This is a genomic window from Nitrospira sp. (genome assembly GCA_029194665.1).
In the GTDB taxonomy this organism is placed as follows: domain Bacteria; phylum Nitrospirota; class Nitrospiria; order Nitrospirales; family Nitrospiraceae; genus Nitrospira_D.
The window spans coordinates 1-57671 of the sequence record JARFXO010000010.1 but is presented as its reverse complement, the minus strand read 5'-3'; the positions used below and the strand labels follow the sequence as shown (position 1 = coordinate 57671).

General features: G+C 55.0%; 55 protein-coding genes (1 of these 55 running past the window's edge). 13 read left to right on the top strand and 42 right to left on the bottom strand.

Annotated elements, in window-relative coordinates:
* From P0119_22660 to P0119_22585, 16 genes are all read right to left on the bottom strand, one after another.
* Window positions 1-806: the 5' portion of an ABC transporter permease gene (locus P0119_22660; protein MDF0668863.1), read on the bottom strand. Its footprint begins 430 nt before the window's first position; only the first 806 of its 1236 coding nucleotides appear in the window; its start codon is at window positions 804-806; its stop codon lies off the left edge, out of view.
* A complete protein-coding gene (locus P0119_22655) occupies window positions 807-1517 on the bottom strand; it encodes an ABC transporter ATP-binding protein (GenBank protein ID MDF0668862.1) in 711 nt (236 codons plus the stop codon).
* A gap of 121 nt (window positions 1518-1638) precedes the next feature.
* A complete protein-coding gene (locus tag P0119_22650; GenBank protein MDF0668861.1) occupies window positions 1639-2892 on the bottom strand; it encodes an efflux RND transporter periplasmic adaptor subunit in 1254 nt (417 codons plus the stop codon).
* 189 nt (window positions 2893-3081) lie between these two features.
* Window positions 3082-4422 (bottom strand): acetyl-CoA carboxylase biotin carboxylase subunit, encoded by a 1341-nt coding sequence (gene accC / locus P0119_22645; GenBank protein MDF0668860.1) that lies wholly within the window; start codon window positions 4420-4422, stop codon window positions 3082-3084.
* A gap of 43 nt (window positions 4423-4465) precedes the next feature.
* The gene (accB, locus tag P0119_22640) at window positions 4466-5029 is read right to left on the bottom strand and encodes an acetyl-CoA carboxylase biotin carboxyl carrier protein (protein ID MDF0668859.1); all 564 of its coding nucleotides are present in this window, start codon (window positions 5027-5029) and stop codon (window positions 4466-4468) included.
* Complete coding sequence (efp, locus tag P0119_22635; protein ID MDF0668858.1) at window positions 5026-5586, bottom strand: elongation factor P; 561 nt, start codon at window positions 5584-5586, stop codon at window positions 5026-5028. The genes accB and efp overlap by 4 nt, the downstream gene beginning before the upstream one ends.
* Before the next feature lie 51 nt (window positions 5587-5637).
* Window positions 5638-6135 (bottom strand): type II 3-dehydroquinate dehydratase, encoded by a 498-nt coding sequence (aroQ, locus tag P0119_22630; protein MDF0668857.1) that lies wholly within the window; start codon window positions 6133-6135, stop codon window positions 5638-5640.
* Window positions 6136-6243: 108 nt separating this feature from the next.
* A complete protein-coding gene (locus P0119_22625; GenBank protein ID MDF0668856.1) occupies window positions 6244-6984 on the bottom strand; it encodes a tetratricopeptide repeat protein in 741 nt (246 codons plus the stop codon).
* Window positions 6981-8237 (bottom strand): bifunctional phosphopantothenoylcysteine decarboxylase/phosphopantothenate--cysteine ligase CoaBC, encoded by a 1257-nt coding sequence (coaBC, locus tag P0119_22620; GenBank protein ID MDF0668855.1) that lies wholly within the window; start codon window positions 8235-8237, stop codon window positions 6981-6983. The genes P0119_22625 and coaBC overlap by 4 nt, the downstream gene beginning before the upstream one ends.
* A 3-nt stretch (window positions 8238-8240) precedes the next feature.
* Window positions 8241-8600, bottom strand: a complete 360-nt coding sequence (locus P0119_22615) for a DNA-directed RNA polymerase subunit omega (protein ID MDF0668854.1) — start codon at window positions 8598-8600, stop codon at window positions 8241-8243.
* A gap of 19 nt (window positions 8601-8619) precedes the next feature.
* Entirely contained in the window at window positions 8620-9336 is a 717-nt protein-coding gene (gene gmk, locus P0119_22610) for a guanylate kinase (GenBank protein MDF0668853.1), read from the bottom strand.
* The gene (locus P0119_22605) at window positions 9333-10211 is read right to left on the bottom strand and encodes a YicC family protein (GenBank protein ID MDF0668852.1); all 879 of its coding nucleotides are present in this window, start codon (window positions 10209-10211) and stop codon (window positions 9333-9335) included. The genes gmk and P0119_22605 overlap by 4 nt, the downstream gene beginning before the upstream one ends.
* Window positions 10208-10855, bottom strand: a complete 648-nt coding sequence (gene nth / locus P0119_22600; protein MDF0668851.1) for an endonuclease III — start codon at window positions 10853-10855, stop codon at window positions 10208-10210. The genes P0119_22605 and nth overlap by 4 nt, the downstream gene beginning before the upstream one ends.
* A 39-nt stretch (window positions 10856-10894) precedes the next feature.
* Window positions 10895-12469, bottom strand: a complete 1575-nt coding sequence (gene hflX, locus P0119_22595) for a GTPase HflX (GenBank protein ID MDF0668850.1) — start codon at window positions 12467-12469, stop codon at window positions 10895-10897.
* Between the two features lie 131 nt (window positions 12470-12600).
* Window positions 12601-13704 (bottom strand): tRNA (adenosine(37)-N6)-threonylcarbamoyltransferase complex transferase subunit TsaD, encoded by a 1104-nt coding sequence (gene tsaD / locus P0119_22590; GenBank protein ID MDF0668849.1) that lies wholly within the window; start codon window positions 13702-13704, stop codon window positions 12601-12603.
* Between the two features lie 108 nt (window positions 13705-13812).
* On the bottom strand, window positions 13813-16239 hold the full coding sequence (locus P0119_22585; protein MDF0668848.1) for an ATP-dependent Clp protease ATP-binding subunit: 2427 nt from the start codon (window positions 16237-16239) through the stop codon (window positions 13813-13815).
* Between the two features lie 261 nt (window positions 16240-16500).
* On the opposite strand from P0119_22585, the gene P0119_22580 reads away from it, so the two are divergent.
* Window positions 16501-17361, top strand: a complete 861-nt coding sequence (locus P0119_22580) for an NAD(+)/NADH kinase (GenBank protein MDF0668847.1) — start codon at window positions 16501-16503, stop codon at window positions 17359-17361.
* A gap of 12 nt (window positions 17362-17373) precedes the next feature.
* Here the strand turns inward: P0119_22580 and P0119_22575 are convergent, their stop codons facing one another.
* Window positions 17374-18732 carry an FAD-dependent oxidoreductase gene (locus P0119_22575; protein MDF0668846.1) on the bottom strand — a complete coding sequence of 453 codons (1359 nt, stop codon included), beginning with the start codon at window positions 18730-18732 and terminating at the stop codon, window positions 17374-17376.
* Between the two features lie 194 nt (window positions 18733-18926).
* Between P0119_22575 and P0119_22570 the strand changes: the two genes are divergently transcribed.
* Complete coding sequence (locus tag P0119_22570; GenBank protein ID MDF0668845.1) at window positions 18927-19925, top strand: polyprenol monophosphomannose synthase; 999 nt, start codon at window positions 18927-18929, stop codon at window positions 19923-19925.
* An 86-nt stretch (window positions 19926-20011) separates the two neighbouring features.
* Here P0119_22570 and P0119_22565 read toward each other — a convergent pair whose 3' ends face one another.
* Genes P0119_22565 through radA form a run of 9 tightly spaced genes read right to left on the bottom strand, consistent with a single transcriptional unit; the run spans window position 20012 to window position 27021 of the window.
* Window positions 20012-20722: a hypothetical protein gene (locus P0119_22565; protein ID MDF0668844.1), complete on the bottom strand. Its 711-nt coding sequence runs from the start codon at window positions 20720-20722 to the stop codon at window positions 20012-20014.
* 15 nt (window positions 20723-20737) lie between these two features.
* Window positions 20738-21256: a peptidylprolyl isomerase gene (locus P0119_22560; protein MDF0668843.1), complete on the bottom strand. Its 519-nt coding sequence runs from the start codon at window positions 21254-21256 to the stop codon at window positions 20738-20740.
* Window positions 21257-21276: 20 nt separating this feature from the next.
* On the bottom strand, window positions 21277-22356 hold the full coding sequence (locus tag P0119_22555; protein MDF0668842.1) for a hypothetical protein: 1080 nt from the start codon (window positions 22354-22356) through the stop codon (window positions 21277-21279).
* A complete protein-coding gene (gene tatC / locus P0119_22550; GenBank protein ID MDF0668841.1) occupies window positions 22353-23129 on the bottom strand; it encodes a twin-arginine translocase subunit TatC in 777 nt (258 codons plus the stop codon). The genes P0119_22555 and tatC overlap by 4 nt, the downstream gene beginning before the upstream one ends.
* Before the next feature lie 45 nt (window positions 23130-23174).
* Window positions 23175-23414, bottom strand: a complete 240-nt coding sequence (locus P0119_22545) for a DUF465 domain-containing protein (protein ID MDF0668840.1) — start codon at window positions 23412-23414, stop codon at window positions 23175-23177.
* A gap of 15 nt (window positions 23415-23429) precedes the next feature.
* On the bottom strand, window positions 23430-23990 hold the full coding sequence (rimI, locus tag P0119_22540; protein ID MDF0668839.1) for a ribosomal protein S18-alanine N-acetyltransferase: 561 nt from the start codon (window positions 23988-23990) through the stop codon (window positions 23430-23432).
* A gap of 14 nt (window positions 23991-24004) precedes the next feature.
* Complete coding sequence (gene tsaB, locus P0119_22535) at window positions 24005-24778, bottom strand: tRNA (adenosine(37)-N6)-threonylcarbamoyltransferase complex dimerization subunit type 1 TsaB (protein MDF0668838.1); 774 nt, start codon at window positions 24776-24778, stop codon at window positions 24005-24007.
* A gap of 6 nt (window positions 24779-24784) precedes the next feature.
* The gene (locus P0119_22530) at window positions 24785-25621 is read right to left on the bottom strand and encodes a hypothetical protein (GenBank protein ID MDF0668837.1); all 837 of its coding nucleotides are present in this window, start codon (window positions 25619-25621) and stop codon (window positions 24785-24787) included.
* A gap of 38 nt (window positions 25622-25659) precedes the next feature.
* Window positions 25660-27021 (bottom strand): DNA repair protein RadA, encoded by a 1362-nt coding sequence (gene radA / locus P0119_22525; GenBank protein ID MDF0668836.1) that lies wholly within the window; start codon window positions 27019-27021, stop codon window positions 25660-25662.
* Window positions 27022-27236: 215 nt separating this feature from the next.
* Between radA and P0119_22520 the strand changes: the two genes are divergently transcribed.
* From P0119_22520 to P0119_22500, 5 genes are all read left to right on the top strand, one after another.
* The gene (locus P0119_22520; protein ID MDF0668835.1) at window positions 27237-27671 is read left to right on the top strand and encodes an Rrf2 family transcriptional regulator; all 435 of its coding nucleotides are present in this window, start codon (window positions 27237-27239) and stop codon (window positions 27669-27671) included.
* Window positions 27672-27677: 6 nt separating this feature from the next.
* Window positions 27678-28526: a sulfite exporter TauE/SafE family protein gene (locus P0119_22515; protein ID MDF0668834.1), complete on the top strand. Its 849-nt coding sequence runs from the start codon at window positions 27678-27680 to the stop codon at window positions 28524-28526.
* A gap of 257 nt (window positions 28527-28783) precedes the next feature.
* Window positions 28784-29485 (top strand): fibronectin type III domain-containing protein, encoded by a 702-nt coding sequence (locus tag P0119_22510; protein ID MDF0668833.1) that lies wholly within the window; start codon window positions 28784-28786, stop codon window positions 29483-29485.
* Between the two features lie 180 nt (window positions 29486-29665).
* Complete coding sequence (locus P0119_22505) at window positions 29666-31537, top strand: transketolase (protein ID MDF0668832.1); 1872 nt, start codon at window positions 29666-29668, stop codon at window positions 31535-31537.
* Window positions 31538-31811: 274 nt separating this feature from the next.
* On the top strand, window positions 31812-32273 hold the full coding sequence (locus P0119_22500; protein ID MDF0668831.1) for a cytochrome c: 462 nt from the start codon (window positions 31812-31814) through the stop codon (window positions 32271-32273).
* A gap of 136 nt (window positions 32274-32409) precedes the next feature.
* Here P0119_22500 and P0119_22495 read toward each other — a convergent pair whose 3' ends face one another.
* On the bottom strand, window positions 32410-32733 hold the full coding sequence (locus P0119_22495; GenBank protein ID MDF0668830.1) for a cupin domain-containing protein: 324 nt from the start codon (window positions 32731-32733) through the stop codon (window positions 32410-32412).
* A 189-nt stretch (window positions 32734-32922) separates the two neighbouring features.
* On the opposite strand from P0119_22495, the gene P0119_22490 reads away from it, so the two are divergent.
* Both P0119_22490 and sthA read left to right on the top strand, forming a co-directional pair.
* Window positions 32923-33813 carry an HDOD domain-containing protein gene (locus tag P0119_22490; protein ID MDF0668829.1) on the top strand — a complete coding sequence of 297 codons (891 nt, stop codon included), beginning with the start codon at window positions 32923-32925 and terminating at the stop codon, window positions 33811-33813.
* The gene (gene sthA, locus P0119_22485; protein ID MDF0668828.1) at window positions 33810-35225 is read left to right on the top strand and encodes a Si-specific NAD(P)(+) transhydrogenase; all 1416 of its coding nucleotides are present in this window, start codon (window positions 33810-33812) and stop codon (window positions 35223-35225) included. The genes P0119_22490 and sthA overlap by 4 nt, the downstream gene beginning before the upstream one ends.
* A 37-nt stretch (window positions 35226-35262) precedes the next feature.
* Here the strand turns inward: sthA and P0119_22480 are convergent, their stop codons facing one another.
* From P0119_22480 to P0119_22465, 4 genes are all read right to left on the bottom strand, one after another.
* The gene (locus P0119_22480) at window positions 35263-36714 is read right to left on the bottom strand and encodes an RtcB family protein (GenBank protein MDF0668827.1); all 1452 of its coding nucleotides are present in this window, start codon (window positions 36712-36714) and stop codon (window positions 35263-35265) included.
* Window positions 36711-37148, bottom strand: coding sequence for an archease (locus P0119_22475; GenBank protein ID MDF0668826.1), 438 nt, complete (start codon window positions 37146-37148; stop codon window positions 36711-36713). Before P0119_22475 ends, P0119_22480 begins: the two co-directional genes overlap by 4 nt.
* 71 nt (window positions 37149-37219) lie before the next feature.
* A complete protein-coding gene (locus P0119_22470) occupies window positions 37220-38368 on the bottom strand; it encodes a Xaa-Pro peptidase family protein (GenBank protein ID MDF0668825.1) in 1149 nt (382 codons plus the stop codon).
* Window positions 38369-38495: 127 nt separating this feature from the next.
* Window positions 38496-41861: an AsmA-like C-terminal domain-containing protein gene (locus P0119_22465; GenBank protein MDF0668824.1), complete on the bottom strand. Its 3366-nt coding sequence runs from the start codon at window positions 41859-41861 to the stop codon at window positions 38496-38498.
* Between the two features lie 274 nt (window positions 41862-42135).
* Between P0119_22465 and pgm the strand changes: the two genes are divergently transcribed.
* Window positions 42136-43782: a phosphoglucomutase (alpha-D-glucose-1,6-bisphosphate-dependent) gene (gene pgm, locus P0119_22460; protein MDF0668823.1), complete on the top strand. Its 1647-nt coding sequence runs from the start codon at window positions 42136-42138 to the stop codon at window positions 43780-43782.
* A gap of 13 nt (window positions 43783-43795) precedes the next feature.
* A complete protein-coding gene (locus P0119_22455; GenBank protein ID MDF0668822.1) occupies window positions 43796-44599 on the top strand; it encodes a class I SAM-dependent methyltransferase in 804 nt (267 codons plus the stop codon).
* A 45-nt stretch (window positions 44600-44644) separates the two neighbouring features.
* On the opposite strand, the gene P0119_22450 is transcribed toward P0119_22455, so the two are convergent.
* Together P0119_22450 and P0119_22445 are read right to left on the bottom strand one after the other, a co-directional pair.
* The gene (locus tag P0119_22450; GenBank protein ID MDF0668821.1) at window positions 44645-45328 is read right to left on the bottom strand and encodes a PIG-L family deacetylase; all 684 of its coding nucleotides are present in this window, start codon (window positions 45326-45328) and stop codon (window positions 44645-44647) included.
* A 233-nt stretch (window positions 45329-45561) separates the two neighbouring features.
* Window positions 45562-46677 carry a hypothetical protein gene (locus tag P0119_22445; GenBank protein MDF0668820.1) on the bottom strand — a complete coding sequence of 372 codons (1116 nt, stop codon included), beginning with the start codon at window positions 46675-46677 and terminating at the stop codon, window positions 45562-45564.
* 335 nt (window positions 46678-47012) lie between these two features.
* Here P0119_22445 and P0119_22440 point away from each other — a divergent pair, with 335 nt between their 5' ends.
* Window positions 47013-47309, top strand: a complete 297-nt coding sequence (locus P0119_22440) for a hypothetical protein (protein MDF0668819.1) — start codon at window positions 47013-47015, stop codon at window positions 47307-47309.
* A 125-nt stretch (window positions 47310-47434) separates the two neighbouring features.
* Here P0119_22440 and P0119_22435 read toward each other — a convergent pair whose 3' ends face one another.
* The 6 genes from P0119_22435 to P0119_22410 form a co-directional block, all read right to left on the bottom strand.
* Window positions 47435-48349 (bottom strand): mechanosensitive ion channel family protein, encoded by a 915-nt coding sequence (locus tag P0119_22435; GenBank protein ID MDF0668818.1) that lies wholly within the window; start codon window positions 48347-48349, stop codon window positions 47435-47437.
* A gap of 274 nt (window positions 48350-48623) precedes the next feature.
* A complete protein-coding gene (lipA, locus tag P0119_22430) occupies window positions 48624-49535 on the bottom strand; it encodes a lipoyl synthase (GenBank protein ID MDF0668817.1) in 912 nt (303 codons plus the stop codon).
* Between the two features lie 4 nt (window positions 49536-49539).
* Entirely contained in the window at window positions 49540-49905 is a 366-nt protein-coding gene (locus tag P0119_22425; protein ID MDF0668816.1) for a hypothetical protein, read from the bottom strand.
* Between the two features lie 3 nt (window positions 49906-49908).
* Window positions 49909-50274 (bottom strand): hypothetical protein, encoded by a 366-nt coding sequence (locus P0119_22420; protein MDF0668815.1) that lies wholly within the window; start codon window positions 50272-50274, stop codon window positions 49909-49911.
* A gap of 116 nt (window positions 50275-50390) precedes the next feature.
* The gene (locus P0119_22415) at window positions 50391-50702 is read right to left on the bottom strand and encodes a Rieske 2Fe-2S domain-containing protein (protein MDF0668814.1); all 312 of its coding nucleotides are present in this window, start codon (window positions 50700-50702) and stop codon (window positions 50391-50393) included.
* Window positions 50703-50728: 26 nt separating this feature from the next.
* Entirely contained in the window at window positions 50729-51604 is an 876-nt protein-coding gene (locus tag P0119_22410) for an Mrp/NBP35 family ATP-binding protein (GenBank protein MDF0668813.1), read from the bottom strand.
* Window positions 51605-51796: 192 nt separating this feature from the next.
* On the opposite strand from P0119_22410, the gene P0119_22405 reads away from it, so the two are divergent.
* A complete protein-coding gene (locus P0119_22405) occupies window positions 51797-54748 on the top strand; it encodes a proline dehydrogenase family protein (GenBank protein MDF0668812.1) in 2952 nt (983 codons plus the stop codon).
* Here P0119_22405 and P0119_22400 read toward each other — a convergent pair.
* From P0119_22400 to avd, 3 genes are all read right to left on the bottom strand, one after another.
* Complete coding sequence (locus tag P0119_22400; protein ID MDF0668811.1) at window positions 54641-55540, bottom strand: hypothetical protein; 900 nt, start codon at window positions 55538-55540, stop codon at window positions 54641-54643. The two genes, P0119_22405 and P0119_22400, sit on opposite strands and share 108 nt — an antisense overlap.
* A 638-nt stretch (window positions 55541-56178) precedes the next feature.
* The gene (locus tag P0119_22395) at window positions 56179-57219 is read right to left on the bottom strand and encodes a reverse transcriptase/maturase family protein (GenBank protein ID MDF0668810.1); all 1041 of its coding nucleotides are present in this window, start codon (window positions 57217-57219) and stop codon (window positions 56179-56181) included.
* Window positions 57220-57222: 3 nt separating this feature from the next.
* The coding region (gene avd / locus P0119_22390; protein ID MDF0668809.1) for a diversity-generating retroelement protein Avd at window positions 57223-57671 on the bottom strand (449 nt) is incomplete at its 5' end.

The following is a 57671-nucleotide window of genomic DNA, read 5'->3' as shown; positions in this document are numbered from 1 at the left end:
CTGATCGTAAAATCATCAGGCTGCTCATCTTCCAAGCGATGCCGCGCCCGCATGACCGCTCGAATTTCCTTGACCGCATCCTCGATGTCCTCAAGCCGATCCGTGGATGCGGAGATGGCTCCGACCGATCCGAGAAACGGCGTGCCAAGAACCTTTCGCTCACCGGTTGTAAACGGAATGAAGACGACGTCGTCCTGATCGGAGCCGTACGAGTTCTGTCCTTTCGGAGAAAACACTCCGATGACCCGGAATGGGATGTGGTTGATGCGAATGGCGGCGCCGACGAGTTCTTCGCCGGGATCAAAGAGATTGTCGACCACGGTCTGTCCGAGGATGGCCACACGGGCCGCGCTATCCATATCGGTCTGAGTAAACGGCCCTCCACTACTGTAGGACCAGTCACGTATGCTGAGATATCCGGGAGACGCTCCGTACACCGAGCAGTTCCAATTGCGGTTGCCGTTCACGATTTGCATTGCATCCCGCCGGTACCAACCCGTCTCAGACAACAAGGGGACTTTCCTTTTTAAGTCCAGCGCGTCTGAAACGGTCAGCGTGACGGCGCCGCCTTGCGCGCTCCGCACGCCGCCGACAACGATGGCGCTCGGCCAAATGAGGATCACGTTTGTGCCCATCGAAGCGATTTGCTTCTGCACAGCCTGCTTGGCGCCCTCACCGATACTGACCATGGCGATGACGGCGCCGACACCGATGACGATTCCCAGCATGGTCAATCCGGCCCGCAGCCGGTTTCGCCGGAGCACTCTGAGCGCGGTGATCACCGTCAGCCATACAAACGCCAGCATTTACGCTCCCACTGCTTGGGACCGCCCCTTGACCGTTCGATCGCTCAGGACCTGACCATCCTTGATGACGAATTCCCGCGAAGCATAGGCAGCCACATCCACTTCGTGCGTGACCAGGATCACCGTCATACCGTCCCGATTCAATCCTTCTAGAATCCCCATGATTTCCCGGCTGGACTCTGTATCGAGGTTTCCTGTTGGCTCGTCGGCCAGCAACAAAGAGGGCGACGTCACCAGAGCCCGAGCGATCGCCACCCGTTGTTGTTGGCCGCCGGAAAGTTGCGTGGGGGAGTGATGCTCGCGTCCCTTTAATCCGACGCGTTCGAGCGCAGCCGACGCGAGCGTGCGCTGCTCTTTCAGAGAAAGGCCTCTGTAGAACAGGGGCAACTGAGCATTTTCCAGGGCGCTGGTGCGAGGAATAAGATTGAAGCTCTGGAAAACAAAGCCGATTTGCTGATTCCGGATCTCTGCCAACCGGTCCGGCCGCAAACGTCCGACCTCGACGCCGTTCAACCGGTACTTCCCCTTTGTCGGTTGATCCAGACAACCGAGAATGTTCATCAACGTAGACTTACCGGACCCGCTCGACCCCATGATCGCGACAAATTCCCCCTGTTCGATGGTGACACTCACCCCGCGCAGAGCTTGCACCTCGACATCTCCGACCCGATAGACCTTCCAAATATCTTCGCCGACGATCAATGAATTCACAGATCTATGTCATCCTACGAACCAACGAGGATCATCAAGGCGAAAAATGTGGGTAAAAGTGCTTTGTCCGCGCCCGCCAACGAACGACGCTCAAACACCGTCCTTGAGCCTACCGGATGCTTCATCGAGAGCGCGGGCGTTGCTGGTTCCCGAACCCAGGCGGCAATTCGCTACCTTTCCGCTCGCCGAACGGTTGTTCGATACCGACAACAACAAGATCTCCCTCCCGGAGACCGTCGGACAGTATTTCAGTGGTGACACCGTCCGAAATACCCGTTTGGATCGACAGAGGGGCGAGATCGCCGCTTTCTACCTGCGTCCAGATAGTTTTCGACAGCATCGTTCCATCATCCATCTTGAACGAACCGCCTCCATGTCGGTTTGCTGCCTGCCCATCGACCTCCCGACGACTCCCGTCGCCCTTCGGAGGCACAAATCTGAGAGCTGCATTGGGAACCTTGAGCACCTGGTCTCGTTTGGCCACGATAATCGATACATTCGCAGTCATCCCGGGTTTTAGCAGTAAGTCCTTGTTCTCCACACTGACAACTACGTTGTAGGTGACGACATTCTGGACGTTGATGGGCGCGAGTCGCACCTGTTTGATGATACCGGTAAAGGTCACCCCAGGGTAGGCATCGACGGTGAACATCGCTCCCTTCCCTTCGGTCATCCCTCCAATGTCCGACTCACTCACATTGGTATCAACTTGCATTTTGGTCAAATCGAGGGCAATCAGAAACAGATTGGGCGTGGCAAAACTGGACGCGACCGTCTGGCCGACCTCTACATTCCGGGCAACGACAATACCGTCCACAGGCGACCGAATAACCGTATATTTCAGCTCCAACTCAGCCGCATTCAACGCTGCTCCTGCTTGCTTGACCTGCGCCGCAGCGACCCGCAACTGTGCTTCTGCGCTTTGAAAATTCGTGAGTGCAACATCGACGTCGTTTTGTGAAACAAACTGCTGTGGCAACAGTGATTGAACACGGTCCAGTTCTCGTTTTCGCTGCGCCAGATCGGCGTTGGATCGCGCTACGTTCGATCGCGCCATTTCCAGATTACTGGCCGCCTGTTCTCGACGAGCTTTGAACGGTTCGGGGTCAATGACTGCGACCGTTTCACCGGCCTTCACACGCGAGTTAAAATCGGCGTGGAGGCTCTTGATCATCCCCGACACTTGCGTGCCTACCTGAACAGCGACCACCGGATTGATTGTACCGGTCGCACTGACGACGGAAATGACCTCACCGCGTTCGACTGCTGCAGTTCGGTATCGGACAGGCGCCTTCCTTTCCCCGTTAAAAAATACGTATCCTCCGATTGCAAGTCCGATGGCCACGATGCCCATGATGAATCCGATCCGTCGCATATGCTCCACTTCTGAGTGCACTTATCCTAACAGGAAGGTCATAGCGGATTCACCTTCGCCGTCTGCAACGGGCCGACGTCCGCTCCACAACAGATGCTCAGCTTAACACGAGTCTAGAAGGCTACCAAGAAATGCGCTCTTGAGAGGACAACCGTCCTACACAGCGATGTAGGAGAGAGAACTCGCGACTTATCCTGCCAGGAACTGTTCCAAGAACGTCGTCGACACATGGCCTTTTTGAAACTCGGGATCATCGAGGATTCGCCGGTGAAGCGGGATCGTGGTCTTGATACCTTCGATGATAAACTCGCCGAGCGCCCGTTGCATACGAGCCACTGACTCCTGTCGATCACGGCCATGGGTGATCAGCTTTGCAATCATGGAATCGTAGTAAGGAACGACGACGGAGCCTGACTCCATGGCTGAATCGACCCGGATTCCAAACCCTCCCGGAGAACTGTACTTGGTGATGACTCCTGGAGAGGGCGTAAATTTCTCGGGATCCTCGGCATTAATACGACACTCCAGACTGTGTCCCGTAAGAATAACATCCTGTTGGCGAATAGAAAGCGGATGACCGGCCGCCAAACGGATTTGCTCCTTAATCAGATCTACGCCGGTCACCATTTCGGTGATTGGGTGTTCCACCTGGATGCGTGTATTGACTTCCATGAAATAGAACTGACGATCTTTGTCGAGTAAAAATTCTACCGTGCCCACGTTTCGGTAATGCGCAGCCTTCACCGCCTCCACAGCTACTCGACCAATTTCCCGGCGCAATTTGTCATCGACCACGGGAGAGGGGGTTTCCTCAACCAATTTTTGATGTCGCCGTTGAATGGAACAGTCTCGTTCTCCGAGGTGGACCACCCGACCGTGGTGATCAGCCAAAATCTGCACTTCGATATGACGCGGTTCTAGAAAGTACCGCTCGAGGTACACACCGTCATTACCGAAGGTCGCTTTTGCTTCAGCTTGGGCAGCCTGAAAGGCTCGGCTCAGGTCGTCGGCCTTGTTGACGACACGCATGCCTCGCCCTCCCCCTCCGGCCGTAGCTTTAATTATGACGGGAAAGCCGATCTTCTGCGCCGCCTGCAACGCGTCCTCCTCACTGCGCAATTCGCCTGGACTCCCGGGCGTGACCGGAAGGCCTCGCTTCGCCACGATCTCCCGCGCCTTCGCCTTATCCCCCATCATGGCGATATTTTCTGAGCTCGGTCCGATAAACTTCACGCCGATTGACTCGCAAACTTCCGCAAAATGGGCGTTCTCCGACAGAAATCCGTACCCCGGATGGATGGCGTCGACACCCGTAATCTCTGCAGCACTCAAAACATTGGGAATATTTCGGTAACTCAATGCCGATTCGGCCGGGCCGACACAGACTTTTTCGTCGGCTGCTCGAACGTGCAGCGCAAGCGCATCTGCCTCAGAATGAATGGCCACGGTCTTGATGCCGAGTTCTTTACAAGCGCGGATCACTCTCAGCGCGATTTCTCCGCGATTGGCAACCAGAACTTTCTTAAACACGTCTCGGCTCCGATACGATGGCGAGAACAGCCCTTAGAATGACCTATGAGGCGGCTTTGGGATCGATAAGAAACAGTACCTGACCATATTCCACTGACTTTGTGCTTTCCACCAAGATCTTGACAAGGCGACCGTCCACTTCGGACTCAATTTCGTTCATGAGTTTCATCGCTTCGACGATGCACAGCACTTGGCCCTTCTTCACAAACTCCCCCTCTTCAACATATGGATCGGCGTCTGGTGAGGGAGATCGGTAAAACGTGCCGACAATTGGGGATGTGACGGTCACAAAACCCGTGCTTGCGTCCAATGCTGGCGCCGTGACTGAAGCAGAATGCATCGGTTGCTGAGGCGGGGGTTGGACAGACTCCTGCGCTGAAGTCGCGAGAGGTCTGGCTACCAATTCGTGACGGACGCGGATGCGGACACCCTGTCGTTCATACTCAAGCTCGGTCAAATTATTGCGCCGAAGCAAATCGATGAGTTCTTGGATTTGCTTGGTGGAATCCCCTGTGAGTAAGATCTCAGGGCTCGTTTCGTTCGTTGTCTGGGTCAACAGAATCCGACGCGTCTTAGTCTTGGATTGAATAGATCGACGACGGCTCACCGAACACGCTCCACATAGGATCTGGTGCGAGTATCAATCCGAATGACGGTGCCGACCTCCAAATAGAGCGGAACTTTGATCGTCGCCCCCGTTTCCACGACCGCCGGCTTGGTTCCTCCAGAGGCAGTGTCTCCCCGCACACCGGGCTCCGCATCGACGACCTTGAGCTCAATAAAGTTCGGCAACTCGACGGCAATCGGACGATGCTCGTAGATGAGAATCTTGGCGATCATATTTTCTTTCAACAAATCGGCATTCTCTCCCAACTGACTCTTTTCAAACGTCAATTGCTCGTACGTCTCGGTATCCATCAGCGTGTATGAATTTCCGGATGCGTAGAGGAACTGCATGTCGCGCTCTTCCAAATCGGGCTCTTCAAACCGTTCTCCAGAGCGAAACGTTCGGTCCAACAGGTTTCCAGAGAGGTAGCTTTTCAACTTCGTACGTACGAAGGCACCGCCTTTACCGGGCTTGACATGCTGAAACTCGACGATATAAAAAGGCTCCCCCTCAACCATCAAACGCACCCCGCTGCGAAAATCCACCGTAGAAATCACTCGCTACTCCCTCCTGTCATTAAAAAAGCAACGGACAGCTTGATCATACCTTTACCGAGCGCCTGTCTTCGCTCCGCTTCCTGAGGCACTCTCATCAGCAGAACGTTTTGATCCGGTAGCAGATATTTGTTCGCACAGTCCTCGTAAGGCCAACAGATAGCCAGCCACACCGAACCCAGAGATCTGTGCCAATGCAACTCCCGACACATACGAATGTCGCCTGAATTCTTCACGCCGATAGATGTTTGATAGATGAACCTCAATGGTCGGCAAATCAACGGCGGCCAGCGCATCTCGTATCGCGATACTGGTGTGAGTATAGGCCGCTGGATTGATGATAATGCCGTGGTAGCCTCGTCGCGCTTCTTGAATCCAGTTCACCAATTCCCCTTCAAGATTCGACTGGCAGATGACAAGTTCAGCCCCAAGTTCCTTACCCAACTTGATCAGCGACGCATCGATCGTATCAAGAGTCGCCGTCCCATAAATGGATTCCTCCCGATGACCCAACAGGTTCAGATTCGGACCGTGAAGGACTAAGATGCGCATGTCGCGTGGGATACCTCCCCTCTATAGCTGTCTCACACCGCCACGCCAAAGGCGGCATTCTATCAGCACACTCCTAGAGGGTCAAACCGTTGAAGTCATGAGGGGAGTTTAGGAGTCGAGTCGAGAGGAGGCTTGGGGATTTCGTCGACGTGTCTGGACCGAGTTCAGCCACTGCTCAAGCTGTGCGATCACTGCGCTTTTCGTTTTGTCTGAGGCGTGGTCCGTGCAACCGGCTGTCTGAACAAGTCTTTCTTCCGAACTGGGTGCGCTACCGGACGCCCCGTTGGTTTCAGCTTTGGTTGCCGAGATCGCATCGCTTAATGCGCATGCCAAGTTCCCATCGCCAAGCCGGTCAGATTCAAAGCTAGCGGTCTTTACCGGCTTGGCATGCAATTGTCTTTGCGATTGTGCCGCACCATGAACCATCGGTACGTCGAACCCGGCGCGAAGGGATAACGCTTCCTGGTCGTATGGGTTCATGGATAAAATAACATCGCACGACCGAACGGCCGCTTCCTTGGCCCCTTGAGCCGCGTAGAGCTTCGCTAATGTTCGATGGGCACGAAGATTGTCAGGGCTCAACTTTATGGCTTCTTCAAGAATGGCCTTAGCCTTGACTGGTTGGTTCATCTGCTCATATGCGCGACCTAATGCCACCATGGCCGTGATGAAATTTGGATACGTCTTCAACCCATCTTCAAGAACAGCAACGGCCTTCTCCCACATGCCGGCTTTGCCGTATTCTTCTGCCAGCGGGATGAAGACCTTAGACCTTGGCTCTTTCGCTAAGGCCAAGGCCAACTGATCAATTACAGCGGCATTATCCGTTTTTCTTGAACCTGAGGTCATAGCTCGACTCCCTCTACCAGGGACGCGCGACGAGGTGCTGTCAGGCACAGTTCGCGCACGGTCGTCAGAATTTCGTCGGCCAGACGGCGCTTGGGCATCGGGCCGAAGGCTTTCTGTTCGCCTGTGGCCGAAAGCATGACGACCGCATTGTCGTCACTGCCAAACCCACTTCCCGCTTGGGCGACATCGTTGGCAATGATAAGATCCAATCCTTTCCCTCTCAACTTGTCTGCCGCATGAGATAAGACTTGTTCCGTCTCTGCTGCGAAACCAACCACAATTTGCGAGGTCCGGCGTGCGGACAACATCGCGAGAATGTCCGGAGTGGATTCAAGTTCGAGCACCAGCGCAGATTTACCCTGTTTCTTGAGCTTCTGCCCAGCCGGCATTCTTGGGCGGAAGTCTGCGACCGCTGCAGCCATGATCAGAACCGTAGAGGACTGGAAATGCCGACTCAACGCGTCGCTCATCTCGCTCGCGGTGTTGACTGAAACGGTGGTGACCCCTGGAGGAGGCGTTAGAGAGGAAGGCCCTGTAACCAAGACCACTTCGGCGCCTCGATCCCTTGCGGCTTCTGCAATGGCATACCCCATTTTCCCGGAGGAGCGGTTGGAAATAAACCGAACCGGATCAATTGGTTCATGAGTCGGGCCCGCGGATACCAACACCCGCTGTCCCTGCCAATCCAGCTGAGGAAACAGTGCCTTATGAACGGCATCCAATATTCTTGACTCTGCTGGAAGCCTCCCTTGTGCCACTTGACCTGATGCCAGCGGACCCACCTCAGGATCAAGGACAACGATTCCGCGGGCGCGGAGCAGCTGAACATGTTGCACAACCGTGGGATGTGCCCACATGTCCCCGTCCATGGCAGGAGCCACAATCACGGAACACCGAGCATTCAATAGCATCGTGCTCAACAGATCATCCGCCAGGCCAAGCGCCGCCTTTGCCAAAACATTTGCAGTAGCCGGCGCAACAACAATTGCGTCGGCTTGCCCTGGGACGATGAGATGAGCCATCTCTTCATGAGATTCAAAAAGACCCGTCGTGACCCGCTTTCCGGAGAGGACTTCAAACGTAAGGGGAGTCACAAATTTCGTGGCGGCCTCAGTCATCACCACCGAGACAGTGGCCCCTTCACGCGCAAAGGCTCGAAGCAAGCAAACCGCTTTATACGCGGCGATGCTTCCGGTTACTCCAAGGGTAAGCCGCTTACCCCACAGATGTGCCGGTGATTGTGTTTCGTCCAATCTTTACTCCTCAGCCGGAGCCGCCGTCGGCTGTACCGTATCATCGACGTACACACTGAGCTCCTTCTTGATTTCGCGGGCGTCCTCTCCAGTCATCATCGCTATCCGCTCGGTTTCCCCCTCTTTTCCTCGTTTCGCTTCCTTCATCGCATCGCGAGCCTCCTTGCCGGTCAAATACTTGGCAAAACCTCTTAGTACCTCGTCAAGCGCGATGGTTGTTTCTTTTGTGAAGCGAGAGGACCCGGCTTGCTTAGCACCTTGAGTCAAGTGCTTCGCCCGCTGTGAGGCGACGATGACCAGTCGATGGCGCGAATCAAATTCATTGGACGTATATTGCGGCAACAAACTCAGCATGTCGATCATAATAGGTCTTGCCCCCTTGCTATAGAGTGGTTGACGGTTCCCTTTCCGACAATTTTGCATCTTTCTCAAGCATGAAGCTTCGCTCAAGCCAATGCATATCCATTCGCTTGGTTCTCAGACGTTCCGCCACGAAAACGCTTTGCAGCTCATGGAGAGACTGCGTCAGATCAACGTTGCGGACAATGTAATGGTATTCTCTGAAACTCCAGACTTCTTCCCTTACTTTTTGCAATCGGCGAACAATCTCCTCTTGAGAATCGGACCCGCGACCTTGGAGTCGAGCGCGCAGGATGTCCATCGATGGAGGGAGGATAAAGATATAGACGGCATCGCCGAATTTCTTTTTAATCTGGAGCGCGCCCTGGACGTCGATTTCCAGCAAGACATCGATGCCCTGGTCCATCTTATCCATTAAGGGCTTCAGCGGTGTTCCGTACCAGTTGGAATACACATGTGCGTATTCCAAGAACTCATTTCTCGCAATCATATCGTGAAATACGTTCTCTTCGATAAAGAAATACTCACGTCCGTGTTCTTCTCCTGAGCGTGGCTTTCTAGTCGTAAACGACACAGAATGCCACAGCCCTGAGACCGATGCCGCGATCTGTTTACATAAGGTCGTTTTTCCCGCTCCTGAAGGGGCTGAAATAATGTACAGGATTCCCCGGCGTTCAGAAGCCTGCCGATTCCCCGTCACACCCGGAGGTTCGTTACTTGTGGTAATCGCGGTGTTCATTCGACATTCTGTATCTGTTCGCGCACCCGCTCAAGCTCGGCCTTCATTCGCACGACGTTGGTCCTGATCTCCGCGTCGTTGGCTTTTGATCCAATGGTATTGACCTCCCGACCCATCTCCTGAAGTAGAAAATCCAACGTCTTCCCCACCGGTTCGGTGCCTTTGAGCACACACTCAAACTGTACCATATGCGTGTCCAGCCTAACCAATTCTTCCGTAATGTCGCACCGGTCTGCATAGAGGGCCAGCTCCTGATTGAGCCGAGGGAGGTCGGGGATAGGGTCTCCCAACAATTTTTCCACTCGCTGCTTCATACGGTCGAAGGTTTCCTGCGCAATAAGGGGAGCACGGAACGATACTGCACTCCTGCATTCACGCACCTGATCAAGTCGAGCCAGGATATCCTGTGCAAGCAAGCCCCCCTCTTTCTCCCGCATCTTCGTCATATCCGACACCGCGCCTAGCCCCAGTTTCTCCACCACCCTTGTGAGCTTAGGATCGTCGGTCGGCTGCTCAGAAAGAGCTATGATGTCGCGGAACCCCGCCATCAGTCCGATATCAATGGAGCCTTTAAGTTTCAGCGTGCGCTGAAGTGTATGAAGGGCACGATGGTACTGTTTCGCCAGTTCAACGTCAAGTTGCACCGCACGAGCGCTTCCTCGGCTACCCTGTAGCAACACCGTAAGCTCGACTCTTCCACGTCCACAATGTTGTTGGATCGCTTTCTTGAAGCGTTCTTCGAGCCCGCTCATCGACCTCGGCATGCGAATGGATGTTTCGAGGAATCGATGGTTGACCGATCTCACTTCAACGCTGACGGTTCCGTCGGACCATGTCCCCTGTCGCCGACCAAAGCCTGTCATGCTCTTAATCATTTCTGAAGTTTTCCTTCCCACTCACAAAGATCGTAAATCGGACAAACACAACAGCGAGGCTTCCGTGCGAGGCACACATACCGGCCATGAAGGAGCAACCGTTGGGACACATCCGTCCACTGGCTTTGGGGATACAGCGATTGCAGATCGCACTCGATTTGCTCGGGATCACTTGAATGGGTCAGGGCCAATCGGTTGGCCACCCGTCTCACATGCGTATCAACCACAATAGCCGGTTTTCCAAACACGGCTCCAAGGAGCACGTTGGCTGTTTTTCTCCCAACACCAGGTATCGACGTGAGTGCTTCCATTGTGTCGGGAACTTGTCCCTTAAACCGATCCGTTATGACCTGCGCACAGCCGATCAAGTTTTTCGCCTTGCTCTTAAAAAAACCGGTTGATCGGATCAATGCTTCCAGCTCCGTCGGCATCGCCTTTGTCATGGCTTGCGGTGTTGGATATTGCCCGAATAGTGTCGGCGTCACTTGATTCACACGCTGGTCCGTGCACTGTGCCGATAGAACTGTGGCGACCAGTAGCTCCCACGGAGAACGATGCGTTAATTCCACACGAGCCACCGGCATGGCGTGACGGAGGCTTACGGCAATCTGCGCTGGACGGTCGAGGGCCAGCGGAGTCCTCATACGTTTGGCTTGTTTCATAGCGGCCCGATTGTGCAGCGGTTATCGACGAGATGCAAGCACCGGCGCGTCGTCCAACTTCGGAAGGCCAGCTGTCTGCTGTTCACCGATTGACAGAGTTCTCACATGCGCTTCCAGTCGAGCGAGGAGAGGATGAAGTGTGGCGGGCTGGAGTGCCGAAATGCCGATGGCTCCGTAACGTCGGCAGAGTAACTCGACGCGCGATGGCAACATCTGGTCACACTTATTAAACACGAGCAATCTCGGTATCCCATTCAACTCCAACTCCTCAAGGATGGCGATGACAGCCGTAATTTGGATATCAATGTCTGCTGCGCTACCATCGACAACATGCAGCAGGAGATCAGCCGCTCGGAGCTCTTCGAGCGTCGTCCGAAAGGCGCCGACCAGTTCTTGCGGAAGATCTCGAATAAACCCCACCGTGTCGGTAATGATGACTTCGCGATCCTCAGGAAACCGGAGACGGCGGCTCGTTGTGTCCAGGGTTTCGAATAATCTGTTTTGAGCGGAGACCTGACTGTTCGTCAACACGTTGAGCAATGTGGACTTACCGGCGTTTGTATAGCCCACGAGTGAAACGATAGGAAGTCCGTGCCGACCTCGCCTGGACCGACGTTGGTCCTGCCGTCGGCCAAACTGCATCAGTTCCCGTTCTAAATGCGTGATCCGGTCGCGCACGCGGCGACGATCAGTTTCCAATTTGGTTTCGCCCGGCCCCCGAGTGCCGATCCCGCCACCTAGACGCGAGAGTTGGGCACCTTTCCCGGACAATCGCGGAAGCAGGTAACGTAACTGCGCTAGTTCCACCTGTACTTTGCCTTCACGGCTGTGGGCTCGGCGAGCAAAAATATCCAGGATCAGTTGCGTCCGGTCAATCACCTTAATATCAGTCATCTCTGAAATTGCTCGCAGTTGAGCCGGCGACAAGGTTTGATCAATGATCACCATGTCGGCACCCCGATGGAGCGTCTGAATCAGGACATCCTTCATCTTGCCGCGTCCCAAGAGATACCGCTGATGGCCATCCGGCGTTCTTTGTACGATGCGGTCGACCACCGTGACACCGGCGGAGATCGCCAACTCCGCCAGTTCGGCTAAACGCTCTTCCTGCTCGGACCGACTTTTGACAGAGGCACTGACAAGTATCGCCGCTTCCTTGCCGGTCTCAATCGCATAGTGAGCTCTCATCTGCTGAAGGTCTGCCTCCAGCTCTTCGATGAACTGATCGAACACCATTGTCAGGTTGTGGAACGGGACAGCCTTGAGCACTTTGAACAATTGACCGGCCGAATTGGGTGCCAGCAGATGAGCTATGAACAGATTGCCTAGTCGGCCATCCTCCGTGATAGAGAGGAGGCCGATAAGGTCAAGTCGCAAGAAGGCAAGGTCGGTGAGCATCTCTTGATTTAGCGGCTGATCGTGCAGCTGAGTGCGAATGAACCTCAAACCCCGGAGCGATCGCGCACCCGCACGGAACAAGGTCAACGTTGTTGGAGACAACGTCAAATCCGTTCCCACAATCACTTCCTGAACTTGTCCTCGCCTGGTCAACAGCACGCCGATTGGGCGACGGAGCTCAATGGTCAGCTGGGCCATTGTCTTCGCCAGCTCCGGAGTAATGACCTTGTCGGGTGGTACACGACGTCGGTGGAGGCGTTCAATCGACTCGACTTGGCCGGCGCGTAGTCCTGTGATCTGACCCCGGATGTCAGGAATTGGCTTTCTCCTTATCCACTAGAGAAACCGACATTCGCTCGGTCTGCTTTATGAATCGTCACGAATCTCTCAGACGGGCTGATGTCGAAATCTACAAATGGTCGTTCTCCGTTCATCAGCAACTGGCGCCCCGCTGAGGCAATCATGGCAGCGTTGTCGGTACAATACTCAATGGGCGGCAGCAATAGGCGAATATCTTCACGTGCCGCGCGCTCGTTCAGCACGGTTCTCAACCGCGAATTAGCCGAAACCCCTCCCACGACAGCCAGCGCAGCCAGGTTCGACTGCTTGAGGGCAGCGAAGGCCTTCGTGGCCAAAACCTGCACAATAGCCTCTTGGTAGCCGGCCGCCAAGTCGGCGACCAGTTGAGAGCGCAGAGGACCACCTAGCTCTCGTAACTTATACAACAAAGCCGTCTTGAGACCACTGAAGCTGAACTCAAGACTGTTCTTTGCCCGGTGAAATCGAGGGAATCGAAAGACCTGTACATCACCGGAACGTGCGATTTGATCAATAGCTGGTCCACCCGGATATCCCAAACCAAGCATCTGGGCCCCCTTGTCGAACGCCTCACCAGCGGCGTCGTCGCGAGTGCGTCCTAGTAGGATACACAGGCCACCGACTCCATGCCGATAGAGGTGGGTATGGCCACCCGATGCAACCAGCACAATGCAGGACGGCGGAAACATGGGGTCGGCGAGCCATGCAGAGGCGATGTGTCCCTGTAGGTGGTTGACCCCGATGATCGAAATACCTAACCCGTAGCTCAAGGCTTTTGCATAATTAACTCCTACCAAAAGCGCTCCAGCCAATCCAGGTCCCTGGGTGACGGCTATGGCCCCGAGAGTATGTTTCGAGACTTGGGCTGTCGCCAAGGCTTCTCTGACCACCATGTCGATCTTCCCAAGGTGAGCTCGCGCGGCTAACTCTGGGACGACGCCACCAAATTTTTCATGGACGGCCACTTGTGAAGACACGACGTTGGAAAGCACTGCTCCTTCACAACTGAGTACGGCTGCAGCTGTTTCGTCGCATGAAGACTCGATGCCAAGAACCGGGCTCGGACACCATTGAGCTTCAGGTTGAAATTCTGGCCGATTGGAGTGTGAACACATCTCGTTACGAAGCAGCAGGATGACATTGAATAACAAAACGGCCCCTGCAGCAATCAGCCACAGAGGCCGCCAAGGCTTGTATGAGAATCTGAACGATCACAAAGGACACTAGACTTCGGCCATTGCCTCCTGTTCGATGAATGTCGGAGCTCCGTCCCGCAGAACCACTTTCACCTTGTGGCTTTCTTTAAAACGCCCCCTGATCAGCTCATCGGAGAGCGGGTCTCCGATGGCACGTTGAATAGCCCGCCGCATTGGCCTTGCTCCGTACAACGGCTCATAGCCCTCTTTGATGAGCCACTGCTTGACTTCGTCGTCGACCTCAATCTCAATCCCTTTCTCCATGAGGCGGAGGTTCAACTCACGGAGAAGGATATCCAGGATGCTATAGAGCTGTTCTTTTTCTAATTGATGGAAAATCACGATCTCATCGATCCGGTTCAGGAATTCTGGACTGAACGATTTCCGAAGTTCTCCGAGCACTTCTTCCTTCTTCCGTCGGGCGGCTTCGCTTTCTGTGCTCTGGAAACCGAGGGAAACACCCTTCTGAATCAATTTCGTCCCGATGTTGGACGTCATAATGACGACCGTGTTCTTGAAATCAACCTTTCGCCCGAGACTATCAGTCAACACGCCGTCATCTAATACTTGGAGCAGGACGTTGAACACATCCGGATGCGCCTTCTCGATTTCATCGAACAACACGACGGAATAAGGCCGACGGCGAACCTTCTCGGTCAACTGTCCCCCCTCTTCATACCCCACATAACCGGGAGGGGCACCGAAGAGTCGAGAACTCGTAAACTTCTCCTGATATTCGGACATATCGACACGAATCAACGCATCTTCACTGTTGAACAGAAACTCGGCCAACGTCCTGGCCAGTTCCGTCTTGCCCACGCCCGTCGGTCCCAAGAAAATGAACGAACCGATCGGTTTCCGAGCTTCCTTCAAGCCGGCACGAGATCGACGGATGGCGCGAGCGACCGCCGAGATCGCCTCGTTTTGACCGACGACTCGTTTATGGAGAAATTCTTCCATGCGCAAGAGCTTGTTGGACTCTTCTTCCTCCAGCTTAAAGAGCGGAATACCGGTCATTTTTGAGACAACGTAAGCGACATCCTCCTTGCCGATCACAGGCTTACTCTTCTCCTGGTTCTTTTTCCATTCTCGCTTGGATTCGTCGAGCAGCTTACGCAGCCTCTCTTCTTCCTCACGATGCCGTACGGCTTCCTCGAAATTCTGCATGGAGATCGAGAGTTCCTTCTCCCGCGACACCTTCTTTAGCTCTTGCTCCATTGCTTTCAATTCGGAAGGGAGCGCATAGGTCTGGAGCTTCGCCCGTGACCCGGTTTCGTCGATCAAATCGATCGCCTTGTCCGGGAGGAACCGGTCGGTGATGTATCGATCGGACAACTTGACGGCCTCGATAATGGCGTCTTCCGTGATTTCCACCCCGTGATGTTCTTCGTATCGGTCTCGAAGCCCTTGAATAATACGGACAGTTTCGTCGAGGTTGGGGGGCTGAACGTGTATCGGCTGGAATCGCCGTTTCAACGCGCCATCTTTTTCAATATGTTTTCGGTACTCATCCAACGTCGTGGCCCCAATGCATTGGATCTCGCCGCGCGACAAGGCCGGCTTCAGCATATTGGAGGCATCGATGGACCCCTCCGCAGCTCCTGCCCCAACCAGCGTATGCAGCTCATCGATGAAAATGATGATATTGCCGGCTTGGACAATCTCCTTCATCACGACCTTGAGACGTTCTTCGAACTGCCCGCGGTATTTGGTACCGGCTACTAACGAACCTAGATCCAGGGCGATGACCCGACGAGAGAGCAGATTGTCCGGAACTTCAGATTGAACAATCCGCTGCGCAAGCCCTTCCACGATGGCGGTTTTTCCAACACCAGATTCACCGATCAGCACAGGGTTATTCTTGCTCCTTCGACTGAGGATCTGCAGTACACGCTCAATTTCATCAGCCCTGCCGATCACGGGATCCAGTTGACCTTCTTGGGCCAACTGGGTCAGATCACGGCCGAATTCGTCGAGAGCCGGAGTATTACTCTTCCGATCCCGCTCGCGCGGAGCCGACTTCCGGAGAAACGTCACGGTCAACTGCCGTGCCGTCAGCAGATTTGCGCCCAGACTGCGAAGAATCTTTCCACCTATGCCTTCTTCTTCACGAAGAAGGCCGAGAAGAAGATGCTCGCTGCCGATGTGATTGTGGCCCAGCAGTCGAGCTTCTTCGACGCCGTATTCAATGACCTTCTTGACGCGTGGACTAAAGGGAATCTCCCCGAACGTCATGGTGGTCCCTCCACCAGGCAGATTTCGCTCGATTTCTAGCCTGATCTGCTCTGTAGAAAGCCCCATCTTTTTCAAAATCATAAGAGCAATGCCGTCGGACTCACGAAGTATGGCCAAGACGAGATGTTCAGTCCCTAGATAGTCGTTCTGGTGTCGCTCGGCTTCCTCGCGCGCGAGAATGATGATCTTTCGACCTTTGTCCGTGAATCGTTCGAACATCCTGCCTCCTTACTCGTGACTGCGAATCCTGGCCGCGTTCGAGCAAAACCGTTGAAAAACCTTGGCCTAATTTTAACCACAGTATTCTTGAGAGTCAAGGTTGAGCGGATAACAAAACGGCGTGACACTCACAACAAACATCGCTCGTTGTTTTTTCTTACCACATGACGACTCTTGGATGCGCTTGGCCCTGCGTTGACATAAAAAGAAGGATCCCGATACAATCGTCACCCTTTTGCTCCGTTCACGCAGACGCGATCCATGAAAAGTAAAAGTATTGGGATTCTCACCAAACCCAAGTTCCCCGAAGTCAAAACCACGTTGCTCGGGGTCGTTGCGTGGCTCCGAGCCCGTAGCATCAATGTCCTTCTCGACACGACCTCAGCAAGCTTGCTGAATGAACCGGGCGGAATTCAGAAAACTCAGCTCGCCGAAAAGGCCGATGTGCTGTTGGTCCTGGGCGGCGACGGAACCATTCTGAGTGCAGCACGACTAGCAGCTGAACGGAGTATTCCTATCCTAGGGGTCAACATGGGCGGGCTCGGGTTCTTAACCGAGGTGCGGCTGGACAACCTCTATCCGTCGCTGGAACGAGTGTTCGCCAACGACTTCACTCTCGATGAACGACTGATGTTAACGACGCACGTTCATCGGCACGGAGAAACGGTCGCGCGAGGAATCGTACTCAATGATGTCGTCATCAGTAAAGGCACCCTCGCTCGTATGATCGAACTACAGATCGCCATAGGAGGCCAGTTGGTGACCACCCTACGCGGTGACGGCCTGATCATCGGCACACCGACAGGCTCTACCGCCTACTCCCTCTCTGCTGGAGGCCCCATCATGAACCCCGCCCTCCAGGCACTCATCTTGACCCCTATCTGTCCGCACACCTTGACGCATCGCCCGTTGATCGTACAAGGCGATGTCGTCATTGAAGTGACGTTGACGAGTAAAGATGAGGGATCAATGGCCACACTCGATGGGCAAGTCGGCGTGGCCATGACACAGAGCGATACGGCAGTGATTCAGGCTTCAGACTACCGGACGAGATTGATCAGATTTCCAGAAAGCCACTATTATGAAGTGTTGCGGGAAAAACTGAAATGGGGTCATGGCTGAAGACGTTGCTCTTCAACTGGTGTAGGCTCTCGCCTCCTCAATGTGTTTGAGCATGTCCTGATTTGCTGAAAATTTGAACTCTCCGATGCAGTCGACTTTCCCAGCGAACGAGCGTTCCGCCACATCGAGTGCTCGCAAGCCATTCACATCGACCGGGCGACTTTGCCGCTTTCCGAGAAGCGAGTGCAAGTGCGCAAGGACAATCTTGGCGTCATTGCCGCTCTTGGCCGTCAGATAGCGCTCAACGACTTCGGCACACCAATCACCGTCACGCTTCGCGACACCGACAAGGCCTTCACTCGCTTTTCGTGCCCAACCGGCCAAAAATACGCCCTCCATCACCTTGCCGGTAGATTCATCGTAGGCCTGAAAGAGCGCATCATCGGGATCATTACCGGTGTTATTTGGGTTCGTGGAAAACACACCGTTCTTATAGGGTAGACCGACCGCCTCATCCACCTTGTCCCCGACGGCAAAAACGACCGAATCACAGGGAAATTCGTAGTGCTGCTTCAAACCCACAGCGACGGTATCTTCACCTTTCGGGTCGAGCCGGTTATCTTCCATTTCAAGTCCGCGAACCCGATTATCGCTGTCGACCAGAATACGCTTCGGCGACGCGAGAAACCGAAATCCCATCTTCGTCGCGGATACCTTCGGCTCGCATTTGGTAAATTCGTCGGTAAATGCCTTCAAGACTTCATCGGGATTCTGGCCAACCTTGACGAGACGGTCCTTGATACGTTCAAACTCGGCTTTGATTCCCGCGATGTCCATATTGGCACAGATACTGCGAATCTCCTTTGGGTTGTACTTACGTTCCACAGGTCCCCGCCTGACAATTGCCGTGACCATCTCAACCTTCTTGTAACGGATCAACCAGTGGGCAATATCCACCATCACATCTCCCGCCCCGATCACTGCTGCATGTTTCCCCATTTCAAATGGGCGGTCGCCAAACCCCGGTAAACGATTGAAGTGATAGACCACATCTTTTGCGTGAAAGACGCCTTGCGCCGAGTCTCCCTCGACGCCAATGGCCTTGGTTCCCTGCGCACCGATCGTAAAGACAACTGCGCTTGCACCCAGCCCGCGCACATCTTCGACCGTGAGGTCCTTTCCGTTCCCGATGGAGACGTTCCCAAAATAATGGACGTTCTTCTGTTGAAGAAGTTCCCAATACTGCTTCTTGAGACCGCCACGGAGTTTGAGCTTTGAAGGGAATATCCCGTATTCAGCCAATCCGCCGAATTTGATATCACGGTTGAGAATAATGATTTCGTGACCGACCTTCGAAAGCGCACTGGCAACGGCCATTCCAGCCGGTCCCGCTCCTGCCACGATAACTACATGCGCCTCTGTCCCGCCCATACGGTGTTCCTCAAGAAATTAAGGAAAGAATGACCTGAAATATCGACAGTTCGCGGACTGTAGCATAGCCGTTCCCGCGCTGTCAAAACGCGCGGCAGCGGGCCTAGCCAACCGGATAGACTTCGGCTTGCACGGGTATCCCCTGTCGTTTACAATGCCGCCCATCTCCGCATCTGGTTCTATGAGAACTCCCTATGCCCACTGGCGAATCACTCTCGCTACCATTATCGAGAGAGAAGACTCTAGCACCTGCCGTACGCTACTGTCCCGTCAGCAAGAGCAACTGTGTCCTTCCTCTCAAAGCGCTAAGCCCAGATGAAGCATACGCCGTCTCGGACTTCGATCTTGCCGAGGAGCTGATCGCCCGAGGCGCCGACAGTGCGCGCATTGCCGTCAGCCGCCATGATATGGGAAACCTGTACCTTGAGTATTCCCAATCGGCGGCAGGTAAACAGCTCATCCCCGCCTCACCGTTCGATTTCAAACAATCGATCGTTATTGTCCTCCCGACTTACAATGAACGTACCAACCTTGAGGCGCTTGTCCCGGCGATCAGCCAATATCTTGTGACCGATATCTTGATCGTTGATGATAACTCGCCGGACGGAACCGGGGAGTTAGCCGATCGGCTCAGTTACAAGCATGGACATGTCCACGTCCTGCACCGGACGAAAAAGGAAGGGCTTGGACCGGCTTATCTTGCAGGCTTCCAGTGGGCGCTGCAGCGCAGTTACAGCCTCATCCTCGAAATGGATTGCGACTTCAGCCATGCTCCCTGGGATCTGCCTCGCCTCGTAAACCGCAGCCGGACTGCCGACCTAGTGATTGGGAGTCGCTATGTGGCCGGCGGGGGGACCGAAAACTGGAATGCAAGTCGTCGCTTCGTCTCTCGCTGCGGGAATGCCTACGTCAGCCTCTTCCTGGGTTCGACCATCCACGACTGGACGGGAGGATTCCGCTGCTATCGCCGTGAGCTCTTGGCGCGGATGAACCTTGCGACCATCCGGGCGAAAGGATACATCTTTCAAGTCGAATTGGCTTGGCGGGCACTGCAGCTCGGTGCGGAGGTGAAAGAATTACCCATCCGTTTTTGCGATCGCATTGAAGGCCACAGCAAACTCGGCTGGCAGTCCATCGTCGAAGCCTTGATTGAGGTACCTAAAATGAATCTTTGGGGTCCACCTGGTCGGTAAGGCTTTTCTCTACCTCCTTTCCTTCGAGCGACCTCTCGTCGTATCAAATAGAATGCCGTGCCGCCCGCGGTCGTTCACACAGCGATTCAGGATTCAGACAACACCGTATGTATGAGAGAAACCCCCGGATCTGGAGGATCGAGCTTGGTCAAATCGATGATGAGTTCGTCCTTCGCATTGGCCAAAATTCCGTCCAGCAGGCTGCTCTTCACCGGAATCACAGCTTCGGGAGGTTGAAAGAGCAAATCGAATCCCTTCGCCGCAGTCGGCCGCATAGGGTAACGCCGATCATAGATCATCCCATAAGCCGGAATGCCGTAAAGGATCCGCCAGTTTCCCAGAAGGATATGCAGTTCCGTTCCATGAACGTAGAGGCCGCCCGTCGTGATGATTCGTCTCGTCAATGTTTGCGGTTGACTCAAATAGAATGTGACACGTTCGTTATACTTTGCCTCCGCTAGCGCCTCCGATATCCGCACAGACAAGATCCCCAGTTCCTCATCGGTGAAGGCTGCAACGAGCTCAGCCTCGCCACGGATCCACCGTTGCATCGCAATCCGATGTTCTCGCACCTTCAGGCCTGACAGAATCTCGCGTACCTGTCCCGGCTCTATCGTGATGGGATGGGCATGATGACTTGGAGGCCATTCAGCCAGAACACCAGCGTCCTCTTCCAGTCGCACGTAATTGACCGGGTCCTCATAGACAATCCGTGATGGAACTTGAGGAATGGCACAACCGACCAGCAGGAAGGCTGAGGTCAAGGCTAAGATCAGACAACGGAAGTTCAACGGCATGTTTGACCTTCTGCCTCAGCCTCCAGCTTTGCTGATCGTCACCGTCATCTCCGCGCGCTCCAGGGGATTGTCCCGCCCATCGCGCTTCAAATTGACGATCTGGTCGGCAACCTCCATTCCGGCGACCACCTCGCCGAAGACCGTATATTGCCAGTCGAGGAAATTGGCGTCTGCAACGCAAATAAAGAACTGTGACCCCGCGCTATCCGGATCGTTCGCGCGCGCCATGGACACAATGCCTCGCTTGTGCGGCGTACTGTTGAACTCCGCCTTCACCTTATGACCAGGTCCGCCCATTCCGTGGGATGAACGATCGGAATTCTTACTGTTGGGGTCTCCTCCCTGAATCATGAAACCGGGGATGACGCGATGAAACGTCGTCCCATTGTAAAATCCCTCTTGGCAAAGCTTGACGAAGTTGTTGACGTGGTCGGGCGCCACGTCCGGGAAAAACTTCAGCACGATTTCTCCCATCGCTTTCCCCTTACTCGTCACGGCGATCGTTGCCCGTGTCTGCCCGTCTACATCAGCCATTGCAGATATCCTTTCTGCGGTTATCGAAAGAGAAACGGCGGCGGCGCCATCTCCGCTTCCAATCCTTGATTAACGCCCACCCACGACAAACCGTCATCGCTGCGGAAGACCCCTGAGCTGGTCCCTGCATAGAGTCCTTTCTCACCAGATCCGATCAACACTTGAATTGCAAGGTTGGTCAGCCCCTTATTAAGGGGAATCCATCGTGTTCCCTTATCTACGGTCTTAAAAATCCCGTTCCCGGTCGCGACAACCAATCCTTGGTCGCTGAGCACAATGCCTCGGATAGAATCGTTAGGCAGTGCCCGGCTGATCGGGCGCCACGTCAGTCCGCCGTCGGCACTACGAAAGACCCCGCCGTCGAACGTGCCGGCAAAAATACTCTGGTCCTGATCAATCGCCAAAACACGAATGAAATTTTCGGTCATCCCCTCGTGATCCTTCAGCCCCTGCTGCATACGCACCCAACCGGTTGAGCGAGGGCTGAACCGAAAGATGCCCTTCCCGGACGTCCCTGCGAATAGTGTTCCGTCCGCAGCGCGAACGACCGCATGGACCAGAATATCATCCAGCCCTGTCGTCACAGGCGTCCAATGATCTTCGGAGGCGTGCAGACGATACACGCCGTCTCCGGTTCCGGCGAATAGTTCATGGTCCACTACCAGTAAGGCCTTGATCTCCAGTCGTTTGAGCCCAGCATTGATCGGCTGCCAGCTAGCCCCTTCATCACGCGAACGAAACACTCCACCACGAAATGTACCGGCATAGATTGCACCATTTTTCGAGCAGGCCAAACTCAAAATAAACGGATCAGTGATGCCCTGTCCCACCCGAATCCATGTTGTTCCTCGGTCCACCGTTCGGAAAATTCCGTGCCCGAATGATCCAGCATAGATGACACCGTTTCCGCCGATCACTAATGCCTGTACGCTGGCTGCGGATTGTTCCTGTCGTTCCGAGATCATTAACGGCGACGGCATCCGCGACTGATCGAAGGATTGAAGAGTTTCCCCACCGGCTGAACCGAGAAGACCACTCCACACCAGTAGCCCCGACATGATGGCTCCTATCTGTTGAGTCTTCACGGCCTCGTGTCTCATCGTCCTCTCGTTCCGGCTGTGTTGATCGGCAAATCAGGATCAAGGGGCAAATCAACCCCCTTTTCGTCTCGGCTTCGCCCGAACAGCCGGGCACCCACAATCCCGATCTCATACAGCCCCATCAATGGAACCGCCATCAAGAGCATGGTCAAGAGCGTTGCGTCAGGAGTCACGATAGCGGAAATAATGAGACACAACAACACGGCATGTTTACGGTACCTCGCAAACGTGTCTGCCGAGACCACTCCAATCACAGCCACAAGACTCATGGCCAAGGGCAGTTCAAAGGCACAGCCGAAAATGAACAGGAATTTCACGTTAAAATCAATGTAGGTGCCGACGCTCAACTGCGGGGTAATATCGCGATCAAGTCCGAAACTGACGAACAGGTCGATCACCAGCGGCAAAATCACCAGATTGCAGAAAACCAGCCCCAAGGCGAAGAGCCCTCCCGCCACCATAAATAGCGGGATTGCCCACCGCTGTTCTTTCGGCAACAGGGCGGGCTCGATGAACTTCCAACATTGATAAAAAATGACCGGCAAGCTGAGAATGAGGGCTGCTAACAATGACACCTTGATCGAAGCGAACAGCGCCTCAGTGGGGCCATAAAACGCAAGTTGATTGGGAAAGGGGCGGTTGAGCCACGCGACCATTTCGGTGGAAAAAGAAAAGGTCAGCACCAACGAACCCAAGACTGTCACACCAATGATGATCAGTCGTCGCTTGACGGCTTGGATGTGTGAGGCAAGCGGATGGTTGACCTGTTCCATATTAACTGATTCAGCCGCCTGCAGAGTCGATGGCCGATCAGCCTGTCACCGCGCCGGCTCGAGCCTTTGCTCGCGGTAGAGGCGAATCAGTTCTGCAAGCTTGTCTTTCTTCGCCAATTTTTCCTTTTGTATACGCTTTTTCTCGATCTCCTCAGTCGGGGTCAGGACATGGCGCTTTTGCAGCTCGTTGAGTTCAAGATCCAGACGATGGTGACACGCTTCGAGTTCCCGGAATTCGGTGTTGGAGTGGCGAAGCTGTTCGGCAATCGTTTCTTCTGTCAACATAACGACACCTCCTAGTTAAAGTGGGTTTGTCGAAGCTGGTTCACCTCCTGAGGCAAAACTCTTATCCCGCTGCGGGCCGCGCAATATCACGAGCGGGTTCATTTCCATCAGCACGGCGTCTTCGGTGGGATTCGTATAATAATGAGGGCGACTACTGATCTGCACAAAACCTAGACGTGTATAGAGAGCAAGCGCGGGCTCGTTTGAGGCTCTCACTTCGAGGACCGCCCGAGTCGTCGCTTGCTCTAATCCCCGATGGAGGGCTTCGGTGACAAGCGCTCTTCCAACCCCCCTTCTCCGCATCGACTCTCGCACCGCCAAATTCATCAAACGCAGCTCTTCAAAGACGATCCAGAAGCAATGATACCCGATAATCGTGGGTTCTACCTTTGTTGCCGACTCCTGGTGGTGCCTCGCGACGAGAAAGTGGGCGAATTGGTTGCCCGTCAACTCAGCTTCCAGCATTTTGCGCGTCCAAGGGGACGAGAAGCAAGCCTCTTCCAAAGCAAGGATGTCCGGTAACATCTCCAGAGTTGCCGGGATGATCCTGAACGCAGACCCAGCCTCGCTGCTCATATTTCTTTCATGTTCTACCGGCGACGAGCTCGACCCATTCGCTCGGCGATTTTTGTTTCAACCCGCTTCTGGCGTCGCGCAACCGGCGAGACGCCTCCCGACCGGTCGTACTGGATTTCCGCTTCGGCCCGCTGAACATACAGCGGCGCAATCACTTCGCCGGCGACCTCGCCTCGGCGAAGCTGCTCCATCCCGATACGAGCGACCTGGCTAGCGGAAGGTCTGAAGACTCGATCGGGCCCTGACGTGACGGTGACTGACGGCGGCAATGCCGCTTGGATATCCTGCCCCATCGACGACCATCCGGGCCCAAATACCATCGTGTGTTCGGTGAGGCTCCGTGCCAACGCGCTTGGGGTTCCCACTTGTTCGCTCAGGGTGCGATTCAATCGCTGGCCCCCCACCCAACGAAAAATCGCCCAGTACAGTTCTCCACGACGACCGACCAACATCGGACAGACGGGAACGGTTGCTGCTTCCAGACTCCTCGCCATTGCTTCCAGCGTCGGCACCAGCGTGAGCGGGAGACCAACGGCGCCCCGAAGTCCGAGGCATGTGGCAAGACCCACTCTGATACCGGTAAACGAACCAGGCCCGATCGAACAGGCAAGACCACTGAGATCGCTGAGTTGCAATCCGGATTGAGACAACAGTCGATCGATAGTGGGCAAGAGGAGAGACCCTTGAGCGCCACCGGCCTCCTGCTCATGCATCGCCAGGATGAGGTCATCTTCGAGAATCGCGACGCTCTGCCACGTCGTGGACGTTTCAACCGCAAGGATTTTCATCGACGATTACGAGGCCTGACCTAAGTCTTCTGCACGTATGGCTTGATTATGATGCATCTCGTGGAAGGTGACTTGCAGTGAGCCTTGCCCGCGCCCATCTTCCAGAGAAATCTTGAAGGGGCGGAATAGCCGGGCATCCTGATCACCTATGCCCTCTATCGGAATACTTCCCACCTCGTCCAGCGGCCTAAAGTCGTCATACTGAATCGTCGCCTCGACCTCCCCACTCGGCCCAAACCAATCTTCTTGCACCACCAGCAATCGGACGTCAAACCATAGGCGTCGGATTGGATGATGCGATGGGCTCGTTCCCTCGGTTGTCGACGCATAGACGTCGAGACGATATCGACCTTTCTCTTCCACGACCTTCACCGTTTCGCCCCCGGCAACGGAGTGTGTCCCCAACACGCCACCCACCGCCCATACACTCAACTGAGAGAATCGAGCCAGCTTCCCACCAGCTTTCAGGTCGGACTGGTGACCGGCATAGGCTTTCCCCTCGAGAGGCAAGCGAAGCTTGTACAGATCATCACTTTGAACAAAGTCGAACAGCTCGTTCCCGAGAGGAGTAAACCCCCTCAGCCTCAACGCGTTCGGCCGACGGTAGTAGACCGCGCCTTCGACGCGAGAGGCAATCGGCAAGAACCCGCCACGCACTTTCGCGCTGAACAGCCCCTTGAAAGAATGGATCGCTGCATCTCGCTGGCGCAAGAGCTCGGTCAGTTCTTCGGCGGTCACCTGCTTAAGCGGCGGCGCTTCATGCTTCGGTACGAACAGGGCGCATGCGGTGAGAAGGAGCCAGAACGCTGTGAGGAATGTAAGGGGAAAAGCACGTTTCATCATCCTATTCTTCACTATCCCCCTCCCCTCCTGCCCCCCCCTCACGCCAACACCGCATCCAATGCCTCCCGCAGTTCCTGAATACCGATCAGCTCCATTCCGTCGATGGGATCGAGCTTCGTCAGATTTCGCTCAGGCAAAATGCATCGCTTGAATCCCATCTTGGCGGACTCGCGAATGCGCAATTCAGCCTGACTGACGGCACGTATCTCGCCTCCCAGGCCTACTTCTCCCAACAATAACGTCCCTGGCTCGACAGTCACCTCCCGTAAACTCGATGTGACAGCTGCGACGATCCCCAAGTCAATCGCCGGTTCGTCGATATGCATGCCTCCAACGACATTCAGATACACGTCCTGCCCGGAAAGATGCACCCCCAGCCGTTTCTCCATCACGGCGAGCAACAGCGAGACTCTGTTGACCTCCACCCCGTTCGCCATTCGTTTAGGCATCGCATAGGTGGTCGAGGACACCAACGCTTGCAGTTCAACCAGTATCGGTCTCGTACCTTCGAGACTCGACACAACCACAGATCCGGTACTCCGTTCAGGACGTTCCGCCAGAAACAATTCTGAAGGGTTATTCACCTCCTCGAGCCCCACATCCTTCATTTCGAAGACCCCGATTTCGTTCGTCGATCCAAAACGATTCTTCACGGCGCGGAGAATCCGATAGCTGTGCCCTTTATCGCCTTCAAAGTATAAGACCGTATCGACGATATGTTCCAGCAGCCGCGGCCCGGCAATGGCCCCTTCTTTGGTCACATGCCCGATGATAAAGACCGGGACACCGGCTCGTTTCGCAAACCACATCAGCTGTCCGGCGACTTCCTGAACTTGACTGATGCTGCCGGGAGCGGAGGTAATTTGTTCTGTATACACGGTCTGAATCGAATCGATCACCACCGCAGCTGGCCCAGTTTCCTGGATGGCTTTCAGAATATGTTCGAGAGAAGTTTCGGCGAGAATCAACAGATGCGGATGCTCGATGCCGAGCCGCTGCCCACGCATCTTGATCTGCCGAGGAGACTCTTCCCCGGAGACGTAGAGAACAGGCGTCTCCTTGGTCGCCAACCGTGGCAAGGCTTGCAAGAGTAACGTTGTCTTCCCGATCCCAGGATCGCCCCCGATGAGAATGACCGAGCCGGGAATCACCCCACCACCCAAGACACGATCGAATTCACCGATACGGGTGAGGTGACGATCCTCTCCCACTACCTCAATTTCACCAATGGGCGTGGCCTTGGGCTGAGCTGCCTTCAGGGCAACAGGTCGCCCTTTTCCGGTCGCCGCCTGCCGCTCCTCTTTCATCGTATTCCAGCCGCCGCAGTCAGGGCAGCGGCCAAGCCACCGTGGGGCCTGATGGCCGCAGGCTTGGCAAGAAAAAACGATCTTGGATTTCAAAAATGACCTCGCGGAGGAGGACGATACCAGGCACCTATCTTAATGAATCCACAAAGGGAATAAAAGCTGGAAAGCCTGAACTCTGCAATGATCGAACTACCCGAGACGTCTCCTGTGTCGGCCACTGATGAATACTCACCTCAGAAACTTTGACCTTGACGAACCGTCGACATTTACTCTATTGTGAAACTTGTTGACAAACTCACTCTACTTTTATGAGACTCTCGAAAAAAAGTGAATATGGTCTCCGAGCGTTGCTTGAGCTCACCTTGACTCACGGAAACCGAACTCTGCAGCGCCACGACATCGCCGCTCGCCAGCACATCCCTGTTGAATTCTTGGAGCAGATTCTTCTCACACTCAAGCGAGCAGGGCTCATCTCCAGCCGACGCGGCGTGCACGGAGGGTATATCCTTATTAAACAACCGAACGAGATCACATTGGGTCAAGTCATACGCATACTCGATGGTCCCCTGGCGCCGATCGGCTGCGTCAGTAAGACGGCGTACCAGAAATGCAACGACTGTCCCTACGCGAATAAAGCGCGATGTCCCGTACAACAAGTCATGGGCACAGTCCGTGATGCGATTGCTGGAATCCTCGATCACTATTCCCTGGCCGACTTTGCCGCAGGCCATCCCAAAGGCTAAGCCCTCATGGATGCAGTCGTTCTCGTCCTCATTACGTTTGTCGCCGCCACGGTCAACGGTGCACTCGGCTACGGCTTTTCGTCGATCACTGTTCCAGTGGCATTGCTGTTCTACACCAATCGCATCTTAAACCCTGCCCTCGTGCTGATCGAGCTCGTCATTAATGGCTATGTACTGTTCATGAATCGGAAGAGCATCCCGAATATCTGGCGGCGTGTAGCCCCGATTCTGATTGGGCTGGCCATTGGAATCGGCATCGGCAGTTACATTCTCTTTCTGGTTCAACCCGCGTGGATCAAATTCGTCACTTATTTCTTTCTATTACCGTTGATCCTTCTTCAAGCTGCCGGCATCCGAAAACCCATTCAAGCTGAAAGGGCTATTGCCATCCCGTTTGGAATTGGAATCGGGACGCTCTATTCGGTCACAACCATTTCCGGTCCCCCTCTTGCCTTGCTCTTCAACAATCAAGGGTATGCCAAACAAGATTTCCGGGCAGCCTTGGGAGTCATCCGTGTCGCTGAATCCTCTCTCACGGCGATTGCTTATGGATTCATCGGCTTCTACAGTGTCGGCAGCATGGATATTATCCCCTACATCGTTCCGAGCGTCATCGTCGGTATTCCACTCGGAACCTACCTCATCCGATTGATGGACCCTGAAACATTCAGACGCATTTGTATGGCATTCGATGGGTTAGTAGTCGGATTCGGTCTGTCTCGGGTGCTGGTAGAACTCGATCTGGCCACACCCATCACGACCTACAGTATTCTATCCATCGTGGTCCTCATAAACGGCTATCTGCTGTTTCGATTTTTTAGAGATCGACCAGATCCTCAACGAATCGCTTCTTGATCCCTTCTCTTGATCAATCATCACAACGGTCGTGAGTGGGCCAATCCTACGGTGCGGGCTCATCACGTCCTCGCTGGCTGTCGGCACTACTTGAAGGTTGATCCCTTCACACTCAGCATGCTGATCCGTCCTGCAAATTCTCAACGCACTGAATAGTAACGCATTTTTTAATTCACGCATGGGCATACACTTTGCTACTCCACTGAAACCGTCGTTGCTTCGTACACAATTTTCACCTAATTCTGAGGGAGTTTCTTATGCTGAGAAACGCGATTTCGTTTGGTCTCGTCCATCGAAATTTCACGATTGTGATCGCCCAGGTCATAGCTTTGGGTCTCATCGCCCTCCCGCTAGCTGGATGTGGTGCAGACGGACAAGGGGTACCACCTATCTCGTCTCTCTCCACACCATCCGACGCCCAATCGGGTGAAGGGACCCAGTCTGGCTCTAACCCTGCTACAGCGGGATCTCCTGCCGAGGAGGACCCGACAGCAACTCCGACAGAACCCGCGGCCGTACATGTGGCCGCAGAAGACACGACCGCAGAACACGCGACCGCGCATGCCGCCGAGCAAGCCGCCGAAGAACAGGCGACTGCACATGTGACCGAAGATTCTGACCCTTCAGTTGAAGGGGAATCTGCTGAGGGCGAGGAAGACCCGACCATCTCAGTGACCTCTACCCCAACCGGAGCTACTGCACGATTGACTTGGGATGCGTCGACTGATCCAGATGTGCAAGGGTATTTTGTCCACTATGGGAAAAAATCGTCTGGAGAACCTGGCTCATGTTCCTACGAGGAAAGCCAACGGGTTGGGGCTCCCCCAGCCACAATCACCGGCCTCGAACCCAATACCGTCTATTTCTTTTCAATCAGTGCATTCGGCGAATCGGAGAGTGAATCTGATAGCCCTTGTTCAAATGAGGTGCTCGTGGTCACGCCTTCGGTTCAAAGCTAAGCGATAGCATTCGCTACTATCACCTTTCATGTAGCGCCCCTGGTTCTCTCCAGGGGCGCTACATCTCTTCATTGACCTCTACCCAGCCGATTTGTTAGCCTCAAGCTCTCTCAGACCACTGCCGAGAGTATACAATCACACAATACTCATTCTCTGATCTCTATCCCGAAAGGATCTCCCATGGTAGGTTCAGCTGCTTCGCCTGAATTGCTCAGCACCTTACATAACAAGGCCACCCAACTCCGCATCAACAGTGTGCGGGCCACCAGCGAGGCAGGGAGCGGTCATCCTTCGAGCTGCGCCTCCGCCGCCGACATCGTCGCCGCATTGTTTTATTCCGTCATGCGTTACGATCCCCATGATCCAAAGTCGCCTAACAGCGACCGTTTTATCCTGTCAAAAGGTCATGCGGCTCCGCTGCTCTACGCAGCATGGGCGGAAGCGGGCCTCTTTCCTCAAAGTGACCTTTTAAAGTTGCGCACCTTGACGTCCGACCTTGAAGGACATCCGACTCCTCGCTTGCCCTTCGTTGATATGGCGACTGGTTCACTGGGACAAGGACTTCCCGTCGGGATCGGCATCGCATTGAATGCAAAGTTCGTCGACAGGCTCGATTACCGAACCTACGTATTGATGGGGGATGGAGAATCGGTCGAAGGATCGGTCTGGGAAGCCGCTGAGATCGGACGCCAATATGGCTTGGATAATTTGTGCGCGATTGTTGATGTGAACCGACTGGGACAGAGTGATCCCACCATGCTGCAGCACGACATGGAGGCATACCGTTCCCGGTGGGCCGGATTCGGTTGGCATGCCATCGTCGTCGATGGCCATGATCTCGTGGCCATCCTCAAGGCATTTGATGAGGCTGGCCGCACCAAAGGACAACCGACCGTGGTGCTGGCAAGAACGTACAAAGGCAAAGGTATTTCGTTCATCGAGAACAAGGCAGACTGGCACGGCAAACCACTTAAAAAAGGCGAGGAGACCCAGAAGGCCCTCGACGAACTCACGAGGCAATTGAGCCAGAACGGTGCGGTGGTCCAGATCCCAAAACCATCGGCTTCCAGCACCCCTCCCTCAGCCAACAGCCCAATGCCCGCCGCACCCTATAAAATCGGTGACTCCGTCGCGACGCGCGAAGCCTTCGGTGTGGCATTGGAAGCCTTGGGTTCCGTGAACTCGTCGATCGTCGCATTGGACGCCGATGTAAAAAATTCCACATACACCGATAAATTCGGCAAGAAGTTTCCCAATCGGTTCTTTGAGAGTTTCATCGCCGAGCAAAATATGGTGGGTGCCGCCGCCGGTCTGGCTGCCTGCGGCAAGATCCCGTTTGCAGCGACTTTTGCCTGTTTCTTCAGTCGCGCCTACGACTTCATCCGTATGGTCGCGATCAGTGGTTCGAATGTTAAGCTCGTTGGAACTCATGTCGGCGTGAGCATCGGCGAAGATGGGCCGTCGCAAATGGGCTTGGAAGATATCGCGATGATGGCGGCGCAACCAAACGTGACGGTACTCTATCCCTCCGACGGCAACTCAACGTATCAATTAATCGAGGAAGCCGCCAAACACAGAGGCATGGTCTATATACGTGCCGGAAGGCCGAAGACTCCGGTGCTCTACGGACCAGAGGAACGGTTCCGCATCGGCGGCAGCAAAATCCTTCGGCAGAGTGCATCGGATGTGCTCACAATCGTGGCCGCGGGAGTGACGCTGTTTGAAGCCTTGAAAGCCCATGACCAGTTGAAATCATCTGGCATTGCGGTTCGCGTGATCGATCTTTACAGCATCGCGCCTATCGATAAGACCACCTTGATGGAAAGCGGACTGGCGACACAGCGTCGAATCCTCACGGTTGAAGATCACTACGCCCACGGAGGTCTGGGCGATGCCGTTCTCAGCGCTGTTGCAACGGAAGGCATGAAAGTCTTTAAACTCGCCGTTCGTGAAATCCCGCATAGTGGAAAACCTGAAGAACTCGTCGATCACTATGGGATTGGAGTGCGGTCCATTGTTGAAGCGACCAAACAAATCCTCCGCGAACCATAATATCGAATCATGGAACTATACGCCTCAGAAATCGCGGGTCGTCTAGTGAGTCAAAATAGGGGTTATCTTACGAAACATTCCTGGAGTCAGGCGTCGATACCACGCAGTCAGGCCAGATGACCGCATGATACATCGCATGTTTTCAGTTTTTTCGAGAGAAAACAGTATGGTATAGTCCATGCCGATCGAGAGCATGCAGCACACTCTGACCGAGCGACCGACTCAAGCAAACAAGACAGGCAACTCATCCATACAATTCAATTAGGAGGTGCGAATGACGAGAAGAAATGTGTGCCTCTCAACGCTGATGGTGGGATGTGCCCTTGTACTTTCAGGAGGCATGGCCTCCGCCGAAGACCTGCCTCCATTGCCTTCACCTCCACCCGAGTATGCCGACAAGAAAATGCCGGCTGGTGGATGGACTGACCCAAAAGCCATTGAGGAGGGAGGGAAGATTTATCGAGGCGAGTTTAAGACCGAGGTCAACTGCAGCAGTTGTCACGGGACAGACGGCACACCAAAGAAAAAGGGCGCACGGGATTTTCGTGACCCGAATATCGTCTGCCGCTTCTCGGACGCGTTCTGGTTCTGGCGTATCTCGGAAGGTGTCCCAAAGACGAAGATGAAGGCCAATAAAGGCCTGATATCCGAAGAGCAGATCTGGCAAGTGATGGCATATGAGAACCAGTTCTCGCACGGAGGCAAGCCGGCCGACCGCTCCTGTTACAAGCCCTAAGATTAGGGTTCAGAGGATGCCCGGGACGGGGTAACGACTGACCGAGCCTTCTATACAAATGCGCAACACGACAAGGGGGAGAGAGCATGATGCTCTCTCCCCCTTGCCCATTTTGTACTGCTGATCCAGTTAGACTTTAGACTGGATTGGGGGCAACGAAGACCAACACTATGAGTCGCTTGCTCGTATGGTTCTTTACCCCGTGCTCCTCGCCAGCCTGGGCCACGGTCCCCTGCCCTGCTTCGAGCGTTCGATGGTCGGTACCGACCTGAAATGTGCCTTGTCCCTCCAGGACGATATACACCTTATCCTGGTCACCATGAACGTGGCCCTTTTGTGCTTGGCCCGGCTCAAAACAATAGATGTCGCAGAAGAAACGCTCCGTTTGAAACAGGTTGTTCTTTTTCATCTTCTCGCCGGTGAATTGCTGAAAATCGGCAAGTGTCACAACCTTCATCATTGATACTCCCCTGCCTCGTCACGCAGGACCCGACAGTCACTGCATATGGCACAGCAGTTTCCGGCATGATAATGGAGGCCAGAGTATATGCTGTAACGATTTCAAAGTCACGATCACTCAACCTTTGTCGGAAACCAGCCGAAAAGGGATGTCGTGACCCATAGACTCGAATTCGAGGAGCAGATCCATATGGCTTCTGAAATAGGATCGGTAACCACCCCAATTGAACGGTTGGAACAAGCCTTGATTCAAAAAATTGAGGCGGAAGAGGTTGAGCTTCCCCTGCTCCCGCAAGCAGCCAGCCAGGTTCTGGCACTGGCGGCGGATCCTGCCTCCGATGCGGCGAAGCTCTCCGCATTGATCCATCAAGACCAAGCCCTTGCCGCTCATGTGTTGAAGATTGCCAATTCGCCAGCCTACATGCCCAGGAGTCCGGTCGTCTCGCTCCAGCACGCTGTCGCCATGTTGGGGATCACTCTGCTCTCGGAAATCGCCTTTACTGCCTCATTGAAGGTCGGCGCGTTCCAGGTACCGGGATATGAAGATGAAGTCAAACAGCTCTGGCGGCATTCGTTAGCCACCGGGGCCTTTGCAAAAGAAGTCGCCCGGGCGAAACGCATGAATGTCGAAAGCGCCTATCTCTGCGGACTATTGCATGAAATCGGGAAACCCGTTGTCCTGCGAATAACCACGACGATCGCTCGAGAAAAAAGCGACGATTGGGTCAAAGCACTGGCCACGATACTGGATAACAAATCTCACATTAAAACATTGATCGAGGGCTACCATACCCATGTGGGCGTTCTGATCGCCGATAAATGGAGTTTGCCCAAACAAGTGGCAGAGGCGATCCAATATTACAGGGACTACGAGCATACCACCACCTTCCGCCAGGAATGCATGCTCACCTTTATTGCAGATCGATTGGCGAGCCACCTCCTCACGCCAGAAGAAATGCCCGAAGAAAGTCTCCGCGATCATCCGGTATTCGCAGAGTTGAATCTGTACCCTCAAGACGTCGATAAACTCCTGATGACTAAAGATCAGGTCTTAACCATTGTCAATGCGATGAACCTATGAGCATACCAAGTACGTACGACATCATCGTGATCGGAGCCGGCCCAGCCGGCCAGAAGGCCGCAGTCCAGGGTACCAAAGCCGGGAAGCGTGTCGCCCTGATTGAACGAGAGCGCGGCATCGGGGGCAGCTGTGTCTATCGCGGAACGATCCCCAGCAAGACATTGCGAGAAAGCGCCCTCCAGCTGGATCGGCTCAGGCGGGCAGGAGAAGCGTTCCGATTCAGTCTGAAACCGGATACTCAAATTGCGACACTCTTGAGCCGTCTTGAAGATGTCGTCCAAGCCCACGACTCCTTTATGAGCCGTCAGATTCGGCGCAACGGGATCTCGCTGTTTCACGGACAAGCGCGTTTCCTCAGTGAGCACACAATCGAGATGCAAACCGTGGACGGAGCGCAACAACAATTCATGGCAGATACCATCGTGGTCGCCACGGGCTCGCGCCCGAGAAACCCCGAGGAGATCCCCGTCGACCATGAGCACATTCTTGACAGCGACTCGCTCCTTTCCATGATGTACATACCACGGTCACTGGCTGTCGTCGGAGGTGGTGTGATCGGCTGCGAGTATGCTTCTATCTTTGCGCTGCTGGGTGTAGAAGTCACGCTGATCGATCGAGCTCCCCATCCGCTTCAATTTATGGATCGAGAACTGGTCGAACAGTTCATCAAAGGCTTTGAACAGCGGGGTGGCCATTATCTCGGCGGACAGCATATCGAGCAGGTGCGATGGAACGAGGTAGCGCACGTTGCCACGAAACTGAGCGATGGCACGATAGTCAATAGTGAGAAGATGCTGGTCGCTCTGGGTCGGCAGGCCAACGTCGATGATCTGAATCTTTCCGCTGCGGGGATCATGGTTTCTCATAAAGGCGTGATTCCCGTCAATCAATTCTGCCAGACGAATGTTCCTCACATCTACGCCGTCGGTGACATGGTTGGTGCGCCGGCATTGGCATCTAAAGCCATGGAGCAGGGCCGACGCGCCGTCCGCCACGCCCTCAACCTCCCGATCGGTGATGCCGCCTCGACCATCCCGTTAGGCATCTATACGATCCCGGAAATGGCCAGTATCGGCCTTGACGAGGTAGGCGCTCGAGAGCGCTATCGAGATCCGTTGATCGGACGGGCGAAGTTTGAGGAGATCGCCCGCGCCCAGATATCAGGTGCCGGCCACGGTCTCCTTAAAATGGTAGCTGATCCAGCAGGTGCGCGGCTACTCGGGATACAAGTCGTCGGAGATTCTGCCACGGAGTTGGTACACCTGGGACAATTAGCCCTTCAGAGCGGCGCAACGATCGAATCGTTTATCGACAACGTCTTCAACTTTCCAACATATGCCGAAGCCTACCGAATCGCCGCTCTCGATATTCTTGGACAGGCAGCGAAGATTCGAACTGCCAAAGCTGCCTAGCGGTGAGCATACCTGGAAGCCGTGCGCCTATTCGTCACTAGCCCTTTATATTGCCTATGGGCCGGAGTTCCGCCACAGTCTTTGTGATTCCCGCACGATCGACCGCCTCGACCACTTCGGATATGTTTTTGTATGCGAACCCAGCTTCTTCCGCCAAACCCGACATTGAAACCGCCTTCACGAGGATACCGCGCTGTTTCAGTTGTTTCTGTATCTGCTCACCACGAATTGCCTTCTTCGCCTGGGCCCTCGACATTGTCCGCCCCGATCCGTGCATCGTCGAAGCAAAGGTATCCCGCACCGCTCCTTCCGTCCCCACCAATAGATACGATCCGGTTTCCATTGAACCGCCGCAAATCACCGGTTGGCCTGTCATACGATATCGTGGCGAGAGATCTGGACTTCCTGGACCCAATGCTCTCGTTGATCCTTTCCGATGGACCACCAATTCTCCTTCCGGATACCGCTCAACTTTGGCGATATTGTGCGCCACGTCGTAGACCAGCTCCATACCCAGCTCTTCTGCCGGCCGGCTGAACACCGTGGCAAACGCTTCTCGAATCTGATGAGTGATGACCTGACGATTGGCGAAGGCCGTGTTGGCCGCGCAGTTCATAGCCGAAAAGTAATCCTGTCCTTCGACGGAAGCGAACGGGGCACAGGCCAGTTGCTGATCCTTGACGGTAATCCCGTATCGCCTCATTGCTCGTTCGAATATCTTAAGGTAGTCGCTCGCGACCTGGTGGCCGAACCCACGAGATCCGCAGTGGACCATCACCACGATCTGGTCGTGGCCGGTGATCCCCCAAGCTGAAGCAGTCTCTTTGTCAAATACCCGATCACTGGATACCACCTGTACTTCGAGATAGTGGTTACCTGACCCCAAGGTCCCCAACTGATTGATTCCTCGTTTGACTGCCTGGTCGCTGACTTTTGAAGGGTCGGCTCCGGTTATGCAGCCTCCTTCTTCAATTGTCTCCAGATCGCGATGCCAACCGAATCCCTGAGCAATACACCATTGAGCCCCCTTGGTCATGACTTGTTCAAACGACGAGCGGTCCAACCGTACAAACCCGCTTGCGCCTACCCCTGCCGGTACTCGACGAAACAATTCCGTCATCAATCGATCAAGCTGAGGCTGCACATCCTGCCGGGTGAGATCTGTTCTGATGAGACGCATGCCACAATTCACGTCATAACCGACACCCCCAGGCGAAATGACTCCTGACCGGACATCAAATGCGGCGACACCTCCAATAGGAAATCCGTAGCCCCAATGACCATCCGGCATGCAGAGCGCGTATCGTCTAATTCCAGGGAGACAAGCGACGTTCGTCACCTGCTCGAATACTCCGGCATCCATCGATTGGAGAATGGTTGGGGTGGCATAGATTCGGGCAGGAACAAGCATGCCTGATTTTTCGGTAACGGGAATTTCCCATACCTCATCACTAATCCGATTGACCTGCATTTCGGTATTCAGCTTCATACGTCCAACACCACCATGACCGTCCACTGCTCGTCTTTCTGTCGAAGACGATAGAGATGCTTGGTAACTCCCTTCACATCGGCCCTCAGGGTCTGAGCTGAGCCGTTGACCGGCTCTCCGTACAGGAACCCCGTCAGTTTCCAGCAGTCGTGGTCCTGGCGAGCCAGCGTGAGTTCCGACCGACTGAATACTACCCCGGCTGCATCCTTCCAGTACACAAGTTCCGAGAGCCAATCGAACAACAGTTCGGCGGGATCCTCATCGGTGCGTTCAAGCATTTGCCGCCAAGTAGATCCCACTGTCGTGGGATCAGCCAGCGCTTCGATGACCGCACAGGTCGCCCCTTGGAAGAGTTCCTGGAGCGAATTGCCGGAGGCCTCGAACGCCAGATCGGCTATGGCGACATCGTCCAGAAAGTGAAATGCGTGGGACATCTCAGCACCACAAACGGAATGCTTACCCGATAAGGAAAGGTGGAAATGAGGGGACTGGCCCGAACCGCCCTCTATCCGAGCTCGAAGACTTTGGGAAAATTGGTGAGATTGCGGCAACCGTCCTTCGTCACGAGCACCATGTCCTCGATTCGGACTGCTCCCAATCCTGGATAATACAGTCCTGGTTCGACCGTGACGACGTGGCCCTCTTGGAGGAGTGACCCAGTTCGACTGATCCGTGGCGCCTCGTGGATATCAAGCCCCACACCATGTCCGGTTCCGTGAAAATACCCCTGCATGCGGCCGTTCATCAAGCCGGTCTTGTACCCTGCCTTTTCAAATCGGGCACAGATACCTTGGTGGATCTTCATTCCATCGGCGCCGTCCTTGATCTGGTCGATGGCATCTTCCTGGGCATCCTTCACAGCACCATACAACCGCTTGAGTTCCGAACTCGCCGTCCCGCGTATCACCGTACGGGACATGTCGGCAAAATAGCGAGTCGTCGCTGAACGAGGGAACACATCGAAAATAATGCTGCCATGAGCCGGCAACGGTCCGCTCCCTTCGTTGTGCGGATCACAGGCTTGTTCCCCACCAGCTACAATCGTATGCTGAGCCACACAGTTCCGCTCCATGAGTGTGACATTGATCAACTGCTTGACCCGCTCAGATGTCAACAGCGCTCCGTCAAACCACAGCTCCCCATCCCGGATGGTCGCCCGTCTCAGCAGGTCATGCGCCGAGGCCACCGCGTCCTCAGTGGCCCGCTGGGAGAGCTCGATGGATCGAACCTCCTCCACGTTTTTTATGACGCGCTGTTCGTAGAAAGGATCGCGTTTTGGTTTGAGACTGTACCCCAACTCCTGTAATCGCGTGGCGTGAATGAACGGGAAATTGGCCGGCACCAACAGGCGGCGGACTTTGAACTCCTTTAACACGATGTGCACGATATCAACCGTCGTCGGGCTCTTGATCCCCTGTTTCTTCGCCTTCTCTTCGATTTCAGAATAAGACAATACTCGATCCACTGAAGATTGGGTCCTGGCACGATCCATTTCCAGATCGCTCATGACCATCAACCGCTCACCTTTGATTTCGAGGTAGATGAACGGGTCCGGCGCCACGAAGCGCGTGGCGTAGTACAGGTTCGAGTCCTGCTCGCTGGCCGCGATGAACAGTGTGGCCGCCTCTGGTTGTGAGATCGTGGAGCGTTTCATGGATCTAGCAGTGGGGTGGCAGGATCGAATGGAATCCTTAGAGGTGTCCAGAGTCGCACTTCCAGTGATGCTAACATGAGGGCGTAGGTCGGTCAAGAAATGGAAGTTGCTCAAGAATGAAGGGGCGTCACGGCACGGCAGGAGCCGGCGACGAAGTCATATCCTTTGGTCGCACTCCGGATTCTTCATCCGGCGTTACCAAATCTATCGGCAGCGTCAGGGTGTTCGTTAGGACATCGACCGCGAGTTGGGCCAATCCCGACAGACCGGACGCAAAGGACTTCACCGGCAGATAGGTCACGTCTGGATTCTCCATCGCTCCCTTCACGGTGAACATCGCCGTGGCGATACCCTTGCGATCGCCCGCCACGATACGTCCAAAGAGTGGAATCGTCTTGAGGAATTGTGAGTATGACCCGAACGGACTCACGGCAACGACGAGATCCAGCTGGTCGGTCGGCAAATCGTAATTCCCGGCAGCCGTAATTTTCAGAATCGGGCTGTCGATGATCAGGCTTTCCGTCTGAAACATCCCATCTTGAATGGCAACGATCGCGGAAATCCTGTTGTAGGGCAGCCCCTCCTTTTCAAGATCCACCTTTCCCTGCAGCACAGCCGGGAGGTTCAGCAAACTAATAATCTTCCATATCGCCCGCTCGTTCGATTTCAGGATACGACCGTTTTCCAACAACAACTCGACTTTCCCATTTAACGAGGGATAGACCCCATGAGGATTGCGCCCATGACCGCGAAGCATGCCGCTGAAGCGAGCCTCTCCTGATACGCCATGTACCTGAGCGTTGGTCAGGCTCATCAAGTCTTCAAATTCTACGCCGGTAGCCCGGAACGAAAGATCAAAGTCCGCCGGTGCCTTTCGGGGAAGGTGCAGCACCAGCCGTCCAGCCACTTGCCCATGGGTTGACTCGGCGGAAAGACGATCGATGTCAAGCACTCCGTCCAGAATATTGATTCGCGCGGTAAGCGCGCCGACTTTCATGTGTCGGTAATGCCCCCGTGCGATGGATGCAGACATCGTAAGGTGACCGGTGGCCGCCAGAGTCTCGAGGAATTCACGAATCGGAGTCCGTTCACCCTTCGGAATGACCAAGCTCAAATCCAATTGGTTTGATTCGATCTTGCCGGTGATGATCGGTTTCGTCATCCAATTTTGAATCACAGCTTCTATGGCAACGTCGCTACCATGGACCTTAAACGACAGCCGTTTGAGTTCGACCTCATTGCGGGCAAGCTTCACACGAGCATAGAGATCCTGTAAGTGCCCGTCGATCCCTTTGGCCTGCATTAACCCATTCGTTAACCCCATCCATCCGGCAATTTTCCACGTCCGCCAATCCGTCTCCCTTCCTTTGATATCGAGCGAAACTTCGAGGTTGCCCGCCTCAAGCCCACCTTTGGGCATCCATTCCGGAAGACTGGCAACCGACACTGTGCCGGTTGCCACTGCCATATCGATCATGAAACCATTCCCGAGCTGCATCGTTCCTTTCGCGGGAATGGTCAAAGCTGGCAGTACCAGCTCCACGCGATGGAGCTTGATGGTGGTAGCCTGGGGCATGACGCCCTCGAATTCCACCGTCGCGTGAGGGCCGACGGGTTTTTCCATTGCTCCAACCACCACTTTTGCGCCATCCAACACAACGGACCCGCGGATATGAGGTCTCGCCGTGAGACCGGAGAACGCCACCGTCGAGCTGATCGTCCCTTCGAACGAGCGCTGTCCGAGCGCCGTGGCGTGGAACAGCCGCATCATCTGCGCCGCCTCACCGCTTGTGCGAATCACAAAGTCTTGGAACCGGCTTGTCCCTCCACCTGTGATGGTCCCTTGGACTTGGACATCGGTCCCGCCGAGATGTCCGGTGATTTGATCAAACTGTGTGAACCCATCGGCGAAGACAACTCTTCCCTGCATCCCGGTCAAACGCTCAGGCCAATTCACATGGGTGAAACTGACTTGGTCAGCCGTAATTTCCCCACCGGCATACGTGATCCCGCCGGACTGGTTCAACGGTCCCATCAAACGAAACGTCGACTGAACTGTTCCCTCTGCATCACGAATACCGGCTAACCACTGCCCGGCTCGTTCCGCTTTCACCGTCTTCACAAAATATTCGACAAGATGAGTTGCCGCCGTCTCTCCCGTGATCTCCAGTTCCGCCCATGGACCTGCGTCGAGAAACGACACCTCCCCTTTCCCACCGGTGATATGCATCGCCCCATACATTCCGCTTACCTTGGTGATACGAACACGCCCTGTCTCGACCACCACCACGGCAGCAAGGTCTTTCGCCGCTATCCGATCCCGGCCGATCAAACCTCGACCTTCGCTGAGATGGAACTCCCCGATCGTCGATAGTTGGAGACCGGTCGTCGTTGACCCGGTGAGCGTCGCGTTCACCACTTGCACCTTGCCGTCGATCTGACGATCAACCAGCAAGGCTGGAAGCTGCCGATGGATCCAGTCAGGGGAAATGGTTTTTAGTAGCTGGGGAAGGGCAACAGGAGAACTGCTGAACGTGACGGCAAACGTCGGTTGAGGAGTCAGAAGGCCGGCCAGATTGGCCTTTCCTTTCAGCGCAATGTTATTTAAATGAGCGGTCATGTCGGACAGGACCATGTCATATCCGGCAACACCCGGCATGACGCGGACGGTACCCTTAAGATTTAACGCTCCTTGAAGATTCTTCGAAACCGGCCTGGGACCAAGAAAGTCGGCTGCGTCCCGTATCCTAAGATCGGCGGCGTCAATCTGTCCTTCAAACTGAAATCCTGTGGCCGATTCCGTCGTTTGTTCGCCGGACAACGACAGCGTTGGTTCTGCTCGTTTGACGACGCCATCCAGCGACAGAGCGGATAGGCCTGGTTCTCCTTGCCCTTGGTGATCCGCTGACAGGTGCAATTCGGCGAGGTTGCGATCAGGGCGGACCAGCAACTTAAGCTCGACATGCTCTAACTTGATGGACCGAATGCCGTCAGGTCTGGCCGCATCAACAACCGTGATCGTTCCGTTGACGAGCGTCGCCTCTCTGATCATGAACGTCCGTGCCATCAGCTCCATCGTTTGCTGGTCGGTATCCCCTTGCCCGTTTAACCCGTCCAGGAGATTCCAACGACCGCTTTCGTCCCGTCGAAGAGTGAGCGTCGGTTCCTCAATCAACAACCGTTTTCCGACAATTTGCTTTTTCAAAAGCGGCAAGAAACGCAAGACCAGATTGATCCGTTTCGCCATCAGCACCAGCTGATCTGACCGTGGATCATGAACCGCGACTTCGGACAACTCCACACGAATACTAGGGAAGATGACGAACTTGATGTGACGAACGTCGATTTTCCGGCCCAGACTCTCCTCGAGTTGATCGAGAACAAAGTCCTTGAGATAGTTTTGACCGGTCAGTTCCCTTGAAAACGAGAGAAATGTTCCGGCCAACACGACGAGGGCCAGTATGACGAGGAAGGCAAGCCGAATACGGGACACAACAACCCCTTCAGATGACGCACAGGTCCTGTCGGCATCTTACCGGATCAATCCCTCGAAATCCATGAACTCAGCGTTCTATAAGGAGTTTTGTCTCCTCCGATTTCATAGTTCGAAGACCAATCCTTCCGAGTATCGCCATCCTCACGTAAGCTATACAGGAGCTTCCGAGGCAACCACTGCTATTGATACCTGACAAGACCGAGGTCTGCTTTCCTATTACGTTGACACTCCACAGTTGACAGCGATCGGACTGTCGAATTACATCTTACCTATGGCTATTCATCCTTTCGCCGGTCAGCCGGCACCCCGCTCAATCCTCGTGGATATCGAAAAGCTCTTGTCCGCGTATTGGACTGAGAAGCCGGACGCTTCAGTGCGAGAACAACGTGTGTCGTTCGGCACATCTGGACATCGCGGTTCTTCCTTCAAACGAAGCTTCAACGAGAACCATATCGCGGCCATCACTCAGGCCGTTTGCGAATACCGGTCGGCACAACACACGACCGGGCCGCTGTATTTGGGAAAAGATACACATGCTCTATCAGAGCCTGCGGTCGTGACAGCCCTGGAGATCCTCGCAGCGAATGGCGTTGATGTCATGATCGACAAGGACGGTGGGTTCACGCCGACACCGGTGATCTCTCATGCAATCCTCACGCACAACCGTGGCCGAACATCCGGTCTGGCCGACGGGATCGTCATCACGCCATCCCACAATCCGCCGGAAGACGGAGGCATCAAATACAACCCGCCACAAGGAGGCCCAGCCGATACACAGATCACGAAATGGATCGAGGATCGAGCCAATGTCCTTCTAGCCGCTAACCTTCAAGGAATGAAACGTCTTCCGATTGAACAGGCCCGACAGGCATCGACCACACGTCGACACGATTACATTGGAGCCTACGTGAACGATCTGATCAACGTCGTCGACATGGATGCTATCAGGTCCGCGAGGCTGAGGCTTGGGGTTGATCCGCTGGGCGGGTCCGGGGTGGCCTACTGGCAACCGATTGTCGAGCGTTACGGGCTGAATATCGAGGTCGTGAATCCGACTGTCGATCCAACGTTCCGCTTCATGCCCTTGGATTGGGACGGCAAGATCAGAATGGACTGCTCTTCCCCCTATGCCATGGCGAATTTGATCGCCTTGAAAGATCGCTTCGACGTGGCATTCGGGAATGATGCGGACAATGACCGACATGGGATCGTCACTCGTTCCGGCTTGATGAATCCGAACCATTACCTGGCCGTCTCGATTGCCTACCTCTTTGCCAACCGTCCCGGCTGGAAATCGGATGCCGGGATCGGCAAGACACTGGTGAGCAGCAGCCTCATCGATCGTGTGGCGGCCAAACTTAACCGAAAGTTGGTCGAAGTACCGGTTGGATTCAAGTGGTTTGTGAGTGGCCTGCTCGACGGGTCACTAGGTTTTGGCGGCGAAGAAAGCGCCGGCGCGTCATTCTTACGGAAAGATGGGACAGTATGGTCGACTGATAAGGACGGCATCATCATGGATCTGCTAGCAGCCGAAATGATGGCTAAGACCGGTCGCGATCCATCCGAATTATACCGAGACCTCACAAACGAGCTGGGTGAGCCGGTCTACGAACGGATAGATGCACCTGCCACGCCGGAGCAGAAAACGATTCTGTCGAAGCTGTCACCCGATCAAGTCAGAGCAACGCAGCTCGCCGGTGACAAGGTCACGGCCATGCTCACTAAGGCTCCCGGCAACGGCGCAGCCATCGGTGGCTTGAAGGTGGTGACCAAGAGCGGCTGGTTCGCCGCTAGGCCGTCCGGAACCGAAGATGTGTATAAACTCTACGCAGAGAGTTTTAAAGGGAAAGAGCATCTGAAGAAGATCCAGGAAGAAGCTCAGGCGCTCGTCGCCACCGCATTGGCCTCTCCCACATGATCTTCATCGCCTCATGAGCAAGCAGGCTCCGCGCTGGCCTCTTCCGAAGCACGATTATTGGTCCACGCCATTCGCTGAATCGTTGCTGCAGCACCTCGCCCTTCGACCAGGGCTGCGGATCCTGGATGTCGCATCCGGCCACGGCATTCCTGCTTTCTATCTGGCTGAGCAAGTTGGTCCAACCGGTGAAGTGCTGGCGATTGACATCAGTGCCGGTCAGATTGCTCGTGCCAGGGCGATTCAAGGATCACAGCTACCATGGCTCCGCTTCGAATGTATAGACATGCGATCTCTGCCTCCTGATCTGCCGACCTTTGATCGCGTCACAGGAAATCTCTCCGTGATGTTCTTCCGCCCTAATAGATTCGAGGCTGTCCGTGGACTCGTCGAACGGCTTAACCCTGGTGGTCAGCTCGTCCTGACCTTTCCGTCCTATGGAACATTCGATTCACTGTGGCAACTGGTAGATCAATCAATGACCCGGCAGGGCCTGACAGGCGAGCGGGAGCGTTTTCAAATTTACCTAAACGAACGACCATCGGCACAAGAAGGGCGAACATGGCTCGAGAAACTCGATCTTGAGCGAGTCGAGGTGATCGAATATCCGCTCGAAGTTGAGACTGGTCCCGGACAACAGTTTCTGTATCACCCGCTCCTTCGAGGCGGGTTTCTCGATGACGTCTACGAATGTTTTGAGGATCAGTCCCTCGCCGACCGGTTCATGACCGGAATCGCTCAAGACATTTCTCGATTTACCCCGCTGATCGCGCAGCGCTGCGTGCTCTCAGGGTGGAAAAAGATTGGAAGTTCAGCCTGAGCCGACGATTCAGCATGGCAGAAGCGAGAACTAGCTGTGAGGGTTCTATATAGATTCTGATTCTTGCACAGTGAGAGCCACCCATCGAAAGACTTCCGCATAGACGCCAGCCAGAGCCTGGGCTGCAGGATCGGCGAACACGGCACGCCAGCGGTTCAGCCCCAAGACCCCTTCCCCATAGGGAATCGTGGCCACTTGACTGTGATGCTCCGCGATAGCCGCCATCTTCTTAGCCAGCTGCACATCGATGTATTCAATCCGGTCCCAAGCCGCCAATGGTCCCCAGACTTCATATGCCCAGAGGCCGGCGGCCGGGACGATGCCTGACTCCCGTACGCTTTCCCTCGCCAATTTGCCGGCGAGCCGATGGGCTGGATGTCGATCACCTTCCTCGTCCAATGCATAGATTTCGTCTGGCTGCAGGTGCGCTAATAGTTCGACCAGTTTCCGTTTGACGGCCTGGACATCGATCTCTTCCGCCGCATCCGGTTGATCGCAAAAAACGACCTCACGGACCCCCAGCACATGCGCGGCCCGCAGCGCCTCTTCCCTTCTGACTTCGGCCATCCGTTGCTCGCTGAACCCAAACGGATTCGAGGAACGGCCACCGTCCGTGATGACGACGGACGTGATGGGTGCTTGAGACTCGACGAGTTTGGCGACCGTCCCGCCCATCCCGATTTCCATATCGTCCGGATGGGCGCTGACAACGATGATGTGGCGACTCATGACTATTTTCTATGTCTTGCGGCAGGCCTGCTGCTCGGCACGATAGGAGCGCGGTGCACCACTGGGCCTGAACGAAGCGAATCAACGCTAATTGAACGATTCAGGCGGCCGATGCCGGTTCACCAGTCTTCAAACCACGCCCAACAGTAGCGGACTCCGACAAGGAACCACACGACAGGCAGTTGCACCCCTGCGCGAAGTGATTGCTTGATAGGCAATCAATCCGGGGACAGTTAAGACTTTTTTTCAACCGTCAGAACTGCCTGCTTCAGCCAGCTTGCCGCCTTCTTGAACAGATCGAGGTGTGCGGGATCTAAGAGCAGTGTCAATGGGACGTTACGTTTCTTATCCAGATCAGGTTCGGCCAGATCAAATCCTGGTATCTTGTCCAGCCGCTCCAAGAATCCCTTTCCAATGGTTCGATCATTGCCCCAAGACATCGGCTTCCAGTCAGTGAAGCGAAAGGCGATTTGGCCATTTGCCTTCACTAAAAACATCCGAGGCCCGCTCCCATCCGGGCGAAAGGTCGGTCCAAAGCGTGGACTCTTGTCCCCAGTAAATCGAACCTGCCCAAATTCAGTGATAGACCATTCGTAGATGGATCGAACTAGCTGCGTAATGTCTTCACCACAGTTCTTGCGAGTTTCTATGAGAAATGCCTCCCAGCTCCATGTCCGACCCCCTGACATTTGCTCAGATCGTTGTTTGATCCCGACTTGAATCATGTACTCCTGGACCTCAGGAAGCGGAATCAGCTGTTGAACATCGAGAATGACTTGCGCATTCATTCCGTACGGCTTCAATCGGACACACCGAATGTCCAGACCGCGTTCATTCAGCCACAAGGCCGTGGTCGTAATCTCTTTGGAAAAATCCGCGGAGACTAGCACAATCCGAACTGCCTCAGCAAAGCGTCGGTCGGTCTCATCCTCCCAGCCTAAGAATTGAAGGATTGCCTCCTTGGCGTCATCGGAGAAACCTCGTTGCCGCAAGTATTCTTCGTGCGCTTCGACAGCTTGGGCAAACGTCATGGTCGAAACCATCGCGGCATAGCGGAGGGCTTGAAGTTCCATATGCCCCCCATCATCAGTTCGTTTGAGTTCCACGACGACAAGATTTGCATCTCTATCAAGAGCCAACAGGTCGATTCTGCGCGAGGAGTCATCCCATCTGCTGAACTCCTCAGCGAGGACCATTGCAGGTAGCCTCTCATCAGCATGGGGGAAAATGATCTCGATTCGATCTCGCAGGAGTCGTTGGAGGTCTGCGCGTTCTTTGAGCTTGATCTTTTCAAACTTCACCGGCTCTAGCGAGCGGATGTCATTATTTTCGATGAGATGGAGCGCCATGGCGAAGCCAAGAGATCCGGCAGCTTGCAGTGGAATGCCCTCACGGAAGACTACCAGGTTTCTCTCGGCTGTAAACTTTTAGCGGCTATTGCACCGCTCGTCCTCTCGACATATACCGACGTCTTGATCTCTGCCCAGACGGATATGCGATCGCGCCTTCGACCGACACTCGGCGCGGGCATGCCGCTCGCCCTCAAGCGGAGACCATGCCGATGATTGATCGATACAGCGCATTTCTTCTCATACCATTCGGAAACATGCCTGTTGGCAAGCGCCCGGTTCTGGCGTAGAATTCGCCCATCAGTCATCGCCAATTCATTGGTCATGTTGTTCCTATGACACCGCTTGATCCCGCATTGGTCACACTTTTCGCGCGCAAATACATCTGGTGGATGACGCCGGAGGAAGCCGTTACCATGCCGGAGCGCGTCGTAGCCCAGGTCATGAACATCGGCGATTATGATGACGTTCAAGCGCTGGCCACGCTTGCTGGCGACGATTATCTACGCGCCCTGTTGCGCCGGGCCGAAATCGGCCAGTTCACGCCTCGTTCATGGGCCTATTGGCACTACCGGCTCGGGCTTGCCGCCCCGGACCACGTTCCGCCCATGCCTGCTCGAATCCTTTCATGATCCGCACCTTCATTCCTCGTCTCGACATCTTACCGACTGCACAACGACAGGTATGGCAGTACTTAGACATTTTGAGGCCGTCCAGACGACTCAAAGGAGGCCGACATGGATGAGACGCTTGGCGCTCATCGTACGACCGAGGGATTAGACGACCCGCTCACCACATAGAGTGGTGGCGCCGTTCCATCCTTGGGCGCGCCCCAATAAATCGTCTGGTGAGGAAAAGGCATCTCGATACCCTTGGCATCGAAGGTGTTCTTGATCCGGCGGTTCATCTCGCGGCCGATCCGCCATTGCTGAATCGGTTTGGTCTTGATCCGGCATTTGATGATGACGGCGGAATCGGCAAACCGTTCGACTCCTGACATCTCCAGCGGTTCCAAGATATCGCCGGCAAACTCGGCATCTTGTCGCAATTCTTCGGCAATGTCCTTCAGCAAGGCCATGACCTCATCGACGCTTTCCCTGTAGGCGATGCCGATATTGAAGACATAATAGGAATAGAGTTGCGTCATGTTCTTCACGGTATTGATAGTGCCGTTCGGAATGACATGAATGCTTCCGGACTCATCACGCAGCACGATGGTCCTCAGCTTCACTTCTTCCACCAAGCCGCTCACCCCGGCAATCTCCACCACATCACCAACCCGGATCGAGTCTTCGAGAAGAATGAAAAATCCCGAGATCACATCCTTGACCAAACTTTGGGCGCCGAAACCGATGGCCAGGCCGCCCAGCCCGGCCGCGGCCAGCAGGGGTTTCAAATCCACTCCGACCTCCGAGAGCACCATCATTCCCCCGACTCCAAGAATGACGACGCGGGCGAGATCCCGGATGACTTGAGTCAGCGTATCAGCCCGTTTCAATTCCATCGGCCCGAAAAGCCGTCCTTCACAGAGACGACGAAACCGCTCCACGAGTCGTTGAAGGAGCGAAAATAAGAGGAGCATCCCGACCGTTATCAAAATAATCCGTAGGCCTGACGAAGAAATCCATTCGAACGAACGATCCACGAATCGGTTGAAATAGGTTTCGATCATGCACACCTCCCATTGCTCGTTGAGGGCTTCACCGGCCGGAACACCCGAGCCGACGGCTCTGTACACCGATCTAGGTCCGAACCGGGACAGGCATCGTCACGGACGCCGGAGCCAGTCCCTGACAAGCTGAATTTATAGTCTATAGGCGAACAGGGTCCGGAGATCAACAATGGATGTGTGGGCAAAGGGAAAGAAAGAGGAAAAGGTGACACCTAACGGGTTGACTCACCCCTAGACGGGCTGAAGATTTCCGATCCTGCGGAGATATCGTTTATCAACCAGCTACCTGCTGCTCCGCGTGATAGGAGCTGCGGACGAGCGGACCGGATTCCACGTGGGTGAAGCCCATGGTGAGGCCTTCCTCTTTCAGCAGCGCAAATTCGGAAGGATCGTAAAACCGTGCGACTGGCAGATGGTCTCTCGTCGGTTGGAGATATTGGCCGATGGTCATGATATCGCAATCGACCGCTCGGAGGTCGCGCATGACTTCGCGCGCTTCGTCGAGAGTCTCGCCCATCCCTACGATCAAACCGGATTTCGTCTTCATGCCGTGCTGTTTGGCCTTCGCAAGAAGTTCGATCGACCGTTGATACTTCCCCTGGGGTCTGATTGAAGGGAAGAGTCGCCTGACGGTTTCAATATTATGATTCAGGATTTCAGGCTTCTCCGCACAAACTGTTGCCAGCGCAGTAGCGTCACCTTCAAAATCCGGTATCAGGACCTCGATTGTGCAGGCTGGATTCAGCCGCCTGGTTTGTCGAATCGTTTCTGCAAAGACCCAGGCTCCACCATCAGGCAATTCGTCACGATTCACCGAGGTGATCACGGCATGGCGCAGGTTGAGGGCTTGGATTGCTTCTGCCACACGACCTGGCTCTCTCTCATCTACTGGAAGCGGCCTCCCTGTCTCCACAGAACAGTAGTGACAGCGTCTGGTGCAGATATCGCCCAGGATGAGGAAGGTGGCGGTACGGGCATTCCAACATTCCCACCGGTTCGGGCAACCTGCCTCCTCGCATATCGTATGGAGCTTGAGTCGCTCCATGGTCTGCTTGACATCGAGATAATTCGGACCAGTCTTGGCCTGGACTTTAAACCAGGAAGGAAGGCGGGGTCGTCGATCAGCCGATGGTTGATGGCTGGTTATTGCGGAGGACCGAAGACGATCAAAAGGAATAAAGCTCATAGCGCTATCCCTTCACGGAGCCCGGCGTAAACCAGCTCTTTATTTTATCAAAGAAACCAGATGGGGCTGGCACAGTTTCCGGCGGATCAGGATACTCCACCCAAAGTTCCCGCGATCCGAGATAGACGCCCTCGCGAAAACTCAGTTGAGTTTTCAGCTGCCGGTAGCCACGGGCATGTAAGGTCTGAATCAAACTGCTGAGTGTGTCGTCCTGGGTCTGATGTATCTCGGTCGTGACGCAGACTGTCTCGTACCGTAAAATAGCTCGATAGCCTTCCTCTGCTCGTTCAAACTCGACCGGCCTGCTAAATCCCCGCTCCCGGTCGTCCAATCCAGCGAGCTGGTGTTTGTCGAGCCCGCCCTGATCCATCGCTCATTCTAACGCTCGGAAGACGGCGACCAAGTCGCTCAACGCGATGGTCTTGTTCTTGAGCACTGCCCGCTCAGCTTGAATCGCCTCGCGGGTCTTGGCATCCATCGCACCGGATTTTAGGCAAGAGGCACCGAGCTTCAGGATTCGGTCACACTCCTCGGTAAGCTTATGTTGGACAACCGGATTGACCGACAGGATCTCCATGAGCTGCCGCCGCGTTTCGTCAAGGTGCCCTTGGAGTTCGGAGTCCGGGTAACTCTTCCGAGCCGCCTCATCAAAACACCGATCAAGATACTGGGCCAGAAAGACATAGAGACGCACGAGCGCCGCCGCAATATCGGTTTGATCGTTGGCAGAAACAGACATGTGTCACCTCAAGTTAGAGTGAATGGCTGATGGTGTATCGCAAAGCCCCCGAATCCTACCCCTCTGAGTCACAACCCAAACACTGTATGCGGTTCGTCCTTTGGTGCGAGCAATACTCATTGTTCAAGTAAAACCTTCACATCGCCGCCTTCGATCTTCACCTGATAGGCCTCTACCTTTGCGGATGGATTGTTGATGCAAGCCCCAGTGATCACGTTGTATCGCCAGCCATGCCAGGGGCAGGTGACGATGTTGCCTTCCAACTCTCCCTCTCCCAACGGCCCCTCTCGATGGCAACAGGTATTGTTGATCGCATGAATCGTCCCGTCCACGTTAAATAGGGCCAGCGTCTTTCCGTTCGCTTCTGCCACAATCCCATGCCCAGGTTTTACATCTGCCGTAGCCGCCACTCGCACGAACTCCGCCATTCTTTCCCTCCAAGCAATAAGCCCTGTCAATTGCTGCTGAACGGTTGCTTGATCTTCTTGAGCAAACTATCGATGGACTGTCCGGCTTTCCCGGTCCCACCCAGCTCTTGCATGATTTTCTTTGCGATCCCCCGAAACGCCTCGGCCTGAGGAGATGCCGGATCAGAGACGACGATCGGATGACCGGTATCTCCCCCATCCCTAATGGCTGGATCGATTGGGATCCGCCCGAGGAACGGCACCGCGAGCTTGGCCGCCGCTCGCTCCCCTCCTCCATGTGAAAAGATCTCCGTCCGCTCACCGCAGTGACCACAGACAAAATAACTCATATTTTCGATGATACCTAGGAGCGGAACATTTACTTTCTGGAACATCGCCATACCCTTACGAACGTCGTAGAGCGCGACTTCTTGCGGCGTGGTCACGGTAATAGCTCCGGCTAACGGAACCATCTGTGACAAGGATAGCTGCACGTCACCGGTACCAGGCGGCAAGTCGATAAGTAAATAATCCAGGTCCCCCCAGAGCACATCGCGGAAGAACGCTTGCAGATACTGATGGACCATCGGACCGCGCCAAACCAGCGGGGCTTCTTCCGGCACCAGAAACGCCATGGAAATCAGCTTCACCCCGTAATTCTCGACCGGAACAATCTTGCCGTCTTTCTGTTCCGGTCCGGCCGTACTCCCCATCATCATCGGAATGTTGGGGCCGTACAGGTCGGCGTCCAACAGCCCTACCTTGGCACCGGCCACGGCCAACGCACAGGCCAGGTTCGCCGCCACGGTTGATTTGCCGACTCCTCCTTTTCCGCTGCTCACCGCGATGACCTGCTTCACGCCGGGGATCAAATTATCTTTTACCTGAGGCTGTTGTGCCCCATGACCATGTTCGTCAGCCATATCGATATCTCCTACTCTGATTTCGACCGACCCGCGTCATAGAGCACGCGTGTCTTCGATCTGAGTCCGTATTTAATCTGACTCCAGCATCATAAGCGATGATAGACGCGAAATGATATGGGTCGGTCGGGCCATTATCCATGTAGCCTACTGGGGAAGCAAAGGACGAGGTATACTGTGTCAGGAGTATATATGACGACGGTACCCTCTTCGCTTGAGCCGACCATTCTTCGGATCGGCGAACAACTTGCCCGGCTCTCCGCCGGCCATTCCCCCTCGATCTTCGATAGCCGCTGGTGGTCTCATTCGGCGATCAACCTGGCGATGAAGGATGCATCGTTTAAGACCAGGTTGTTCCACTTCATCGATGTCCTTCCGGTCATTCAGGACGATCAACGAGTCGTCTCGCTGGCCGAAGAATATTTCGGCCGCGAGAGCAACGAGTTGTTCGGACTTCAGTGGGGATTGAAGGCACTGGCTTCAACAAGCATGGGAGCCCGTCTCACAGGCAAATCGATCAGGAAACAGATCGAACAGATGGCCAAGACCTTCATCGCCGGAGCCTCGATCGCAGAGGCATTACCGGTCCTGTCGCAGTTATGGAAAGACGGACGAGCCTGGTCTGTCGATCTGCTGGGAGAAGCGACGATCAGCGAGCGGGAGGCCGACCACTATCGTGATCAGTGCCTGAATGCGTTGAAAGAACTCGGTCAGGCCATCAACACTTGGCCTTCCACGCCGCTGCTCCAACAAGACCACTTGGGACCGATCCCACCAGTGCAGCTGTCGCTCAAAATTTCGGCTCTCTCATCTCGTTTGGACCCGATCGATCCCGATGGAAGTTACGAATCGATCGCCGCGCGTCTCCGTCCGCTGGTGGATCTGGCACAGTCGCTGCCGGCCGGATTGATTTTCGATATGGAGCAAGCCGACACGAAGGACCTGATCCTGAATATTTTTAAACGACTCTTCGCAGAGCCAGCCTATCGATCCTATCCCCATGCCGGACTCGCGCTGCAAGCCTATCACCGAGAAACCGAACGGGATGTCCATGATCTCGTGGCCTGGGTACGAACACGTGGTACACCGATCACGATTCGACTGGTCAAAGGTGCTTACTGGGATTCAGACACTGTCCGATATCGGCAAGCAGGCTGGCCGCTTCCGCTTTTTGAGCAGAAGGCGGAAACCGATATGCAGTACGAGCGATTGATTCCGCTGCTGTTTGACCATGCCGATCTCATCCGTCCCGCGTTCGGCACGCACAATCTTCGCACGTTGGCTGCCATCGAAGCCCATGCGGAATCGCGGGGTCTGACGCCTGACACGCGCGAATACCAAATGATCTTCGGTATGGCGGAGCCTTTCCAACAAGCTTTGGTGAAACTGGGGCGTCGGGTACGTTTGTACACACCCGTGGGTCAACTGCTCCCCGGCATGGCCTATCTGGTACGGCGGCTCTTGGAAAATACATCAAACGAATCGTTCCTCCAAAAAGAGTACGTCGAGTCACAACCATTGGCCCGGCTTCTCGTTCCACCAACAACGTCGGCGCAATTCCAACCCACAACAACGAACGGCAAGAAGCTTTTCAGCAATGAACCACATAGCGACTTTTCACGGGCAGAGGTTCGGAAGGCCATGCGAGCGAGTATTGGATCGGTTCAATCTCAGCTGGGTCGAGAATGGCGCGGTGGAGCACCCGGCATCAGACTGACCGGTCCATGGCTGGAATCCCGTAACCCTTGTAGACCACATGAGGTCGTGGCCAAGGTGCAAAGCGCGGCGTTGTCCGACCTGGACTACATCATTGAACAGGCGCTCAAACAATGGGACCCTTGGTGGCGGAAGGCTCCGGAAGCTCGATCTGAAATGCTGCGCCATGCAGCGTCGGAAATGTCTCGTCGTCGGTACGAGCTGGCAGCCTGGGAGATCTTTGAGGTCGGCAAACCCTGGCGCGAGGCCGATGCCGATGTGACGGAAGCGATCGACTTTCTTCGCTACTATGCCGATGAGATGGATCGTCTGGCTCGGCCGATGCGATTGGGCAACCGTCCGGGGGAACTCAACCAGCTTGTCTATGAACCGCGCGGCGTGACGGCAGTCATCGCGCCATGGAATTTTCCGCTCGCCATCCCGACAGGAATGATCTCAGCAGCACTCGTGACCGGAAATCCGGTCCTGTTCAAACCGTCGGAACGCTCGCCCATCTTAGGAACTTTGCTCACCGACATCTTGATCCAAGCCGGTGTACCAGCCGGTTGTTTGACCTGTCTTCCAGGTGGACCGGAGGTCGGCCAAGCGCTCGTCGCGCATCCCCATGTCGTAACGATCGCGTTTACCGGATCGAAGGCCGTTGGACTCCGCATGTTGGCCGAAGCATCACACGAGCGCCCAGGACAGCCTATGGTCAAGCGGGTGATTGCCGAGATGGGTGGGAAGAATGCCATCATTGTCGATGAGACCGCGGACCTCGACGAAGCAATTACCGGTGTCGTCGCATCGTTCGCCGGCTACGCGGGACAGAAGTGCTCGGCTTGCTCCCGAGTCATCGTCCATCGCACCGTCTACGAGACCTTCGTTTCCCGCCTCCGTGAGGCAGTGCTGAGCTTGGAGGTCGGCAATCCCATGCACCCGTCCACCAAAGTAGGACCGGTGATCGATGCCCGAGCCAAGGCGAGTATACAACGCTATCTGTCACTCGGGCTCGAAGAAGGCCGGCTCCTCGTGCAGTACCCCGTGGATCAAACCGGATATTTCGTCGGACCGACGGTGTTTGTCGACATCCAACCGCATCACCGTCTGGCACAGGAGGAAATCTTTGGGCCGGTCCTAGCCGTTATGAAAGCGGACAGTATGGCCGACGCAATTCGCATGGCGAATGGGACCGACTATGCATTGACCGGCGGAGTCTATGCCAGAAGCCCGGCCACTCTTGCCAAGGCACGGGAGGAATTCGACGTGGGCAATCTCTACTTGAACCGACCGATCACCGGCGCCCTCGTTTCCCGACAACCCTTCGGTGGGCACCGATTCTCAGGGGTAGGCACGAAAACGGGCGTGGAAGACTATCTGACCCAGTTCATGATCGCCAAAGTCATCAGTGAGAACACCCTTCGCCGTGGGTTCGAATCGACTCAGTGAGGCCTTCGCGGGTTTGACCTCGTACGCTTCCAGTTCTTCCGTGATCTCCGTTACGACGCCGCGGTCTTCCTTGATGGCTGATAATTCCTGCCGTTCGGTATATTTCACGAGACCGACCCCCTTGGCGAACCAGGCCGTCATCACGTCGATTCCTGAGACGGTGCGACGGCTTCCTGACAAGTGGATCTTCATGTTCATCCGCGATTCCACTTTGATGGCATCCTGAAACGTACCGGCCGGAACGGTGATGGTTTCTCGACCAACCACTTTACTCCAGCCCTGGGTATCGACCTTTTCATCCGTCTGGTCACGATCCATATCGCTGCCGAAATCAACTCCCATTCGGTCAAACTGCTGGAAGGAGGATGGAATTCTCAACGGAAATCTAAAAATCTGATAGGGGGTCAGATGTTTCTCGAACGGTGTTCCCGGATCCGACCCATAATACACAATGCCGACGGCATCGCGTCGATAAAAACTATCCGACGGTCCATGATCGCCCGGGTTCGTATCATGGAACACCGTGACGGTGACACCGTTCATGGTTTTAGTGCCCGAGACCGTCGACACATTTGTGAACATCTTCAGTTCCACAGATTGGAGTGGTCCCTCGTTGATCTGGCCGCGATAGGTCCAACTGCTCCCGACCACATCAGGGAAATACTCCTCGGACTTTGAAATCGTGACCGGCTCCTCAGCCCCGAGCACCGTAGGCCATGGAGGTAGCCCCAAGAGCAGACACGCTCCCACCGTCAACACCAGTCGCATACCACATGTAAGTTTCACCATCATTCCAACTCCAGAATATGAGGATTCGACGGTACCATAGGAATCCCGACGGCGGCAAGCAGCCCACCAGCGACGGATCGTTCTTCTCCGCTATGCCTCATACTTGCCTTGCACACTGTCCCCTCGCAAAGTCCATCACGATGCAATTCCCCATCGCACCGACACCAGCCATGTGGGAGAGACGTTTCGATATCCGACCCTTTGATAGATCGTGTTGACTTCGCACAGCCTTCTTAGGACTTCGTTATCAACCACCGTTGACCTCATCTCGGGCCGGTCCTGGACCAGTGGTTGGGTCACTTGACCGGTCCGAAATGTAGGCGGTGCGTTCTTCGGCTGGCCGGCGTCTCATCCAACCAGCCCGGGATCGGTCTGGACGCCCAACGGCACACTCCGAACCTTCTCCATGAAGAGTCGGAGTCCAGCCATCGGGCAGGCGTCTTGGGCGCAACGGAACCCGATATTATCGTTCCGTTTCGTGGGTATGTTCCTGTTCCGGTTTGCAGACCGGACGTTGTCCGGTTCATTGTTCCAAGACCCACCGCGGATCATAAAAAGCGACCAACCCCGCATGGCGGAGCCTCAGTCCCGCCACAATCCTCTCCCCTACCACGTGCATCGCCCGAAGCATGTTTCCACGCTCACAACACCGCCTTGCCTAAGATTCTCGTGCGCAGGCGTGCCGTGTCGGCATGTGCCGCATGGGCCACCCAACTTCGGATACGATCTTTCCGCTGAAGGTCCGACATCCTCCGGTCTGCCACCGCCTGGCGATACAGCCGGAGCCGCCGCTTGAATCGTCGGACATTGTCCGCGTCCAACCGGCGATGTGCGGGAAAGATCCGATAGCCGAGAAAGGTAAATCCTGATGCGACCGTGGCCACAAAGCACTTCCTCGGATGGAGGCGCAATCGCAGCACCGCGAGGGCCTCCCCAAGAGCCGACCGCACGTCGTGAAGCCGTCGCTTATCGTGATCGAACAGCAGCAGATCGTCGACATACCGCACATAGCCGGGCACACGAAGCGTTTCCTTCACGTAATGATCCAGACGATCCAGGTAGACATTCGCAAAGAACTGACTCGTTTGGTTCCCGATGGGAATGCCACGACGCCGTTCAAACGGAGCAAACAGATCGTCGCCCGGAAAGTAATGCTGTGCGTTGGGCTGCTGGTTGCTGCCCTCCAGGATGGTGCGGATCAGCCAGAGCGCTCCCTCATCCCAGATTTGCTTGGCGATCAGCTCAAGGAGAATGGCATGGTCGATGCTGGGAAAATATTTCTCAATGTCACACTTCAGCACATACCGAAATCGTCCTGCGTAGGACGACGCGCGATCCACCGCCGCATGCGTGCCCTTCCCCTTGCGGCAGGCGTATGAATCGTAGAGAAAACGGCGATCGAAAATCGGCTCGATGATATTGCAGAGCGCATGGTGCACGACGCGGTCGCGGAACGGTGCCGCGCTGATGAAACGGGGCTTCTTCTCACGGATGACAAACGTGCGGTAGGGGCCGGGACAATACCTGCGCGAGACCAGTTCTTGCCGCACCTGATGCAGCTCCTCTTCCAGATCCAAGGCGAAGGCTGCTACGTTGGGACGAAAGCGCTTGCCTCGGCCGGCTAGACGTGCCGCTTGCACCAGATTGGGAAAAGACGTGATTTGCTCGAACAGGGTGCCCATCGATCATCCTGCCTGAATTTTCGTCCAGCCGCCGATTTGACGGCCCAGCTCGACCAGTTCGCGCGAGATGAACTCATACTGCTTCGCGCTGGTGAACCCCAAATCTTTCCCAGCTCGCACCAACAAACGCAAGACCTGTACATTCCCATTCGCCTGCTGGAGATGCGACTTCTTCTCTCGCGCATAGGCTGCCAGGACCAGAGATTCGAGTACGTTCAACATACGCGATTCGATCCGATCTCCAAGCACAAACCGATGCGACCTTGGAAATTTGCCCACGTGGTTGATGAGCCAGAGCAACACATCGTAGGCCTTCGTGACAGCAGCGGGAAGGCTGCCGGTTCCTTCCTCGGTCATGATGATTTCCCGCTCATGTTGTACCCAGAACTCCGTTCGTGGTGAGCTTGTCGAACCACGAATAGGACTGCGCGGAACCCTACGCCCTTCGACAA

Bases quoted from the DNA above. Each gene is read 5' to 3' on its own strand.
- P0119_22560 (MDF0668843.1), bottom strand. From the start codon at position 21,256: ATGGCTGATGTAGACGGGCAGACACGGGCAACGATCGCCGTGACGAGT.
- P0119_22545 (MDF0668840.1), bottom strand. From the start codon at position 23,414: ATGTTGACAGAAGAAACGATTGCCGAACAGCTTCGCCACTCCAACACC.
- P0119_22480 (MDF0668827.1), bottom strand. From the start codon at position 36,714: ATGAAGCTGAATACCGAAATGCAGGTCAATCGGATTAGTGATGAGGTA.
- P0119_22495 (MDF0668830.1), bottom strand. From the start codon at position 32,733: ATGATGAAGGTTGTGACACTTGCCGATTTTCAGCAATTCACCGGCGAG.
- nth (MDF0668851.1), bottom strand. From the start codon at position 10,855: ATGAGGACTCCGCTGGCCCTCGACCGTCCAGCGCAGATTGCCGTAAGC.
- P0119_22415 (MDF0668814.1), bottom strand. From the start codon at position 50,702: ATGGCGGAGTTCGTGCGAGTGGCGGCTACGGCAGATGTAAAACCTGGG.
- P0119_22605 (MDF0668852.1), bottom strand. From the start codon at position 10,211: ATGATTAAGAGCATGACAGGCTTTGGTCGGCGACAGGGGACATGGTCC.
- P0119_22555 (MDF0668842.1), bottom strand. From the start codon at position 22,356: ATGAGACACGAGGCCGTGAAGACTCAACAGATAGGAGCCATCATGTCG.
- P0119_22445 (MDF0668820.1), bottom strand. From the start codon at position 46,677: ATGGCGCTCCATCTCATCGAAAATAATGACATCCGCTCGCTAGAGCCG.
- rimI (MDF0668839.1), bottom strand. From the start codon at position 23,990: ATGAGCAGCGAGGCTGGGTCTGCGTTCAGGATCATCCCGGCAACTCTG.
- P0119_22410 (MDF0668813.1), bottom strand. From the start codon at position 51,604: ATGGCTGACGAACATGGTCATGGGGCACAACAGCCTCAGGTAAAAGAT.
- P0119_22580 (MDF0668847.1), top strand. From the start codon at position 16,501: ATGAAAAGTAAAAGTATTGGGATTCTCACCAAACCCAAGTTCCCCGAA.
- P0119_22530 (MDF0668837.1), bottom strand. From the start codon at position 25,621: ATGATGAAACGTGCTTTTCCCCTTACATTCCTCACAGCGTTCTGGCTC.
- P0119_22570 (MDF0668845.1), top strand. From the start codon at position 18,927: ATGCCCACTGGCGAATCACTCTCGCTACCATTATCGAGAGAGAAGACT.
- P0119_22520 (MDF0668835.1), top strand. From the start codon at position 27,237: ATGAGACTCTCGAAAAAAAGTGAATATGGTCTCCGAGCGTTGCTTGAG.
- aroQ (MDF0668857.1), bottom strand. From the start codon at position 6,135: ATGCGCATCTTAGTCCTTCACGGTCCGAATCTGAACCTGTTGGGTCAT.
- tsaD (MDF0668849.1), bottom strand. From the start codon at position 13,704: ATGTGTTCACACTCCAATCGGCCAGAATTTCAACCTGAAGCTCAATGG.
- P0119_22505 (MDF0668832.1), top strand. From the start codon at position 29,666: ATGGTAGGTTCAGCTGCTTCGCCTGAATTGCTCAGCACCTTACATAAC.
- tsaB (MDF0668838.1), bottom strand. From the start codon at position 24,778: ATGAAAATCCTTGCGGTTGAAACGTCCACGACGTGGCAGAGCGTCGCG.
- hflX (MDF0668850.1), bottom strand. From the start codon at position 12,469: ATGGCCCAGCTGACCATTGAGCTCCGTCGCCCAATCGGCGTGCTGTTG.
- sthA (MDF0668828.1), top strand. From the start codon at position 33,810: ATGAGCATACCAAGTACGTACGACATCATCGTGATCGGAGCCGGCCCA.
- P0119_22475 (MDF0668826.1), bottom strand. From the start codon at position 37,148: ATGTCCCACGCATTTCACTTTCTGGACGATGTCGCCATAGCCGATCTG.
- P0119_22515 (MDF0668834.1), top strand. From the start codon at position 27,678: ATGGATGCAGTCGTTCTCGTCCTCATTACGTTTGTCGCCGCCACGGTC.
- P0119_22455 (MDF0668822.1), top strand. From the start codon at position 43,796: ATGAGCAAGCAGGCTCCGCGCTGGCCTCTTCCGAAGCACGATTATTGG.
- lipA (MDF0668817.1), bottom strand. From the start codon at position 49,535: ATGAGCTTTATTCCTTTTGATCGTCTTCGGTCCTCCGCAATAACCAGC.
- P0119_22405 (MDF0668812.1), top strand. From the start codon at position 51,797: ATGACGACGGTACCCTCTTCGCTTGAGCCGACCATTCTTCGGATCGGC.
- P0119_22450 (MDF0668821.1), bottom strand. From the start codon at position 45,328: ATGAGTCGCCACATCATCGTTGTCAGCGCCCATCCGGACGATATGGAA.
- P0119_22395 (MDF0668810.1), bottom strand. From the start codon at position 57,219: ATGGGCACCCTGTTCGAGCAAATCACGTCTTTTCCCAATCTGGTGCAA.
- P0119_22585 (MDF0668848.1), bottom strand. From the start codon at position 16,239: ATGTTCGAACGATTCACGGACAAAGGTCGAAAGATCATCATTCTCGCG.
- P0119_22565 (MDF0668844.1), bottom strand. From the start codon at position 20,722: ATGCCGTTGAACTTCCGTTGTCTGATCTTAGCCTTGACCTCAGCCTTC.
- P0119_22425 (MDF0668816.1), bottom strand. From the start codon at position 49,905: ATGGATCAGGGCGGGCTCGACAAACACCAGCTCGCTGGATTGGACGAC.
- P0119_22500 (MDF0668831.1), top strand. From the start codon at position 31,812: ATGACGAGAAGAAATGTGTGCCTCTCAACGCTGATGGTGGGATGTGCC.
- P0119_22490 (MDF0668829.1), top strand. From the start codon at position 32,923: ATGGCTTCTGAAATAGGATCGGTAACCACCCCAATTGAACGGTTGGAA.
- pgm (MDF0668823.1), top strand. From the start codon at position 42,136: ATGGCTATTCATCCTTTCGCCGGTCAGCCGGCACCCCGCTCAATCCTC.
- P0119_22435 (MDF0668818.1), bottom strand. From the start codon at position 48,349: ATGATCGAAACCTATTTCAACCGATTCGTGGATCGTTCGTTCGAATGG.
- P0119_22625 (MDF0668856.1), bottom strand. From the start codon at position 6,984: ATGACCTCAGGTTCAAGAAAAACGGATAATGCCGCTGTAATTGATCAG.
- P0119_22400 (MDF0668811.1), bottom strand. From the start codon at position 55,540: ATGATGGTGAAACTTACATGTGGTATGCGACTGGTGTTGACGGTGGGA.
- P0119_22650 (MDF0668861.1), bottom strand. From the start codon at position 2,892: ATGCGACGGATCGGATTCATCATGGGCATCGTGGCCATCGGACTTGCA.
- tatC (MDF0668841.1), bottom strand. From the start codon at position 23,129: ATGGAACAGGTCAACCATCCGCTTGCCTCACACATCCAAGCCGTCAAG.
- P0119_22420 (MDF0668815.1), bottom strand. From the start codon at position 50,274: ATGTCTGTTTCTGCCAACGATCAAACCGATATTGCGGCGGCGCTCGTG.
- gmk (MDF0668853.1), bottom strand. From the start codon at position 9,336: ATGAACACCGCGATTACCACAAGTAACGAACCTCCGGGTGTGACGGGG.
- P0119_22615 (MDF0668854.1), bottom strand. From the start codon at position 8,600: ATGATCGACATGCTGAGTTTGTTGCCGCAATATACGTCCAATGAATTT.
- P0119_22440 (MDF0668819.1), top strand. From the start codon at position 47,013: ATGACACCGCTTGATCCCGCATTGGTCACACTTTTCGCGCGCAAATAC.
- P0119_22575 (MDF0668846.1), bottom strand. From the start codon at position 18,732: ATGGGCGGGACAGAGGCGCATGTAGTTATCGTGGCAGGAGCGGGACCG.
- P0119_22510 (MDF0668833.1), top strand. From the start codon at position 28,784: ATGCTGAGAAACGCGATTTCGTTTGGTCTCGTCCATCGAAATTTCACG.
- P0119_22470 (MDF0668825.1), bottom strand. From the start codon at position 38,368: ATGAAACGCTCCACGATCTCACAACCAGAGGCGGCCACACTGTTCATC.